This is a genomic window from Prevotella sp. Sow4_E9_plate, from assembly GCF_052116205.1.
GTDB lineage: Bacteria > Bacteroidota > Bacteroidia > Bacteroidales > Bacteroidaceae > Prevotella.
In genome coordinates, this window is record NZ_JBQKLN010000004.1 from 1 (window position 1) to 57,671 (window position 57,671).

The 57,671-nt window shown below is 47.4% G+C and carries 46 protein-coding genes and 2 pseudogenes (1 of these 48 running past the window's edge); 23 read left to right on the top strand and 25 right to left on the bottom strand.

Annotated features, from left to right (window positions below; all coding sequences use genetic code 11):
- The 9 genes from ACTQ53_RS02430 to polA form a co-directional block, all read right to left on the bottom strand.
- Positions 1–441, bottom strand: a 441-nt coding sequence (locus ACTQ53_RS02430; protein ID WP_171480318.1) for a transposase, incomplete at its 3' end; no start/stop codon positions are given.
- Positions 442–522: 81 nt separating this feature from the next.
- Entirely contained in the window at positions 523–1,641 is a 1,119-nt protein-coding gene (locus ACTQ53_RS02435; protein WP_441931890.1) for an efflux RND transporter periplasmic adaptor subunit, read from the bottom strand.
- Between the two features lie 23 nt (positions 1,642–1,664).
- The gene (locus tag ACTQ53_RS02440; RefSeq protein WP_294970635.1) at positions 1,665–2,912 is read right to left on the bottom strand and encodes an ABC transporter permease; all 1,248 of its coding nucleotides are present in this window, start codon (positions 2,910–2,912) and stop codon (positions 1,665–1,667) included.
- A 16-nt stretch (positions 2,913–2,928) separates the two neighbouring features.
- Positions 2,929–4,188: an ABC transporter permease gene (locus tag ACTQ53_RS02445; protein WP_441931891.1), complete on the bottom strand. Its 1,260-nt coding sequence runs from the start codon at positions 4,186–4,188 to the stop codon at positions 2,929–2,931.
- Between the two features lie 15 nt (positions 4,189–4,203).
- Positions 4,204–4,920: an ABC transporter ATP-binding protein gene (locus ACTQ53_RS02450; RefSeq protein ID WP_006848206.1), complete on the bottom strand. Its 717-nt coding sequence runs from the start codon at positions 4,918–4,920 to the stop codon at positions 4,204–4,206.
- A gap of 162 nt (positions 4,921–5,082) precedes the next feature.
- Complete coding sequence (locus ACTQ53_RS02455) at positions 5,083–5,454, bottom strand: GntR family transcriptional regulator (protein ID WP_119236617.1); 372 nt, start codon at positions 5,452–5,454, stop codon at positions 5,083–5,085.
- A gap of 65 nt (positions 5,455–5,519) precedes the next feature.
- Entirely contained in the window at positions 5,520–6,386 is an 867-nt protein-coding gene (locus tag ACTQ53_RS02460) for a hypothetical protein (RefSeq protein ID WP_294970629.1), read from the bottom strand.
- 63 nt (positions 6,387–6,449) lie between these two features.
- Positions 6,450–7,274: an ABC transporter ATP-binding protein gene (locus ACTQ53_RS02465; RefSeq protein ID WP_298528886.1), complete on the bottom strand. Its 825-nt coding sequence runs from the start codon at positions 7,272–7,274 to the stop codon at positions 6,450–6,452.
- Between the two features lie 259 nt (positions 7,275–7,533).
- On the bottom strand, positions 7,534–10,296 hold the full coding sequence (gene polA / locus ACTQ53_RS02470; protein WP_441931892.1) for a DNA polymerase I: 2,763 nt from the start codon (positions 10,294–10,296) through the stop codon (positions 7,534–7,536).
- 107 nt (positions 10,297–10,403) lie between these two features.
- Between polA and ACTQ53_RS02475 the strand changes: the two genes are divergently transcribed.
- A complete protein-coding gene (locus tag ACTQ53_RS02475) occupies positions 10,404–11,381 on the top strand; it encodes a polyprenyl synthetase family protein (RefSeq protein WP_441931893.1) in 978 nt (325 codons plus the stop codon).
- 152 nt (positions 11,382–11,533) lie between these two features.
- Here the strand turns inward: ACTQ53_RS02475 and deoC are convergent, their stop codons facing one another.
- The 7 genes from deoC to mnmG all read right to left on the bottom strand — a co-directional run bounded on the left by deoC (position 11,534) and on the right by mnmG (position 18,396).
- Positions 11,534–12,472, bottom strand: a complete 939-nt coding sequence (gene deoC / locus ACTQ53_RS02480; protein ID WP_441931894.1) for a deoxyribose-phosphate aldolase — start codon at positions 12,470–12,472, stop codon at positions 11,534–11,536.
- A gap of 90 nt (positions 12,473–12,562) precedes the next feature.
- Positions 12,563–12,889: a nucleotide pyrophosphohydrolase gene (locus ACTQ53_RS02485; protein ID WP_153122187.1), complete on the bottom strand. Its 327-nt coding sequence runs from the start codon at positions 12,887–12,889 to the stop codon at positions 12,563–12,565.
- Positions 12,886–13,146: a hypothetical protein gene (locus tag ACTQ53_RS02490; protein WP_441931895.1), complete on the bottom strand. Its 261-nt coding sequence runs from the start codon at positions 13,144–13,146 to the stop codon at positions 12,886–12,888. Before ACTQ53_RS02490 ends, ACTQ53_RS02485 begins: the two co-directional genes overlap by 4 nt.
- 21 nt (positions 13,147–13,167) lie before the next feature.
- Positions 13,168–13,620 carry a D-aminoacyl-tRNA deacylase gene (gene dtd / locus ACTQ53_RS02495; RefSeq protein ID WP_117663579.1) on the bottom strand — a complete coding sequence of 151 codons (453 nt, stop codon included), beginning with the start codon at positions 13,618–13,620 and terminating at the stop codon, positions 13,168–13,170.
- A 119-nt stretch (positions 13,621–13,739) separates the two neighbouring features.
- Positions 13,740–15,587 (bottom strand): excinuclease ABC subunit UvrC, encoded by a 1,848-nt coding sequence (uvrC, locus tag ACTQ53_RS02500; RefSeq protein WP_441931896.1) that lies wholly within the window; start codon positions 15,585–15,587, stop codon positions 13,740–13,742.
- Between the two features lie 112 nt (positions 15,588–15,699).
- Positions 15,700–16,230 carry an adenine phosphoribosyltransferase gene (locus ACTQ53_RS02505; protein WP_153122191.1) on the bottom strand — a complete coding sequence of 177 codons (531 nt, stop codon included), beginning with the start codon at positions 16,228–16,230 and terminating at the stop codon, positions 15,700–15,702.
- Positions 16,231–16,524: 294 nt separating this feature from the next.
- Positions 16,525–18,396: a tRNA uridine-5-carboxymethylaminomethyl(34) synthesis enzyme MnmG gene (mnmG, locus tag ACTQ53_RS02510; protein WP_441931898.1), complete on the bottom strand. Its 1,872-nt coding sequence runs from the start codon at positions 18,394–18,396 to the stop codon at positions 16,525–16,527.
- Positions 18,397–18,618: 222 nt separating this feature from the next.
- Between mnmG and ACTQ53_RS02515 the strand changes: the two genes are divergently transcribed.
- From ACTQ53_RS02515 to ACTQ53_RS02535, 5 genes and pseudogenes are all read left to right on the top strand, one after another.
- Positions 18,619–19,302 carry a succinate dehydrogenase/fumarate reductase cytochrome b subunit gene (locus ACTQ53_RS02515; RefSeq protein ID WP_006848916.1) on the top strand — a complete coding sequence of 228 codons (684 nt, stop codon included), beginning with the start codon at positions 18,619–18,621 and terminating at the stop codon, positions 19,300–19,302.
- 32 nt (positions 19,303–19,334) lie between these two features.
- Complete coding sequence (locus ACTQ53_RS02520; RefSeq protein WP_217760073.1) at positions 19,335–21,317, top strand: fumarate reductase/succinate dehydrogenase flavoprotein subunit; 1,983 nt, start codon at positions 19,335–19,337, stop codon at positions 21,315–21,317.
- A 15-nt stretch (positions 21,318–21,332) separates the two neighbouring features.
- Complete coding sequence (locus ACTQ53_RS02525; RefSeq protein WP_022120108.1) at positions 21,333–22,091, top strand: succinate dehydrogenase/fumarate reductase iron-sulfur subunit; 759 nt, start codon at positions 21,333–21,335, stop codon at positions 22,089–22,091.
- 759 nt (positions 22,092–22,850) lie between these two features.
- The gene (locus ACTQ53_RS02530; RefSeq protein WP_441931899.1) at positions 22,851–24,374 is read left to right on the top strand and encodes a THUMP-like domain-containing protein; all 1,524 of its coding nucleotides are present in this window, start codon (positions 22,851–22,853) and stop codon (positions 24,372–24,374) included.
- Between the two features lie 9 nt (positions 24,375–24,383).
- A pseudogene (locus ACTQ53_RS02535) lies at positions 24,384–24,486 on the top strand (ORF6N domain-containing protein); the annotation flags it as partial.
- A gap of 82 nt (positions 24,487–24,568) precedes the next feature.
- On the opposite strand, the gene ACTQ53_RS02540 reads toward ACTQ53_RS02535, so the two are convergent.
- Positions 24,569–26,104, bottom strand: a complete 1,536-nt coding sequence (locus tag ACTQ53_RS02540; RefSeq protein WP_441931900.1) for a carboxylesterase/lipase family protein — start codon at positions 26,102–26,104, stop codon at positions 24,569–24,571.
- A 155-nt stretch (positions 26,105–26,259) separates the two neighbouring features.
- Between ACTQ53_RS02540 and ACTQ53_RS02545 the strand changes: the two are divergent.
- From ACTQ53_RS02545 to ACTQ53_RS02565, 5 genes and pseudogenes are all read left to right on the top strand, one after another.
- Positions 26,260–26,424, top strand: a pseudogene (locus tag ACTQ53_RS02545) (IS1380 family transposase); the annotation flags it as partial.
- A 273-nt stretch (positions 26,425–26,697) separates the two neighbouring features.
- On the top strand, positions 26,698–28,002 hold the full coding sequence (locus ACTQ53_RS02550) for an acetylxylan esterase (protein WP_441931961.1): 1,305 nt from the start codon (positions 26,698–26,700) through the stop codon (positions 28,000–28,002).
- 242 nt (positions 28,003–28,244) lie between these two features.
- Positions 28,245–29,396, top strand: coding sequence for an N-acetyltransferase (locus ACTQ53_RS02555; protein ID WP_441931902.1), 1,152 nt, complete (start codon positions 28,245–28,247; stop codon positions 29,394–29,396).
- A gap of 99 nt (positions 29,397–29,495) precedes the next feature.
- The gene (locus tag ACTQ53_RS02560; protein WP_441931903.1) at positions 29,496–31,505 is read left to right on the top strand and encodes a DNA topoisomerase IV subunit B; all 2,010 of its coding nucleotides are present in this window, start codon (positions 29,496–29,498) and stop codon (positions 31,503–31,505) included.
- Between the two features lie 138 nt (positions 31,506–31,643).
- Positions 31,644–33,227, top strand: a complete 1,584-nt coding sequence (locus ACTQ53_RS02565) for a S41 family peptidase (RefSeq protein ID WP_294970603.1) — start codon at positions 31,644–31,646, stop codon at positions 33,225–33,227.
- A 220-nt stretch (positions 33,228–33,447) separates the two neighbouring features.
- On the opposite strand, the gene ACTQ53_RS02570 is transcribed toward ACTQ53_RS02565, so the two are convergent.
- Positions 33,448–34,419: a bile acid:sodium symporter family protein gene (locus ACTQ53_RS02570; RefSeq protein ID WP_153122198.1), complete on the bottom strand. Its 972-nt coding sequence runs from the start codon at positions 34,417–34,419 to the stop codon at positions 33,448–33,450.
- 294 nt (positions 34,420–34,713) lie between these two features.
- Here ACTQ53_RS02570 and ruvB point away from each other — a divergent pair, with 294 nt between their 5' ends.
- From ruvB to ybeY, 3 genes are all read left to right on the top strand, one after another.
- Entirely contained in the window at positions 34,714–35,748 is a 1,035-nt protein-coding gene (ruvB, locus tag ACTQ53_RS02575) for a Holliday junction branch migration DNA helicase RuvB (RefSeq protein WP_441931905.1), read from the top strand.
- A 48-nt stretch (positions 35,749–35,796) separates the two neighbouring features.
- Positions 35,797–36,282 (top strand): pantetheine-phosphate adenylyltransferase, encoded by a 486-nt coding sequence (gene coaD / locus ACTQ53_RS02580; RefSeq protein ID WP_441931906.1) that lies wholly within the window; start codon positions 35,797–35,799, stop codon positions 36,280–36,282.
- Between the two features lie 94 nt (positions 36,283–36,376).
- Positions 36,377–36,811, top strand: coding sequence for an rRNA maturation RNase YbeY (ybeY, locus tag ACTQ53_RS02585; protein ID WP_441931907.1), 435 nt, complete (start codon positions 36,377–36,379; stop codon positions 36,809–36,811).
- 247 nt (positions 36,812–37,058) lie between these two features.
- Here ybeY and dusB read toward each other — a convergent pair whose 3' ends face one another.
- From dusB to ACTQ53_RS02605, 4 genes are all read right to left on the bottom strand, one after another.
- Positions 37,059–38,045, bottom strand: coding sequence for a tRNA dihydrouridine synthase DusB (gene dusB / locus ACTQ53_RS02590; RefSeq protein WP_441931909.1), 987 nt, complete (start codon positions 38,043–38,045; stop codon positions 37,059–37,061).
- 213 nt (positions 38,046–38,258) lie between these two features.
- Positions 38,259–39,389: a DNA-processing protein DprA gene (gene dprA / locus ACTQ53_RS02595; RefSeq protein WP_294972405.1), complete on the bottom strand. Its 1,131-nt coding sequence runs from the start codon at positions 39,387–39,389 to the stop codon at positions 38,259–38,261.
- A gap of 305 nt (positions 39,390–39,694) precedes the next feature.
- On the bottom strand, positions 39,695–40,987 hold the full coding sequence (locus tag ACTQ53_RS02600) for a DUF2851 family protein (RefSeq protein WP_441931910.1): 1,293 nt from the start codon (positions 40,985–40,987) through the stop codon (positions 39,695–39,697).
- A gap of 136 nt (positions 40,988–41,123) precedes the next feature.
- Positions 41,124–41,537 (bottom strand): acyl-CoA thioesterase, encoded by a 414-nt coding sequence (locus ACTQ53_RS02605; RefSeq protein WP_294972226.1) that lies wholly within the window; start codon positions 41,535–41,537, stop codon positions 41,124–41,126.
- A gap of 252 nt (positions 41,538–41,789) precedes the next feature.
- On the opposite strand from ACTQ53_RS02605, the gene dapB reads away from it, so the two are divergent.
- From dapB to ACTQ53_RS02625, 4 genes are read left to right on the top strand one after another with little or no spacing between them, the layout of a single operon-like run.
- On the top strand, positions 41,790–42,551 hold the full coding sequence (dapB, locus tag ACTQ53_RS02610; protein ID WP_119248609.1) for a 4-hydroxy-tetrahydrodipicolinate reductase: 762 nt from the start codon (positions 41,790–41,792) through the stop codon (positions 42,549–42,551).
- A gap of 14 nt (positions 42,552–42,565) precedes the next feature.
- On the top strand, positions 42,566–44,014 hold the full coding sequence (locus tag ACTQ53_RS02615) for a S26 family signal peptidase (RefSeq protein WP_441931911.1): 1,449 nt from the start codon (positions 42,566–42,568) through the stop codon (positions 44,012–44,014).
- A gap of 12 nt (positions 44,015–44,026) precedes the next feature.
- Positions 44,027–44,515, top strand: coding sequence for a S26 family signal peptidase (locus tag ACTQ53_RS02620; protein WP_441931912.1), 489 nt, complete (start codon positions 44,027–44,029; stop codon positions 44,513–44,515).
- Between the two features lie 46 nt (positions 44,516–44,561).
- The gene (locus ACTQ53_RS02625; RefSeq protein WP_441931913.1) at positions 44,562–45,281 is read left to right on the top strand and encodes a WbqC family protein; all 720 of its coding nucleotides are present in this window, start codon (positions 44,562–44,564) and stop codon (positions 45,279–45,281) included.
- A gap of 61 nt (positions 45,282–45,342) precedes the next feature.
- On the opposite strand, the gene ACTQ53_RS02630 is transcribed toward ACTQ53_RS02625, so the two are convergent.
- The gene (locus ACTQ53_RS02630; protein ID WP_441931914.1) at positions 45,343–46,029 is read right to left on the bottom strand and encodes a hypothetical protein; all 687 of its coding nucleotides are present in this window, start codon (positions 46,027–46,029) and stop codon (positions 45,343–45,345) included.
- A 581-nt stretch (positions 46,030–46,610) separates the two neighbouring features.
- Here ACTQ53_RS02630 and ACTQ53_RS02635 point away from each other — a divergent pair.
- Both ACTQ53_RS02635 and ACTQ53_RS02640 read left to right on the top strand, forming a co-directional pair.
- Positions 46,611–48,287 (top strand): hypothetical protein, encoded by a 1,677-nt coding sequence (locus tag ACTQ53_RS02635; RefSeq protein ID WP_441931915.1) that lies wholly within the window; start codon positions 46,611–46,613, stop codon positions 48,285–48,287.
- 208 nt (positions 48,288–48,495) lie between these two features.
- Entirely contained in the window at positions 48,496–50,985 is a 2,490-nt protein-coding gene (locus ACTQ53_RS02640) for a hypothetical protein (protein WP_441931916.1), read from the top strand.
- A 1,154-nt stretch (positions 50,986–52,139) separates the two neighbouring features.
- Here ACTQ53_RS02640 and ACTQ53_RS02645 read toward each other — a convergent pair.
- Together ACTQ53_RS02645 and ACTQ53_RS02650 are read right to left on the bottom strand one after the other, a co-directional pair.
- Positions 52,140–52,802, bottom strand: a complete 663-nt coding sequence (locus tag ACTQ53_RS02645; protein ID WP_441931962.1) for a GDSL-type esterase/lipase family protein — start codon at positions 52,800–52,802, stop codon at positions 52,140–52,142.
- A 140-nt stretch (positions 52,803–52,942) separates the two neighbouring features.
- On the bottom strand, positions 52,943–54,289 hold the full coding sequence (locus tag ACTQ53_RS02650) for a M16 family metallopeptidase (protein WP_441931917.1): 1,347 nt from the start codon (positions 54,287–54,289) through the stop codon (positions 52,943–52,945).
- Positions 54,290–54,408: 119 nt separating this feature from the next.
- On the opposite strand from ACTQ53_RS02650, the gene ACTQ53_RS02655 reads away from it, so the two are divergent.
- The 3 genes from ACTQ53_RS02655 to ACTQ53_RS02665 all read left to right on the top strand — a co-directional run.
- Positions 54,409–55,344, top strand: a complete 936-nt coding sequence (locus ACTQ53_RS02655; RefSeq protein WP_153122171.1) for a carbohydrate kinase family protein — start codon at positions 54,409–54,411, stop codon at positions 55,342–55,344.
- A 117-nt stretch (positions 55,345–55,461) separates the two neighbouring features.
- Positions 55,462–56,649, top strand: a complete 1,188-nt coding sequence (locus ACTQ53_RS02660; RefSeq protein WP_441931919.1) for an FprA family A-type flavoprotein — start codon at positions 55,462–55,464, stop codon at positions 56,647–56,649.
- A 186-nt stretch (positions 56,650–56,835) separates the two neighbouring features.
- Positions 56,836–57,671 carry the 5' portion of an ATP-binding protein gene (locus tag ACTQ53_RS02665; protein WP_441931964.1) on the top strand. 415 nt of this gene lie beyond the right edge of the window, so 836 of the gene's 1,251 nt are visible here — the first part of the coding sequence; it begins with the start codon at positions 56,836–56,838; its stop codon lies beyond the right edge, outside the window.

Below are 57,671 nucleotides of genomic sequence, written 5' to 3' on the forward strand. Positions count from 1 at the left end.
GATTTCGGGTAATACACGGTCTGTTATAGAGCTGATAGTATCGGCTGATAGAGTTGTGTTGAACTCACGCTCAAAGTAGCTGCTGATGTCACGTGTGCTGGTGCCCATGGCGTACATCTCAATAATCTGGTCTGCCATGCCATTGGCAAGAATAGTCTCACGCTTCTTTACCGTCTCAGGTTGGAAAGTTCCGTCTCGGTCACGAGGAGTCTCTATAGTGACCTCACCATATTTTGTTTGAACCTTCTTACTCATCTTACCATTACGACGGTTGCCGGAAGAGCGTTCCTCTTCACTTAAATGAGCGTCCATCTCACCTTCGAGAGCTGAGTTGAGAATACGTTCTAACAATGGAGCTAATGCTCCGTCCTTGCCAAATAAGGCTTCACCACTACGCAACTGCTGAGCAGCTTTCTTGTAATCAATTTCTAAGTTGTCCATAATATAAAAACTGTGTTAAACTACTTTTATTGTAGCTTGACACAGTTTAGTTTACACTCTCCTTATTCTATACTGCTAAGATTATTCTTCATCATCCTTGTTGTCTGCCACAACCTGCGGACCTCTTACTTTGTCCTTCAGGCTCAGACCCTTCTTGATTTCGATGTTCACACCATCGCTCAATCCGGTGGTTACTTGCTTGCGCTCGTAGGTTTTCTTCTCGCCGCTGCCCTTTACGATATAAACAAAGGTGCTGTCGCCGCTGAACTCGATGGCACTCTCCGGAATGGTGAGAACCTTCAGAGCCTTGGATAATACTATCTCGGCGTTGGCGCTGTAGCCGGAACGGATCTTGCCGCCCTTTACTGAGCGGACGGCTGCCTTTACCTCAAACTGGTTGGCTCCATTGTTCTCTACAGCCTTTGGAGAAATGTACTCCAGGTCGGCATCAAACTTCAGGTCCTGCATCGCTCCGATGGTAATCTTCATCGGCATTCCTACTACCAGGTTGCCCACCTCGGTCTCATCGATGTTGCCACGGAAGATGAGGTCGTTCATGTTTGCCACACTGGCGATGGTGGTTCCGTCATTAAAGGTGTTGGCAAGAATCACGGAGTTACCCACCTTGACAGGAATATCGAGGATAATTCCCGAAATGGTAGAACGGATAAGGGTGGAAGAGGCGCTGGCGTTGCTCTTGGAAACACCATCACGAACCACTTCGAGCGCATCAAGGGCGGCAACTTTTTCCTCCTTTGCCTGCTGCAACGACTGTTTCACTTTGTCAAACTCATCGGCGCTGACCAGCTGCTTCTTGTAGAGCTGTTCCTCGCGACCATAGTTTACCTGTGCCTGCTTCAGGTTTATTTCGGCAAGGCGCACACGAGCCTGCGCCGAACTGAGCTGCCCCATATCCGGAATCACCTTTACCTTGGCGATTACCTCGCCTGCCTGCACGAAATCGCCAGCCTGCTTGCAGATTTCGGTGATGATACCACTAATCTGAGGCTTTACGTTCACCTCGTTGCGAGGCTCTATCTTACCCGTAATCACCGTGGTTTTCAACACATCGCCCATCTTTGGGGTAAACTCGGTATATTCCACAGGCTTAGGCTGTGATTTCTCATAAAGGAACACGAAGGTTCCGATGAAAATCAAGGCGACTATCGCCGCAACTATCAACTTTGAATACTTTTTCATATCTTTTATATCTTATTTTTCTTTTATTCGTCTCTCATTGCATCTACCGGCTTGATGCTCATGGCTCGCCACGCTGGGGCAAGTCCGGCTAGGCCGCCAAGGATGCAGATGAGGATGGCTGAAGAGATGGCTGTCCAGAAATCTACCTGGAAGTGGGCGGTGAGAATGCCATCCGTGGTGTTCGCCATTTCCAGCATCTGCAGGATGGCTACTCCGAAGATGATGCCGCTCATGCCTGCTACCAGGGTGAGGAGAATACTCTCTGAGATGATTTGCGAGAGAATCATCTTAGGCGTGGCTCCGATGGCTCGGCGAATGCCTATCTCGGTGGTTCGCTCCTTCACCGTTACCATCATGATGTTGGAAACTCCGATGGCGCCGGCGAGAAGGGTGCCGATACCTACCAGCCAGATGAGGAAGTTGACGCCCTTAAACAGATTGTCGAGCATCTGGAAGAGCACCTCCGTATTGAACACCATGATTCCCTTTTCATCTGAAGGGTCGATGTTGTGGGCCCTGGCTATGGTTTCACGCATTCGCTGGGCGATGCTGCTCATTACCACGCCCGGCTTACCCGTGGTGGCGATGATGTCGATGGCGGTTCCGCGGTTGTAGGCGGTGCGGAGCACAGATTGCGGAATGGTGATGGTTTCGTCGGCTCTACCGCCGAAGTTGATGCCATTTCCCGAGCGGTAATCTACACCCACCACCGTGTAATAGGTGGAATCCACTCGCACACTCTTGCCGCACGGGTCACCGCCGCCGGGGAAGAGGGTCTTGTAAATCTGTTTGCCGATGACGCAAACCTTGCGCTGGCGGCGCACATCCATCTCGTTGATGTATCTGCCGTAAAACATTTTAGGTGCGGAAACCTGGGCGTAGTCGGGATTCACGCCCTGCGTGCTGCCGCTGAATTTCTTGTCGCCAAACACCACCGACTTGTTGCCTCCGAAGAGCAGCGGGGTAATGACATCGAGTTCGGGTACCCTGTGGCGCAGTCGCTCCAGGTCTTTCTCTTCCATCTGCCAGGAACGCCCCTTGTTGAATCCCTTGTAGGGTTTGGTGGTGTTCTGCGCCCAGATGATGGCGGTGTTGGTGGCGAAGCCTGCGAAGTTGTTTTGCAGCATCTCCTTCAGTCCTTGTCCGCCACCCATCAGGGCGATGAGCATAAACACGCCCCAGAACACGCCGAAGCCCGTGAGCAGACTGCGGCTCTTGTTCCTCGTGATGGTGTCGAGAATCTCTTTATATGTATCTAAATCTAATCGCATAATAATAATTTATAGTTTATTCTGCTCTCAGCGCTTCTATCGGTCGGATTCTTGCAGCCTTGATGGCTGGGATGAGTCCGGCGATGGTGCCTGCGATGACGATGGCGATGGTAGCACCGATGCAGGTGCCGAGGCCCACCGTAGGGTTCACAAACATGGCGGCTTTAAACAGTCCGGTATCTACGGTGGTGTGGCCGATGGTTGCGTCCATGATTTCGTTTGCTGCCACGCCGCAGACCATTCCGATGTAGCCGAAGAACGAGGTGATGATGATGCTCTCGGTGATGATGAGCTTCAGTATCGACCAAGGTTTGGCACCGATGGCTTTTCTTACGCCAAACTCTCGGGTTCGCTCCTTCACGGTGATGAGCATGATGTTGCTTACGCCCACGATGCCGCTCAGCAGGGTGAACAGACCTACTATCCAGAGGGCAGTCTGCATGATGGCGATTCCCTGGTTCATCTGGATATTGTCCATGTATCGGTTCCAGAGCCAGATGGTGCGATCGTCATCAGGTGCAGCCTGGTGGTTGTTGTTGATGCTGGCACGATAGTTCTTCTCAAACTGCTCGTTATCTTCCTTGGTCTTCAGATTCTTGATGGTGAACTCCAGACTTCCTGCATCATCGCCCTTGGCGTAGATGGTCTTTATGGTGGAGTAGGCGATGAAAGCATCGGTATTGTTGCGCGATTCATCATCCTTGTAAATTCCTACCACCTGGAAGTTGAGGTTGCTGATCTTTACGTTCTTGCCCACCAGCGAACGGTAGTCTTTGCAGAGTTCCTTGGCCTGGCTTCGGCTCAGCACCACATTCTTGCGCTGCTCCTTCATATCAATTTCGTTGATGAATCGTCCGGCAATCAGCTCCGTCTTGTCGATTTTGGGATGTGTAGGAGCCACACCCACCAATGACTGGCTTGCCACATAATTATCGCCGTAGTTGATGTTCACGTTATACTGTTCCAATCTTCCACCCACATCATCCACGTACTGGCTGTATGTCTGGTTGCTGATGAGGATGTCCCTGTCGTTGAGCGTGATGCTTCTGCCTTCCTTCAGTCCCTTGTAAGCCTTGGAGGTTTCGCCTGGGAATACTCGCATGGAGTTGGCAAGGAATCGGGTGCTTTGCTGCAGCTGGGCATTAATCAGTCCGTTGCCGGCGCCCAGCAGGAATATCAGCATGAAGATTCCCCAGGCAACAGCAAATCCCGTGAGCGAAGTGCGGAGCTTGTTGCGCTTCGACGTGCTCCATATTTCTTTGATTAATTCTCTCATGTTCCAAGTTCAAAGTTATTTCACGTAGTCTTTCGATACGAGATGATGGTCTCTGTTGTCTTCGATGCTTCCGATGAGTCCGTCCTTGATATGGATAACCTTATCGGTCTCGTTGGCAACACCGCTTTCGTGGGTTACCACTACGATGGTCATTCCCTCTTTCTGGTGCAGTTCCTTCAGCAGGTCCATCACTTCCACGCTCGTTTTGGAGTCGAGGGCTCCGGTAGGCTCATCGGCAAGGATGATTTCGGGTTTGGTGATGAGGGCACGGGCGATGGCTACACGCTGCTTCTGTCCTCCCGACATCTCGTTGGGATAATGGTTGGCCCATTGCTTCAAGCCCAGTTTTTCGAGATATTCCATTGCCAGTTCGTGGCGCTTCTTGCGGCTCACGCCCTGGTAGAAGAGTGGAAGCTCCACGTTTTCCACCGCTGTCTTGAACGAGATGAGGTTGAACGACTGGAAGATGAAGCCTATCATCTTGTTGCGGTATTCGGCAGCACGGGTTTCCGAGAGGTCTTTGATGAGCACATCATTGAGTCGGTATTCGCCCGTATCGTAGTTGTCGAGAATACCCAATATATTTAATAAGGTGGATTTTCCCGAGCCGGAAGCACCCATGATGCTGACGAACTCGCCACGTTCGATGTCGAGGTCGATGCCCTTCAGCACATGGAGTGGCTGAGCACCCTGATAGGTCTTGTTGACGTCTTTTAGATGAATTAATGACATATAATACGTTTGTTTATTGATATGAATTTTAAACGTTAGACGCTTGCAACCTTCAGAAAGTTGCAAGCGTAGCCCTTTTTTAAAAACGTGATTATATCCACCTTATTATATATAAGGCAAAGATAGTAGTTAAAAATATACTTTTTAAGATAAATAGTGTCATCATATTCTTATCTTTTTGAGATTCTTCTCCAACTCTTCCTTCACTTCATCGATGGAGATGTCGAGAAGCTGCATTTGTCGGGCGAGTTCCGGGAGTCTTTCTTTCATAAACTCCTTCTTGCGGGTCTTTTTGATTTGCTTCTTGGCTCCTGCGGAAACAAAGTAGCCCAGGCCTCGCTTGTTGTAGATGATCTCATCGGTGGCAAGCAGGTCGTATGCCTTCACGGTTGTGTTGGCATTTACCTCCAGCAGCACGGCGTATTCCCTGACGCTCGGTATTCGCTCGTCCTCCTTGTACTTGCCCGCCAGAATCTCATCGCTCAATCGCTCGGCTATCTGTACGTATATCGCTTTATCATTACTGAAAATCATAATACTTTTGTTTTAAAGTTTTATCATTCTTATCGATATTTTCTTTTCATACTTCTTTTCTTCTCCTAGATGTTGATCCACTTGTTGCAGATTACTTGCATACGGGTGAAGAGCTTGTAGGATGCCCAGAGGCTGAAGGCTGCCAAAGCAAGGAAAACGACCGACCAGAAGATGGCGATGCAGAGAGAAGTGCCCGGATTATCATAGTTAAAATGCTTGAAGAAATCGAAAGCTCCCCATTCTTCAAGTTCGCTGCCACAATAACCTATAATCATGAAAATGATAATGCCAGATACGGCTGTCAGGATGATTGGCTGTTTGCGGAAGAATGTGCCGCCTAGCAGGCAGAAGGAGTAAATCATGGTGAGAAAGCTCCATCCGAGTATGGCTGCATCTATTTTATATTGCCCCGCTAAGATACAGATAAGATTGTCACCGGTATTGGTTGCGGCTTTGTATATTAGACTTAGAGAACTTCCGATGATACTTGCATGGTAACCGGGAGTCATGAAGAAGCTCAATACAAACTGCACGAAGTCGGCTATAAGTGTAGCAATGAGCATCATGAGGATACTGCCTACACTCATCATCAGGAAACGAGCTGCATATTTTTCCAGATTGTTGGCTGGCAACATCATGAAATTCTCACGTTGCAGCTTGGTCTTCATATTGCTAAAGATGTTGCAGGGAGATATGAAGAAAAACAATATGACAATAGCGGCAAGGAATACTGTCATGTTACCTTCGTAGTAATTACCCAAATCTCCTTCTACTATAAAATGGCTATGAGGAAAAGAATAAAGCATGGAAATGGAAAGCATGATGATGCCGATAGCCAATCCTGCTATACTGTAGAAATAGCTTTTCCAGTTGGTAAGCAAGTCCCAACGCAGCACCATTCCGAATCTATGTAAATCAAAAGTCTTGTTCATAATCGTTGTTATTTAAAATGATTTTATATTTTTCTAATTCTTGATGAACTTGATGGATAACGCTTACTCTGTAAGTTTTCCGCCTATCACTGCATTGAAGAGCAATTCCAGGTTCATCTGTGTTTCCTGTTCACCCTCTTGTCGCTTGCAGATGGCGGCATTGCCCTGCAGGGTTGGTTCGGCGTAGAGCACGGTGTCGTCTATCTCCTGTGGGTTGCGGTACTCGAAGGTGTATTTCTCGCAGATGTCTGAAACCGATGCATCGAGCAGGAGCTGGCTCTGGTTCATGATGATGATGTGGTCGAGCAACGACTCTACATCGTGCACCTGATGAGTAGAGATGATGAGGGTGCGGTCTTCCGTCATGTTATTGGCGATGACCTTACGGAACTGGCTCTTCGATGGGATGTCGAGACCATTGGTTGGCTCGTCCATCAGAAGAAAGCGGGTACCCGTGGCGAGTGCGAAACTCATGAATACCTTCTTCTTCTGTCCCATCGAGAGTTCGTTCAACTTGAGAGAGAGTGGTAAATCAAAATCCTTGAGGCAACGGTCCAGCACTTCCTGCGAGAAGTTAGGATAGAACTCCTGGTTCATCTTCACGTAGGTGGCGAGGGAAACGTTGGGCAGTTCAAACTCTTCGGGCACCATGAAGATGTCCTTCAGCATCTCTGCTCTGCGATCTTGTGCCGAAATGCCATCCACGAGAACGGTACCTTGTTGCTGGCGGAGCAATCCGCTGATGAGGTAGAGCAGGGTGCTCTTGCCTGTACCGTTCTTACCGAGCAAGCCATAAATGTTGTTCTCCTTGAGTTCCAAAGAGAAATCTCTAAATACAAGGTGCTTGCTACCTGGGTATCTGAAATCAATGTCTTTAATCTGTATCATAATCTTTAATGTTTTAGTGTACTACTTCAATAGAACACTGCAAAGGTATGCTTTTTTTCAATAAGTTCCAAACTTTTGGGCAATTATTTTCATACTTTAACGTAATGTTAACATTATCACCTTATTATATTAAGAAAGCGGATTGTAAAGCTAAGCAGATGGTTATAAGAATATGCAAAAGAAAAGGCCCGATATAGACGAAATATCTACATCGGGACCTGAAGTTTTGGGAATAGCTTTTGCTATTTATTCTATTTTATTAATGTGCTTCTAGCCAGTTTTTCCCCCAGCCGGCATCGGCTACTAAAGGTACACAGAGCTTATAAGCATTCTGCATTTCTTCTACAACAATCTTCTCTACTTTCTCTTTTTCCTCAGGGAAGACAGAGAAGTTGAGTTCATCGTGTACTTGGATTATCATCTTGCTCTTGATGCCTTCAGTCTTGAATCGGTTAAAGATTCTGATCATGGCAACCTTGATGATGTCTGCTTCAGAACCTTGGATAGGAGCATTGATGGCATTGCGCTCTGCGAAGCCTCTTACTGTACCGTTCTTACTGTTGATATCTGGCAGATAACGTCTTCTGTGGAAGAGAGTTTCGGCATAGCCTTTTTCTCTTGCCATTTCCTTAGATTTCTCCATATATGCCTGAACACCGGGGAAGGTACGGAAGTAATCTTCGATTATTTGCTTCGCCTCCTTGTTTTCGATGTTCATGCGCTGGGCAAGTCCGTAGGTAGTAATGCCATAGATGATTCCGAAGTTGGCGGTCTTTGCCTTCTTACGTTGTGTATCGGTGACGTCTTTGATGTCCTCATGCCAGATTTTGGCAGCAGTAGCTGCGTGGATATCGGAACCTTCCCGGAATGCTTCTACCATGTTTGGATCTTCACTCAAATGCGCCATGATACGAAGCTCTATCTGGGAGTAGTCTGCTGAAAAGAATAGACAACCTGGCTCTGGAATAAAGCATCGACGTATCTCCTTTCCGTCATCATCACGTACAGGAATATTCTGTAGGTTTGGATCGCTTGAAGAAAGGCGACCAGTTGCAGTAATTGCCTGGTTGAAGGAAGCGTGAATATGTCCTGTACGAGGATTGATAAGCTTTGGAAGAGCATCTACGTAGGTGCCGAGAAGTTTCTTTAAACCTCTGTAATTCAGAATCTCATCAATGATAGGACTCTTGCTGCGTAATTGTTGTAGCACTTCTTCGCTTGTCACATACTGTCCCGTTTTCGTCTTCTTAGGCTTCTCTACAATCTTCATCTTTCCGAAGAGGATTTCTCCTACTTGGCGAGGGGAGCCAATATTGAAGGATTCGCCAGCCAACTCATAGATATGGTGTTCTATTTCTGAGAGTCGGTTGGTTAAATTATTAGACGTTTCCTTTAAAGTATCCGTGTCGATGCATACTCCGTTCATCTCCATGTGGGCTAGAACCGGTACCAGTGGCATTTCTACATTCCAGAACAGGTCTTCACAATCTATCTCCTTGAGTTTTGGTTCCAATACATTTTTCAATCTCAGTGTGATATCTGCATCTTCAGCTGCATACTCGTAAACTTCGGATGGAGCGAGGTCGCGCATTGATTTCTGATTCTTTCCCTTTGGGCCAATCAACTCTTCGATGTGGACAGTTTGGTAATGAAGGAATACCTCTGCCAGATAATCCATGTTGTGATAGAGTTCTGGTTGGATGATGTAGTGGGCGAGCATCGTGTCGAACATCTTTCCCTGAATCTCTACTCCATAGTTCATCAAGACCTCGTAGTCGTACTTGATGTTTTGTCCCACTTTCAAGATTTCAGGGTTTTCATAGAGTGGTTTAAAGATGTTTACGATTTTTAAGGCTTCTTCACGATTTGCTGGGATCGCTACATAGAAAGCCTCTTTCTCTTTGACTGCAAAGCTTAATCCTACTAATTCTGCATCGATTGCAACCGTAGATGTGGTCTCTGTATCTAGACTTAAAATTTGCTTTGTAATTAAATAGTCATAAAGAGATTTTGCATCTTCCTCTGTTTCAATGAGTTTGTATGAATGCTCAACAGTTTTAATGGTGTCAAAACTCGTGTTTTTTTGCTCTTCTTGACCATCTGCTGGCTGTGCGCCAAATAAATCGAGCTCTCCCATAGGTTTTGTTTGCACCTTTTGAGGTTTTTTAAGAACTCGGTTAGCGAACGACTTAAACTCTAGTTCTGTGAAGATTTCATCCAACTTGGCGTTGTCTGGCTCTACCAATTTCAAGTCTTCCATTTTCAAGTCAACAGGAACATCCGTTCTGATAGTTGCCAAGAATTTCGAGATCTTGATATCTTCAATAGCTCCTTCTACTTTTTCTCGAAGTTTGCCTTTTACTTTAGATGAATTTTCAATCAAGCCTTCTACACTACCAAACTCATTGATGAGTTTGACAGCTGTCTTTTCTCCAACACCTGGGCAGCCCGGGAAATTATCAGCAGAGTCTCCCATTAAAGCAAGTAGGTCAATTACCTGAAGTGGGGAAGCGATGCTGTATTTTTCTTCAATCTCTTCCACTCCTAATTTTTCATATCCACCACCATGCCTTGGTCGGAACATGTATACGTTGTCTCGAACCAGCTGACCATAGTCTTTATCTGGTGTCAGCATATAGGTTTCAATACCTTTTTCTCCTGCTTGAATTGCTATAGTTCCAATGATGTCATCTGCCTCGAAACCGTCTACCTGTAGGATTGGAATATGGTAGGCTTCCAGGATATTTTTGATGATAGGGACTGAGATTTTAATGTCTTCAGGAGTTTCTTCTCGCTGAGCTTTATATGCAGGAAAAGCCTCATGACGGAAGGTCTTGCCATGGTCGAAAGCCACCGCAATATGGGTAGGTTTCTCCTTGGTAAGTATCTCGTTGAGGGTATTGCAAAATCCCATGACACACGAAGTATTGAGTCCCTTCGAATTGATACGAGGAGACTTCATAAAGGCGTAATACGACCTATAAATGAGCGCATAAGCGTCTAAAAGGAACAATTTATCCATAATATTCATTTTTGTGGTGTAAAATTACTAAAAAAATGCGATATTTCAAGAAGAATTGATTAATTTTGTATCAAAATTTAGAAATTTAGTAGATTTACTCATATTCAATGGACTATTTATCACTTATCAAGCAGCCTATTGAGGCTGAATTGGCAGATTTCATAGATTTGTTCAACAAGTCTTTGATGCATAGTGACGGGCTTCTTTCTCAGGTGCTCGATCACATACGTCAGCGTGCAGGAAAACGTATGCGACCTATGCTCATCTTGTTGATGGCCCGTAATTTTGGTAAAATTTCTACCGTCACACAGCATTCTGCAGTAGGATTGGAGCTTCTTCACACAGCTTCTCTTGTGCATGATGATGTTGTGGATGAGAGTGGGGAGCGCCGTGGCCAAGCTAGCGTCAATGCCACATATAATAATAAGGTTGCAGTGTTAGTAGGTGATTTTATTCTCTCTACTGCCTTGCTTCATGTTTCTTATTCTCATTCTGAAGAGATTGTTCGAGATCTTGCTGAGTTGGGACGTATCTTGTCAAATGGAGAGATACTTCAGTTGAACAGTATCAGTAATGAAGAAATCTCGGAAGATATCTATTATCAGGTTATTAAACAGAAGACTGCTGCTCTCTTTGAGGCTTGTGCCGGTATCGGTGCCATGTCAGCAAATGCTTCAGAATTGCAGATAAAAGCGGCTAAGCGCTTTGGTCAGAATCTGGGTATTATCTTCCAAATTCGTGATGATATTTTTGATTATTACGATTCTAAGGAGATAGGTAAACCTACTGGTAATGATATGACAGAAGGTAAACTCACTCTTCCTGTTATCTATGCTTTGAAAGCTACTGGTGATGAGGAGATGATAAAGTTGGCAAGAAAGGTTAAAGCACATACGGTTTCCCAAGATGAAATAGCTCAGTTAGTTGCTTTCACAAAGGAGAATAGTGGTATTGAATATGCAGACAGGCGCATGTGGGATTTTCATGCTGAGGCTATGGATTTCCTTGATAATTATGTTGAAGACAAGGATGTATATAATGCCTTGAAGGCTTATCTTGATTTTGTGATTGAGCGCAAAGCATAATTCGCTTGTTGACTCTTATAAAAATAGTCGCCCTGAGAAGACAAAAGCATTGTCTATGAATGCTTTTACCATTTCAGGGCGATTTTATTATTAACCTTATACTTAGGGTTTTACCCCTATTCTAAGTACTTTTATTCTTTCTTGGCGTATTTTTAAAAGTACTTGATTTCCTTACCTACGATTTCGCTCAAAAGGAGGTTTGTCAAGCGTGATGTTCCCAGTCGTAACCACTGGTTGGTCAACCATTTCTCGCCTAAGACTTCCTTTACGATAGTATAGTATACCACAGCATCGTGAACGGTGTTAATGCCACCTGCAGGCTTGAAACCAATCTGGATGCCCGTCTTCTCGTAGTATGCCTTGATAGCCTGGCACATAACGTAGGCAGCCTCTGGAGTAGCAGAAATCTTCTCCTTACCGGTTGAAGTCTTGATGTAGTCTGAACCTGCATACATTGCCAGAACTGAAGCCTTCATGATGTTGCTGCAGTTCTTTAAGTTTCCTGTTTCCAGGATGCACTTCATCTTATGCTCACCACAAGTTTCCTTGAGTTCCTGAATATCATCGCAGAGACCTTCGTAATCCTCGCTGAAGAATTTGCCAACTGGCATAACGATATCTACCTCTGTAGCACCATCCTTGATAGCCATGGCTGTCTCGGCAATCTTTACCTCGATAAATGTCTGAGAAGATGGGAAATTACCGCTTACAACTGCGATTTCTACGCCATCTACCTCCAAACTCTGACTGATAAGACCTGCAAAGTTAGGGTAGGTGCATACGGTTGCTACGTGAGGAAGTTCAGGATAATCCTTGGCAAATTGATTTACTTTCTCAATCATTGCCAGGATGCTTTCTTCTGTATCTTCTGTATGAAGAGATGTAAGTTCGATGCTGCCGAAGAGGAATTTCTTCACCTCCATGGTCTCGTTTTCCGCTACCTTCTCGTCAAGAATCTTCTTTACTTCTGCTGCAACTTCCTCATCGTTGAGGTCGCAGTTATACTGTTTCAAGACAGATAAATACTTATCGTCTGACTCGCTGTATTGTCCCTGCTGCTGTGCAAGAACCTGTTCTTTAATACTGCTCATACTTGATGTTACTTTTTTAATTATTAAAGTTAAGTTATTTATATGATTCCCTTCATTTCGGGTGTTTTATTCCTTTCAATTTCGGGTTGTTTATTCCTTCAATTTCGGGTTATTCTTATGTCTTTCCGAATCCCTTTGGGTCTTTTTGTCGATGCTTTTCTGAAGTTCTTCTGTAAGATCTATCCCCGTTTGATTGGCAAGACAGATGAGAACCCAGAGAACGTCTGCCATTTCCTCTCCTAGGTTAGGCTTTTCGCCTTTCTTGAAGCTCTGGTCGCCGTATGTTCGGGCGATGACACGAGCCAGTTCTCCTACTTCTTCCGTAAGACAAGCCATATTGGTAAGTTCGCTGAAATAGCGAACGCCATATTCCTTGATCCACTTATCTACTGCTTCCTGTGCTTCTTTTATAGTCATAACAGATGATCTTTAATTATGAAATAAGTCAAACATAGCCATAATCCAGTCATGAATATAGCGGCAATGGTGTTATAGATACCGATTTTTCCATTCTCCCTTTTGTCGCTGATGAACTCCATATTCAAGCCAATGGTAACGAGGGTTTCACCAACATATTCTGCCCATGGATTGTTTAAGAACCTTTGAGAAAAGGTAAACGTTATGATTATTCCTATAGCCAGGAACCAACTTTTATATTTTAAAATCTTTTCCATCTATTCTCGAATGTTTGTTTTTTACTCCTTATTATGGGTGTCCATCATGATGGTAACAGGACCATCATTCAGTAATTCTACCTTCATGTCGGCACCAAATTCGCCTGTTCCTACAGGCTTTCCGAGTGCATCGGATAGCTTCTTGCAGAACTCTTCATAGAGTGGGACACTGATTTCGTGCTTGGCAGCTCTTAGCCAGCTAGGGCGATTACCCTTCTTGTAGCTGGCGAAAAGGGTGAACTGGCTAATCACCAGAACCTCGCCGTTTACATCCATGATGGAGCGGTTCATTACGTGATTTTCGTCGTCGAAAACACGAAGGCCTATGACCTTTCTAACCAACCAATCTACGTCTTCAGATGTGTCGCTTTCCTCAACGCCGAGAAGGATCAGATAGCCCTGCTTGATGGCAGATTTCACTTCTCCTTCGATGGTAACAGAGGCATGGCCGACACGCTGTATTACTATTCTCATATTACTACTTTGAAATTTGAATGTTGAACATTGAACTTTATGAATAGCATTTTGTGGAATCCTGGGTTCTGTTCAATCTTTATTATTATTATTTAGTTTCAACTGCAAATATACGACTTTTATTTCATATTCTCGCTCTTTTCTGTGAAATAATTCACGAGAATCTCGGCTTTATGAGGTCCTAATACCTCGGTAAGCTGTTCCAGCGATGCTTCTTTTATCTTTTTCACGCTCTTGAACTTGCTCAGGAGCGTTTCTTTTGCCTTAGGACCGATGCCTTTGATGTCGTCTAACTCTGAATGGAGAGCGTGCTTGCTTCGCTTTTCGCGATGGAAGGTGATGGCGTATCTATGTACCTCGTCCTGTATCTGCGTCAATACCTTGAAAAGCTCGCTTTCTGGTGGTAGAGCGATGGTTTGTGGCGGGAAACCGTAGAGGAGTTCGTTGGTGCGATGGCGATCGTCCTTGGCAAGACCTGCGATAGGGATTTCCAGGTGCAGTTCGTCTTCTATCACCTCTCTTACCACCTCCATCTGGCCCTTTCCACCATCGGTTATGATAAGGTCTGGCAGGGGAGTTTCTTCCTCTATCATGCGGCTGTATCTTCGTCTTACCACCTCCTGCATCGAAGCATAGTCATCTGGTCCTTCCACCGTCTTGATGTTGTATTTTCTATAGTCCTTTCTTGATGGTTTCATACCTTTATATACTATACATCCAGCTACGGCATCCGTGCCCGATATGTTGGAATTATCGAAGCATTCTATCTGATAAGGCAGTTTTGGCAGCTTTAGTTTTACCTGCAATTCTTTCATCAATCGGGTTTGCTTCTGTTCCGGATTGAGCTTTTCTGCCTGCTTCAGACGGTCGAATTTATACTGCTTGCAGTTCATTTCCGATAGCTCCAGAAGGTGTTTCTTGTCGCCCCTCTGCGGCACGAAGAAGATGGCATCTTTCAGTTTCCATTCCATCTCGAAAGGCACGATAATCTCTTTCGAAGTAGAGTGGAAACGCTCTCTGATTTCCGGTATGGCAGTAATCAGAAGTTCCTCGTCACTCTCCTCCAGCTTGCGCTTATACTCGTAGGTGAAGCTCTGGTTGATGGTGCCGTTTTTCACGTGAATATAGTTGATGAAGGCATTCTTCATGGCGTCATCATTAACGATGGTGAAGACATCTACGTCGGTAATGGTATGGCTTACCACCTCGCTTTTTGCCTCAAATTCGTCCAGCAACTGATACTTCTTTTTGTATTCTTCTGCTATCTCAAAGCGGAGAAGTTCGGCATTTTTCATCATCAAGTCATAGAGATATTTGCCAACTTCCCGGGTGTTTCCTTTCAGAATTTCACGTGCTTGGCGCATGTTTTCCTGATATTCCTCGTAGCTTTGTTTGTTGATGCAAGGTGCTCCGCAGTTGTGAATATGATACTCTAAACAGGGTTTATATTTGCCTTCAGCAACGCCTTGTTTTGTGATGGGAAAGCGGCATGAGCGTGGTTTGTAGAGCTTTTTGATGACCTCTAAAACTGCATACATACTGCCTATATGAGGGTAAGGACCGAAGAATGTTCCCACCTTTTTATTGATATGGCGAGTCTTGAAAATGCGTGGAAAATACTCGTTTGTTACGCATATAGAAGGGTATGTTTTGCCGTCTTTCAGCAAAACATTATACCTTGGATTATACTTTTTAATAAGGCTGTTTTCCAGCAAAAGTGCATCTTCTTCGGTATTGACGACGGTGTATGAGATGTCAAAAATCTTAGAAACAAGTACCTTTGTCTTGTATCTATCTACCTCTTTATGGAAGTAGGATGACACTCTTCTCTTCAGATTTTTCGCCTTTCCCACGTATATAATCGTATGGTTTTCGTCGTAATATTGATAGCTTCCTGGCTTCTCCGGCATGCTTAAAACTATACTTTTTAGCCTTGCTAATCTTTCCTCATTTTCTTGTTTCGTCATATCTCTAAGGAGTTTTTAAGGGTAAAAGAGCGTTGCTGTTCCACGTGAAACTGCAACGCTCGTGTGTTGTTAAAGTACATTTTTGCTGCCTTAAACAGCATGTTAAATGCTTTTACAACTGTAATAGAGTAGATACTTCTACGTCGTCATCGAAGATTTTTCTACCTTCGAAATTCTCGTTTACAAGCTCGATAATGAAGTTTGCATATACTTTTTTCGGGTGAAATTTCTTCACCAGATTGCATGCAGCCTTCATGGTTCCGCCGGTAGCGAGAAGGTCGTCGTGGAGGAGGATTACATCGTTCTCATTGATGGCATCTTCGTGGATTTCGATAGTGTCCATACCGTATTCCTTTGCGTAACTTTCCTGTACGGTTTTGCAAGGAAGCTTACCTGGTTTGCGGCATAAAACTACGCCTGCACCGAGTCGGATAGCAAGGGCAGAAGACATTACGAAACCGCGTGATTCGATGCCTACGATTTTGGTAATTCCCTTATCTTTGTAGATCTCGTACATCTCGTCACAAATCTCTTTGAGAGAATCTGGATTCTTGAAAAGGGTGCTGACATCGCGGAAGTTTACACCCTTGATTGGCCAATCTGGAATGCAACGCAGATTGTCTAATAATAGCTGATTATTCATTACTTTTTTGTTTATTTATTAATACTTATTCTCTTTCTTTTTTATCTTGTTTCCTATCGTATGAAACGGGTTGTGACTTCTTGGTCTTGTACCTTCATTTTGCCCGTTAATACGTACTGTTCTTATTCTTTTTCTTCGGTTTTATCCTCTTTTGTTTCATGAAACATAAAGTTTTACTTTAACGATAAAATACTTGATGTAACCATGCTTAATTGGCTAGATATCAAGTATTTTATGTGTGTTGCGTTTCACGTGGAACAATTGGGTCTGGCGCAGCTTTCTCCGTATTACCGATTATCTCCCTAGCAGTACCAGCAGTACGTTGATGTCGCTTGGAGAAACTCCTGGAATTCGACTTGCCTGAGCTAAGGTTTCCGGATCGATTCGTTCAAGCTTTTGACGGCCTTCTGTGGAGATTTCCAGTATCTCGGAATACTTGAAGCGTCCTTTGATTTTGATGTTTTCCAGTCGGTGCATCTTGTCTGCGAAGAGTCGTTCTCGATCGATGTATCCTTTGTACTTCATTTTGATTTCTGCCGCTTCTGCAATCTCTTCTTTTCGATTGGCTGGCGCATCCATCGCTGTCTTCAGGTCGGGAATAATCTCCGATAGATTTTGAAGGTTCAAGTGAGGACGGGCAACGAGGTCGATAAGTTTGCAGCCTGCTCGAAGTGGTGTTGTGCCTAGAGCCTCAAGTTTTGGATTGATCTCGTCTTTCTTGATAGGATAGTTTGCGCAGAAGTCAATGATTCTTTCGATGGCATTTTTCTTCTCCATCCACCAGTCGTAACGGTCGCGTTTGGCAATGCCCAGCTCGTATGCTTTCTCGGTGAGTCGGGAGTCGGCGTCGTCTTGTCGGAGTAGGATGCGATATTCGGCTCTTGAGGTGAACATTCGGTAAGGCTCGTCAACTCCCTTTGTTGTGAGGTCATCGATGAGTACGCCGATGTAACTTTCGTCTCGTTTCATTTCGAAAGTCTTGTCGCCAGTACAATGTAGGGCTGCGTTGATTCCTGCAACGGTGCCTTGGCCTCCAGCTTCCTCGTAACCGGTGGTTCCGTTCACCTGTCCGGCAAAGAAGAGACCCTTGATGATTTTCGACTCCAGCGAATGCTTGAGTTGGGTAGGGTCGAAGTAATCGTACTCGATGGCGTAACCTGGTCGGTAAATCTTGGCGTCTCTCAATGCCGGGATTTCATGGAGTGCCTTCAGCTGGATGTCCATCGGCATACTTGATGAAAATCCGTTCAGATACATTTCATTCGTGTCTTCGCCTTCTGGCTCCAGAAATAACGGATGCTGTTCCTTGTCTGGGAAGGTGACGAGCTTGGTCTCGATACTTGGACAATAGCGAGGACCGGTGCTTTGAATCTGACCATTATATAAAGGAGAGTCATCGAGTCCGCTTTTCAGAATGTCGTGAACCTTCTTGTTGGTGTAACATGTCCAGCAAGGAAGTTGCTTCAGTATGCGATGATCGCCCATGTATGAAAATTGATGGAAGTCGCTGTCGCCAGGTTGCTCTTCCATATCTTCAAAGTGAACGCTGCGCTTGTCGATGCGGACCGGTGTTCCCGTTTTCATTCTTGCAGTGGTGATTCCCCATCGGGTGATGCTTTCTGTAAAATGATGAACGGCAGGTTCTGCGCATCTGCCACCTTCTACCATCTTTCTGCCCACGTGCATCAGTCCGTTGAGGAAAGTGCCGGCAGTAATGATGATGCTCTTGCCGTAGAACTCAGCGCCCCAGATGGTGCGCACACCGATGGCTTCTCCGTCGGCAACGAGCAACTCGTCGGCCTGGTCTTGCCAGATGTCGAGGTTGTCGGTGTGGTCGAGTATGGTTCTCCACTCCCAGATGAATTTACCACGGTCGCATTGTGCTCTAGGACTCCATACGGCTGGTCCCTTGCCGATGTTCAGCATTCTGAACTGGATGGCGGTCTTGTCAGTGACAATACCCATCTGTCCGCCCAGTGCGTCAATCTCTCGTACAATCTGTCCCTTTGCTATGCCTCCGATGGCAGGATTGCAACTCATCTGACCAATCTTGTTCATGTCCATCGTTATCAAGCAGGTCTTGGCTCCCATGTTTGCGGAGGCAGCTGCAGCCTCGCATCCGGCGTGACCACCACCGATAACGAGAACGTCATAATTGAATCTCATAATCTATATTTTTTCTAATTTTCGGCAAAAGTAAGAAATAAAATCGAAATTTTAGCAAAAATACTTTGATAAATCATTAAAATATAGTAATTTTGCAGCAGACTTGCGAAAATATACCTAGAAATGAGGATTGCAGAATGCCTAAAAATAGGTATTGCAGGGACGAAAAATGTGGAATATAAATTAGTTTCAAACAGTTAAATAATTAAAATTCAATCATTTATGTGGTTAATCAATTCATCTATTGGTAGAAAGGTAGTGATGTCAGTAACTGGTATCGCTCTTATTCTATTCTTGACATTCCACGGTTGCATGAATGTTGTTGCTCTCTTCTCAGGAGATGCTTACAACATGATTTGCGAATTGTTGGGTGCTAACTGGTACGCCGTAGTTGCAACTTTGGGTTTGGCAGCTTTGGCAGTTTGTCACATCGTTTACGCTTTCATCCTGACAGCACAGAACCGTCGTGCTCGCGGTAACCAGCGTTACGAGGTAACAGCAAAGCCAGAGAAAGTAGAGTGGGCTAGCCAGAACATGTTGGTGCTCGGTATCATCATCGTTCTCGGTTTGTTGCTTCACCTCTTCAACTTCTGGTACAACATGATGTTTGCTGAGCTTTTGGGTACAAGCTTCGGCCACTGCCCATCAGATGGCTTCGCATTCATTCAGGACACCTTCGCTAACCCAGTATTCGTAGTTCTCTACATCATCTGGTTGGTAGCTCTTTGGTTCCACCTCACTCACGGTTTCTGGAGTGCTATTCAGACTCTCGGTTGGAGCGGTAAGACTTGGTTCTGCCGTTGGAAGATGATTGGTATGATTTACTCTACCATCCTGCTTCTCCTCTTCATCGTAGTTGTATTGGCATTCGCTTTCGGTTGCGCTCCATCTTTGTGCTGCGCATAATTCGTGTAATCATTTAAGTATTAAAAAAGATTATGGCAAAAACATTAAATTCTAGAATACCTGAAGGACCAGTTGCTGAGAAGTGGACCAACTATAAGGCTCACCAGCGTTTGGTTAACCCAAAGAATAAGTTAAAGCTCGACGTTATCGTTGTAGGTACAGGTTTGGCAGGTGCTTCTGCTGCTGCTTCTCTCGGCGAGATGGGCTTCAACATTTTGAACTTCTGCATCCAGGACTCTCCACGTCGTGCTCACTCTATCGCAGCACAGGGTGGTATCAATGCAGCTAAGAATTATCAGAATGATGGTGACTCTGTTTACCGTCTGTTCTACGATACAGTAAAGGGTGGTGACTACCGTGCTCGTGAGGCTAACGTTTACCGTTTGGCTGAGGTGAGTAACGACATCATCGACCAGTGCGTAGCTCAGGGCGTTCCTTTTGCTCGTGAGTACGGTGGTATGCTGGCTAACCGTTCTTTCGGTGGTGCTCAGGTATCTCGTACATTCTATGCTAAGGGTCAGACAGGTCAGCAGCTCCTCCTCGGTGCTTACTCTTCTTTGAGCCGCATGGTTGAGGCAGGTAAGGTTAAGCTCTTCACCCGTTACGAGATGGAGGATATTGTGATCGTTGACGGTCACGCTCGTGGTATCATCGCTAAGAATTTGATTACAGGTAAGTTGGAGCGTTTCTCTGCCAATGCCGTAGTTATCGCTACCGGTGGTTATGGTAACGCTTACTTCCTTTCTACAAACGCTATGGGTTGTAACTGTACAGCAGCTATCCAGTGCTACCGCAAGGGTGCTGATTTCGCTAACCCATCTTATGTTCAGATTCACCCTACATGTATCCCTGTTCACGGTACAAACCAGAGTAAGTTGACTTTGATGTCAGAGTCACTCCGTAACGATGGTCGTATCTGGGTTCCTAAGAAGATTGAGGATGCCAAGGCATTGCAGGCAGGTACAAAGAAGGGTTCTGATATTCCTGAGGAAGACCGCGACTACTACTTGGAGCGCCGTTACCCAGCATTCGGTAACCTGGTTCCTCGTGACGTGGCTTCTCGTGCAGCTAAGGAGCGTTGCGACAAGGGCTTCGGTGTCAACAACACAGGTCTTGCCGTATTCCTCGACTTCTCTGAGTCTATCAACCGTCTCGGTATTGACGTTATCCTTCAGCGTTATGGCAACCTCTTCGATATGTATGAGGAGATTACCGACGTTAACCCAGGTGAGTTGGCTAACGAGATTAACGGCGTGAAGTACTACAACCCAATGATGATCTTCCCTGCTATCCACTATACAATGGGTGGTATCTGGGTAGACTACGAGTTGATGACCACAATCCCAGGTCTCTTCGCTATTGGTGAGTGTAACTTCTCTGACCACGGTGCTAACCGTCTTGGTGCATCTGCTTTGATGCAGGGTTTGGCTGACGGTTACTTCGTATTGCCATACACTATCCAGAACTACTTGGCCGACCAGGCATTGTGGCCAAAGCTCTCTACCGATCTCCCAGAGTTCGCAGAGGCAGAGGCAGGTGTTCAGAAGGAAATCGACCGCCTGATGGGTATCCAGGGCAAGCGCTCTGTAGATTCTATCCACAAGGAGTTGGGTCACATCCTTTGGGAGCACGTAGGTATGGGTCGTACCAAGGAAGGTCTTGAGGAAGGCTTGAAGAAGATGAAGGCTCTCCGCGAGGAATTCAACAAGAACCTCTTTATCCCTGGCAAGAAGGAAGGCTTGAACGTAGAGTTGGATAAGGCTATCCACTTGCGTGACTTCATCTTGATGGGCGAGTTGATCGCTTACGATGCATTGCACCGCAACGAGAGCTGTGGTGGTCACTTCCGTGAGGAGTACCAGACAGAGGAAGGCGAGGCTAAGCGTGATGATGCAAACTTCTTCTACGTAGGTTGCTGGGAGTATCAGGGCAATGATACAACTGCTCCAGTGCTCAACAAGGAACCTCTCGAGTATGAGGCAATTAAGGTACAGACAAGAAATTACAAGAATTAAAAAGCGAACAAGACAATGGCAAGAAATATAAGTTTCACAGTTAAGTATTGGAAGCAGGACGGCCCTACAGCACAGGGTCACTTCGATACACACGAGATGAAGAACATCCCAGATGATACCTCATTCCTCGAGATGCTCGACATCTTGAACGAGGAGCTCATCGAGTCAGGTCAGGAGCCTTTCGTCTTCGACCACGACTGCCGCGAGGGTATCTGCGGTATGTGCTCTCTCTATATTAATGGTACACCTCACGGTAAGACTGAGCGTGGTGCTACAACATGTCAGCTCTACATGCGTCGTTTCAACGATGGTGATGTGATCACCGTTGAGCCTTGGCGTTCTGCTGGTTTCCCTATCATCAAGGACTGTATGGTAGACCGTTCAGCATTCGACAAGATTATCCAGGCAGGTGGTTACACCAGCATCCGTACAGGTCAGGCTCAGGATGCCAACGCTATCCTGATTCCTAAGGAGAATGCAGACGAGGCAATGGATTGCGCTACATGTATCGGTTGCGGTGCTTGTGTTGCTGCATGTAAGAATGGTTCTGCCATGCTCTTCGTCAGCTCAAAGGTTAGCCAGCTGGCACTTCTCCCACAGGGTCGTGTAGAGGCTGCTGCCCGTGCTAAGAAGATGATTGCACGCATGGACGAGCTCGGATTCGGTAACTGTACAAACACTCGTGCTTGCGAGGCTGTTTGTCCTAAGAACGAGTCTATCGCTAACATCGCCCGCTTGAACCGTGAGTTCTTGAAGGCTAAGTTGGCTGACTAATCCACCGTATCTCTTAAGACACAGAAATTTTCTCTCTGCATCTTTACGGATGCGAGAGAATTTTCCCAAAAACCCTTCACTCTTCACCTTTTGAGTGTAAGCGATTGAAGGATAGGCAGTTGGGTGGGTGAAGAGTTGAATTGACTCTTCACCCACCCTTCACCTTTTTATAGGACTGGAGCTTTTGGGGCTCTTCGGCTCTGTAGCTATTCCATTGTGAGTCAGTGATTTACATTTATAGGTGAAGAGTAGTGAAGAGTAGTGAAGAGTCAGCGCCACTCTTCACCTCTCAAATCCCCTGTGTTTATCGGGGTTTCAGGCTAAATGGTGAAGAGTGAAGAGTGAAAACGAGAGTAGGCTTTTTACGACGGAAACGTAAGCTGCCCCGCATTTATACCTTGCATCATTCAAAAATGCAGTAACAGCTGATAAAACTAATGCTGCATCCTGAAGGTTAAGGAGTACATTGCTCGGCAGTAAGGCTATATCCCGATTTGGTTTAGACCTCATTCCAATTATTGCCTAGTGATGGCATCTTTTTGCCCTATAGGAGGGCAATTTATTGCCATTGCTAGGCAATAATCCTTATGTCGTGAGAGAGCTGTAGAATACAGTAACTATCATAGTTAATTCAGTAAATAGCGACTCGAGATGCAGTAAGTATCATCTCGAAATACAGTCAGTATAAAACCAGTTTAAGAGAAGTATTACTCTATAATAAATAAAGTATTATTCTATAAAGATATAAAAAGAGCATAAATGATGAACCAAGCGACTCAAGACTTTATTCGCCAGCATCAGGACGATGATGTCCGCCAGCTGGCTTTTCTCGGAAGCAAGTATCCGGAAGTAGATATGCCTTTCGCTCTCGATCAGATTCGCGGGCGAAAGATGGCTCGCATCAAGTTGCCTCGTTGGGCAAGTCTCGAAGGCATCATCTATCCTCCTCATATTTCTATGGAGCAATGCTCCTCTGAATCTACTGCGCTTTACAAGGCAGAACTGGCTGCGAGGTTGCTCGGCTTGCCAGTATCTTCATCTTCTGCAGAAAAAGAAAATAAGAGCGAAAAAGAAAATGAGAGCGCAAATGAAAATGAGGTTGCAAAAGCTTCCGATTCTCATTTTTCCAAAATTCGCGAATTTGCGGGCGATAGGGCGGTTGATTCAGAATTCGCCATAAATGGAGCCACTTCTGAAAATCAACAGATATTAACAAAACCAGGTGAGGATGTTAACGAAACAAAAGAAGATGTCAGCAAAGCAGATTTTTCAGAAGAAATCGGGTTTGTAGATTTGACTGGTGGCTTTGGAGTAGATTTCTCTTATATTGCAGCCCGGTTGGGAGTGAAGTCGATGTACGTGGAGCGTCAGGCTCATCTCTGCGATGCGGCGAAGGAGAATTTCGGGCGATTGGGCTTGAAGAACGCCATCGTGAAGAATGGGGATGGAATAGAGGTTCTTCATTCTTTTCATCCCAAGAAAAAAGATGTAGCATCAGCTGATGATTCTTTAGGCATCACTTATGACCAACCTCTGTCATTACTTAAGACCAACCTTGGTCTTAAGATAATCTTCATTGATCCTGCCCGTAGAGACGATGCGGGCAACAAGGTGGTATCCTTGAAGGATTGCACGCCCGATGTCACCGTTTTGCAGGAAGAGATGCTTTTGAAGGCTGATTACGTCATCGTCAAACTCTCTCCGATGCTCGACTGGCACCGTGCTATAAGCGAATTAAGCCATGTAAGAGAGGTTCATATCATCTCCGTGAACAATGAGTGCAAGGAGCTTCTTTTAGTGCTCTCAGCGCAAAATATGGGCAATCTCCGCATTTATTGTGTCAATGATGCCCAGTCCTTCGTCTGCGAAGAGTCGGATATGGAGGCTTCTTCCGTCAAGATTGCCCCATCCACGCTTGAAGAGATGCAGTATCTTTATGAGCCGAATGCGTCGTTGATGAAAGCCGGCTGTTTCGGCGTTCTTTCCGGGCGCTATGATGCAAGGATGCTTTCCAAGAACAGCCATCTTTTCGTGAGCCGTGAACCTATCGCCGCCTTCCCAGGCAGAAGTTTCCGCATCATCGCCGTATCCTCCTTTAATAAAAAGGAGTTGAAGCGTCATCTCTCAGGCATCACCAAGGCAAACATCGCCACCCGCAACTTCCCCCTCTCCGTAGCGGAATTGCGCAAGCGATTGAAGCTGAAGGATGGTGGCGAAATCTATATCTTCGCCACCACATTGAGCGACGAAAGCCATGTGCTGGTAATAACGGAGAAAGCTTAGAAAACTTACGCTTTCACAGAGCAAGGAGTTGCTATGCTTAGTGGAGTTTTGAAGTCTCCGACTGCTGTTGAAGCAAACATCCGCATCATGCGAGCATTCGTATCTATGCGCCATTTTATGGTGAACAATGTGGCGTTTTATCTCTTTAATGAAAAAGTTCCAAGTGGGAGAAATGCCACTTGGAACTTGACGTATTATTTTCTTTTTTCCTTGAAGAACTCCTCGAAGAAGTCCATTTGCTTTTGATTTTGAACAGGACCCAAATGCAGTCCTTCCTTCATAATCATCACCGTTGGTTTACCTTCCTGGTAGGTAGTCCAGAAAGGAAGGCTATCCCCATTTGGATTACCAGTCTTGGTAAAGTTGATCCAGTAGCGTGACATGATTTGCTCCATGTGCAGCTCCGTCTCGGTCATTTTTCCAGAGCCAAACTTATAGCCATAGATGAATGGCATCTCTGCCACATGGCTGGCTCCTCCCTTGCGGCTTTTCACGATGGTGTTCTCTGAGTCTTGGTCAAAGTAATACATATACACCTTGCCCTTGCCGGTCTTGCTCTGCAGGTTAGCCCAGGCATACGTTCCCCATGCAAAGGAGCCATCACGGAAAATGTCGGATTGAGCGAAGTAGGTTTCTTCCTCTGTCTTGGCAGGATAGAGACTGAGAACCTGGTCTGCCCAACTTCCATATATCTCATGGATTCTTTTCTCATAGTCACTTACACTGACAGGGCGGGTAAACATACTTCCTTCGTCGCTGTTGGTTCCTATGACGACATTAACATCATTGTAGTTTCCCTTTTCATAGAGCTTATACTGGTCATCGGTGATGGAGTAGCCGTCAACGTTCGGCCAGAAGGACTCAAAGGCGGTATTCTTCACGATGTCCATAGCCGGAACTTTTCTTAGCTGCTTCAAGTTCTTAGCCTTGAGTTTCTTTTGAAGGAGAAGTCCACCTGCTTCTGCCGCTTTGGAGGTGAGCATGGCTGTGTTACCATTTCTGCTTTCACCCACAGGCCAGAAGGAGCTACCACTTTCGCTGATGGCTCCTCGGAAGAGTCCCTTGGCAAGGGGAGAGGCGCATAGTATACTTACCGAGATACCACCGGCAGATTCTCCAGCAATGGTAATCTTGTCTGGGTCTCCACCGAAGGCAGCGATATTGTCGTGAATCCATTTTAAGGCCATCACTTGATCAAGGATGCCATAGTTACCAGATATGTTCTTGCCTGATTCCTTACTCAGCTCTGGATGTGCCATGAATCCCAAGGCTCCCAAGCGGTATTCTATGCTGCAATAGATGATGCCTTCCTTGACAAAGCTTTCCTGAGTTCCACTGTAGGAGCCAGTAAGAAAGGCTCCTCCATGAATCATCACAAATACAGGGAGTTTGTCATTCTTACTCTTGGCTGGCGTTTCCACACTGAGGTATAGGCAGTCCTCGCTCATGCCCAGCTCTCCACCATTTTGGTTAGGGTCGATGGGCTGTGGTGGACGGTCTCCCCATTTATCTGCTTTGAATACTCCCTTCCAAGGCTTCTTGCTCACTGGAGCTTTCCATCTGAGGTTGCCCACTGGTGCTTCAGCGTATGGGATTCCCTTGTATAGGGCGAATCCTTCATGTTCCACACCTTCAATTTCTCCTTGCTCCACTGTTGTTCTTAGCAGTTGGGCGTTAGCTGCCGATAGGCAAAAGAGTGTCAGGGCAGCTGTCAGTAGATGTCTTTTCAATTTCATTTCAGGTTATTCCATTAATTCCGCAACACTATTATCAATTAAACATTTTAAGCGCCTGAGCAACAAAAAGTTACTCTGGATTTTGCTATGTCAGAATTTTCACTTATCTTAGTGTTGCTAAAAGAAAACAAGCAAAATTCTGATATGACATGGCAAAGATACAAATTAAATCTGAGAAACTCACTCCTTTTGGAGGAATATTTTCGGGTCATGGAGCAATTTGACTCCATATTGTCTTCTGTAATCGACTCCACCCTCATAATTTCACTACTCATTTGATGAACCATCTCTCGCTTCATCCGACACTTCGCACTTCTCGCCAGTGTTGGAGAGAATAGATGATCGAGCTTTTTCTTATTGTGATTCCTTGGATAATATTAGTTTTCCGCCAGTGCTTAAAACTATCGGGAAGGATATTTGTTTGTTCAAGATGCCTATTGAGGGTATCTTGAACAAAAATATCCTTGAAATCGTTTTGTTATCTCAATGGAATGTTGTACTTTTGCGCTCATAATGATAATTGCATATTATAATTTAAAACAAACTATAAAGTTATGAACAAATTAAGAACTATCTATCTGTCGTTCATGTTTATCATGGCGATGAACATGGCGAGTGTGTTAAGTGTGAAGGCGGAGAACTATCCCTATCGCAGTGATTATCTTTGGCTAACCGTGCCCGACCATGCCGACTGGCTCTACAAGACGGGCGAGCAGGCTAAGGTGGAAGTAAGTTTCTATAAGTATGGAATTCCCCGTGACGGCGAGGTGAACTATGAAATTGGCGATGACATGCTGAAGGCAGACAAGCAGGGAAGCTTCAGGCTGAAGAACGGGCGTGCCATCGTGAACATGGGAACCCGAAAGACTCCGGGCTTCCGGGATTTGAGATTATTCTATAAGCTCGATGGTAAAACCTACCAGCATCATATAAAAGTAGGATTCTCGGTAGATAAAATTCAGCCTTATACCCAGGAGCCTAAGGATTTTGATGCATTCTGGCAGCAGGCAAAGGACGAACTGAAGAACGTTCCTTTGAGCTATACCAAGGAACTCGCCAAGGAATATTGTACAGATAAGATAGATTGCTATCTCGTTAAGCTTCAGATAGATAAGATGGGTCATGCGATGTATGGCTACCTCTTCTATCCAAAGAATGCCAAGCAGGGCGGTCATCCTGTGGTTCTCACTCCTCCAGGAGCCGGCATCAAAACCATCAAGGAACCTATGCGCAATAAGTATTATGCCGAGAATGGATTTATCCGCTTCGAGATAGAGATTCATGGTCTTGATCCACGCATCCCTGCTGAAACTTTCCTGGAGATAAGCAGGGGATTCAACGATGCAAACGGCGGATATCTGTCTAACGGATTGGAAGATAAGAACCGCTATTATATGAAGCATGTTTATCTGGGATTGGTGCGTTGCATCGACTTCCTGACCTCTCTGCCAGAGTGGGATGGTAAGAATGTGGCTGTGCAGGGCGGAAGCCAGGGTGGAGCCTTGGCTATTATCGCAGCTGGTTTAGACAAGCGCGTTACCCAGTGCGTGGCTAATCATCCTGCGCTCAGCGATATGGCTGCTTATGCCGAGAAGGGAAGAACGGGCGGTTATCCTCACTTCAATAAATATCATGAGATATTGAAGAACCAGGATTGTCTCAACACGATGGCTTATTATGACGTGGTAAACTTTGCCCGCAAGGTAACGGTTCCAACCTATCTTACCTGGGGCTACAACGACATAACCTGTCCGCCGACAACCAGTTATGCGGTATGGAATACGCTGAAGTGTGAGAAGGAAGCCTTGCTCACGCCAATCAATGAGCACTGGACTACCAGCGAGACCAATTACCAGCAGATGGTCTGGATCAAGGAGCATCTCATCAAGTAAGAGATTCCTTTTCCGGAACGAACATCTCGTCAAATAAAGAGATTCCTTTTCCGAAACGAAGCAATCTCATCAGGTAAAGATATTCCGCCAAAACCACCACTAAATGGGTGATATAGGCTAGTTTGGGGGGCTGTAATTAAAAATAAACCCCTAAAAAACTGCAAAAAAAGTAGCAATATTTGGTCATTTGGCGAAATATTGCTATTTTTGCATCCTATAATATTGCAAACTAGTTTGAAATCATGTCATTAATAGAAATTAAAAAGGTCGAAAGCAAGAAGGATTTGAAGACGTTCATCGACTTCCATTACGACCTCTACGAAGGCAACGAATACGATGTGCCTAATCTTTTCAGCGACGACATGAATACTCTGAGCAAGGACAAGAACGCAGCGTTCGAGTTCTGCGAAGCTGAGTATTATCTTGCCTATAAGGACGGCAAGTTGGCAGGTCGCGTCGCTGCCATTATCAATCATAAGGCAAACAATAAATGGGGCAGGAAGTCGGTCCGTTTCGGCTGGATTGATTTCATTGACGACCGCGAGGTTTCCAAGGCTCTTCTCAATGCTGTAGAAAAATATGGTAAGGAGAAGGGAATGGAAGATATTGTAGGTCCGCTGGGTTTTACCGATATGGATCCAGAAGGCATGCTTACCTGGGGCTTTGACCAGCTCGGCACAATGCCTACCATTTATAATTATTCATATTATCCGGAGCACATTGAGGCCCTGGAGGGTTTTACCATTGATAATAAGTATGTAGAGTATAAACTGATGGTGCCAGATACCATCCCGGAGAAATATTCCAAGATAGCGGCGATGATAGAGAAAAGATACAATCTCCATGTCCGCAAACTTACCCGTAAGGATATTTATGAGGGCGGATTCGGACAGAAGATTTTCGACCTCATCAATGATACATACAAGCATCTCTATGGTTATTCCGAACTTTCACAGAAGCAGATAGACCAGTACATCAAGATGTATCTGTCTTTGCTCGACCTGAACTTTGTGACAGCCATAGAAGACTGGACTACCGAGGATCATAAGATGATAGGTATCGGCATTACGATGCCTTCCCTTTCCAGAGCCCTGCAGAAGTGCCATAGGGGCAGGCTGTTTCCTTTTGGCTGGTGGCATCTGTTGCGTGCCATCAAGTTCCATAAGACCAAGATTGTCGACCTCCTGCTCATCGGTATCCACCCGGAATACCGTGCAAAGGGTGCCAATGCGCTGCTCTTTGCCGACCTGATTCCTATCTATCAGAAGTATGGAATCGAGTGGGGAGAAACACAGGTGGAAATGGAAGATAATGCTGCTGTGCAGGGACAATGGGGCGCCTTGGCTCCAATTCTTCACAAGCGCCGCAACTGCTATATTAAGAATATCAAGTAAATAGCAATTGTTGTATTTGGAATTGTCTGATAAACAGAATATTGCAATATCATTTGCTATATTATAAGAAAATAAATAAGAATTACTAAGGAGGAAATCATGGCAGAAGATAAAAACTTAAATAATAACGATTTGAATGCCGCTGATGAGCTTGCCAATGCCCCTCAGGAGCAGCAGCCGGTAGAATATACCGACGACAACATCCGACACTTGAGCGATATGGAGCATGTGCGTACCCGTCCGGGTATGTACATCGGTCGTCTAGGTGACGGTAATCTGCCGGAAGACGGAATCTACGTGCTCCTCAAGGAGGTGGTAGATAACTCTATCGACGAGTTCAAGATGGGCGCTGGAGCCAGATTGGAGATTGATATCGAAGACAATCTGCGTGTCAGCGTGCGCGACTATGGCCGTGGTATTCCTCAGGGAAAGCTCGTAGAGGCAGTAAGCGTGCTGAACACCGGAGGTAAGTATGACAGCAAGGCGTTCAAGAAGAGTGTCGGACTGAACGGTGTGGGTGTGAAGGCGGTGAATGCCCTCAGCTCTCACTTCGAGGTAAAGTCATTCCGTGACGGCAAGGTGCGCCATCTGAAGTTTGAGAAAGGTATCCTGCAGAGCGACAAGACCGAAGATACGGAGGACGAGAATGGTACCTTCATCTTCTTCGAACCGGATAATACCCTGTTCAAGAACTATTCTTTCCACGATGATTTCGTGGAGACGATGCTCCGCAACTATACTTATCTGAACACCGGACTCACCATCATGCACAATGGTCGCCGCATCCTCAGCCGTCATGGTTTGAAGGATCTCCTGACCGATAATATGACCAACGAGGGTCTCTATGAGATTGTCCACATGAAGGGCGAAGACATCGAGATTGCCTTTACCCATACCAATCAGTATGGCGAGGAGTACTATTCCTTCGTGAATGGTCAGCACACCACCCAGGGCGGTACTCATCAGAGTGCCTTCAAGGAGCATATCGCCAGAACCATCAAGGAGTTCTACGGCAAGTATGAGTATGGCGACATCCGAAACGGACTGGTGGCTGCCATTGCACTGAACGTAGAGGAGCCGGTGTTTGAGAGTCAGACGAAGATCAAGCTCGGAAGTACCACAATGTCTCCGAACGGAGGCGAAACCATCAATAAGTATGTGGGCGATTTCCTGAAGAAGGAAGTAGATAACTATCTCCATATCCACAAGGATGTGGCTGAGATTCTGGAGAATAAGATCAGGGAGAGCGAGCGTGAGCGCAAGGCGATGGCTGGCGTAACCAAACTGGCGCGTGAGCGTGCCAAGAAGGCGAACCTTCACAACCGCAAGCTGCGCGATTGCCGCATCCACTTCAGTGACGCCAAGAACGAGCAGAAGGAGGCAAGTTCCATCTTCATCACCGAGGGTGATTCTGCCAGCGGAAGCATCACCAAGAGCCGTGACGTGAACACCCAGGCGGTATTCTCGCTGCGAGGAAAGCCATTAAACTGCTATGGCCTGACCAAGAAGGTGGTTTACGAGAACGAGGAGTTCAACCTGCTGCAGGCTGCCCTGGATATAGAAGACGGATTGGACGGATTGAGATATAATAAGGTGATTGTGGCTACCGATGCCGATGTTGACGGAATGCACATCCGCCTGCTCATCATCACCTTCTTCCTGCAGTTCTTCCCAGATCTCATCAAGAAGGGACATGTTTACGTGCTTCAGACTCCATTGTTCCGAGTGCGCAACAAGCGAACCAAAATCAAGAACAAGCAGGCTGTAGCGGATGCTGATGCCAAGCTGGGACCTAAGGAGAAGAAGGGCGACTTCATTACGCATTACTGCTACAGCGATGAGGAGCGCCAGCAGGCCATCAAGGCGCTGGGTCCTGACCCGGAAATCACCCGATTCAAGGGATTGGGAGAGATTTCGCCAGAAGAGTTTGCCCATTTCATCGGTCCGGATATGCGATTGGAGCAGGTAACGCTGCACAAGACCGACCAGGTGCAGAAGCTCCTGGAGTATTACATGGGTAAGAATACGATGGAACGTCAGAACTTCATCATCGACAACCTGGTGATTGAAGAGGATATTCCGGAGGAAGACTCAGCACTGCTGGATTAGGTGAAGTGAAGAGTGAAGAACGAAGAGTGAAGAATTCAAGTGCTTTCGAGGGGTAACCATTGAAAAAAGCGCTGTTAACTGTTAACCTGTTAACTCTTGAAGGATTTCTCTCTTTCATAAGCTTTAAGTTTTTAGGAAATGAAGAAGATAATTTTATTTGCGCTCCTGGCGTTCCTGGCTGTAACTTCTGCCAGTGCCCAGCTGCGCATCAAGATGGGCAAGAACAGCCCGATAGAGAAGTTGGGTAGGGCGGAAATCGCCATTACCAACCTCTATGTGGATAGTGTGGATGAGAACAAGCTCGTAGAGGACGCCATCCGAGGTATGCTCGAGAAGCTGGACCCTCATTCTTCTTACGCCACGGCCAAGGAAACCAAGGCAATGAACGAGCCGTTGAATGGAAGCTTTGATGGCATTGGCGTGCAGTTTAACATGGTAGACGATACTTTGCTCGTCATCCAGCCCGTAGTGAATGGGCCTTCCGAGAAGGTTGGAATCATTGCTGGCGACCGTATCGTGGCGGTAAATGATACAGCCATTTCGGGCGTCAAGATGAGCAAGGAGGAAATCATGAAACGCCTTCGCGGTCCTAAGGGAACAACGGTGAATCTTACTATCGTGCGCCGGGGCATCAAGGATAAGCTCACCTTCAAGGTGAAACGTGACAAGATTCCTGTAACCACGATGGATGCGGCTTATATGATTCGCCCGGGCATCGGATACATCCGTCTGGGAAGCTTCGGCCTTACCAGTCATAAGGAAGTGACGATAGCGATGGATTCGCTGAAAAAGAAGGGAATGAAAGACCTTATCTTCGACCTCGAGGATAATGGTGGCGGTTACTTGCAGGCTGCGGCTCAGATAGCCAATGAATTCCTTCAGAAGGGCGATCTCATCGTTTATACCAGCGGTCGTGCAGCTCCCCGTCAGGAGTATAAGGCGCAGGCTAACGGCAGATGGCGCAAGGGCAAGGTGGTAGTGCTTACCAACGAGTTTACCGCTTCTGCCGCAGAGATTGTTTCCGGAGCCATCCAGGATCAGGACCGTGGCGTGGTGGTAGGTCGCAGAACCTTCGGCAAGGGATTGGTGCAGCGCCCGCTTACCTTCGATGATGGCAGCGAGATTCGTCTCACCATCGCCCATTATTATACGCCTAGCGGCAGATGCATCCAGAAGCCTTATAAGAAGGGAGACAGACTGGATTATGCGATGGATCTCGACAACCGTTACAAGCATGGCGAGTTTACCAATCAGGACAGCATCCATCTTTCAGATAGCTTGAAGTATTATACTTTACGCAAGCATCGTGTGGTTTATGGTGGCGGCGGAATCATGCCTGATTATTTCGTTCCGCTGGATACTACCAAGTACACCAAGATGCACCGTCAGCTGGCAGCCAAGAGCATTGTCATCAACCACAGTCTGAAGTTTATCGATGCTCACCGCAAGGAGCTGAAGAGCCAGTATAAGGACTTCAACAAGTTCCTGGCAACTTACGAGGTTCCTTCTTCGCTCATTGAAGGCATTATTGCAGAGGGCAAGAAGGAGAAGATAGAGCCTAAGGATGAGGCTGAATTGGCTCAGACGAAGAAATACCTGGCTGTGCAGCTGAAAGCCCTTGTAGCGCGAGATATCTGGGATATGAGCCAATACTTCCAGGTTTGGAACGAGACCAATGAGATAGTTCAGCGAGCCGTGCAGCTGCTGACTACGGGGAAGTAGATTAAGTGAAGAGTGAAGAACGAAGAGTGAAGAAACAACGTTCGGCGTCCGAAGGGAAAGCCAATTCAGGTGCTTTGCTCATGTAACTATAGAAAAAACGGCTGTTAACTGTTAACCAGTTAACCCGTAACCCGTGAGGTAATGATATAATAAAAGGTCGTGAGGTTTCTGATAGAACTTCACGACCTTTTATTGTGCATTTATCTTTTTCCGAATTCATTTACTTCTTCTCATGCATGCGATCCCATTTCAGATAGATTCCGGCAAGGATGGTGCCCGAAATACTGTGCCAGGCACAGCTGATGGCGCAAGGTAATACGGCAAGAGGCTGGGCAGCGAAGAAATTGCCCGCAAGTACCGTAGCAAGACCGGCATTCTGCATTCCCACCTCAATACTGATGGTACGCTTCTTGGCGGTATTGAATCCGGCAAGTTTTCCGGCGAGCCAACCGAGACAGTAACCCAGCGTGTTGTGGCAGAAAACCACTGCAAAAGTCCAGAGGAAAAGTGATAAGCCACGAGCCACCAAGTCATCGTGAACCGTAGAAATCACACCTCCTACGATGATTGCCAGACACGTAACGCTGATGCCCGGCATCAGACTCTGAATGGTAGGGAAGCAATCCTTCTTGCCATAGATATAATTCAAAGCGCAGCCGATGGCCACAGGGATAATCGTAACTATCAGAATGTTGATGAACATTCCCACAGCATCTACATGGATAATCTCGCCTGCCGTAATCTTCATCAGCAGCGGAGTCATCACTGGTGCAAGAATGGTAGAGGCGCAGGTCATTCCAACGGAGAAAGCCACATCGCCATGGCAGAGATAACTCATGATGTTGCTCGAAACGCCGCCCGGACAGCAACCTACCAGCAGGATTCCGAGTGCCAGGGCTGGGTCAAGATGCCACACATGAACCAGGGTGTAAGCCACACCCGGCATGATGATAAACTGGGCACAGGCTCCGATGAAGACATCCAGCGGGCGCTGAGCCAGAATCTTGAAGTCGTTGGTGGTCAAGGTCAGACCCATAGTGAGCATGATGATGCCGAGAATGACGGTTTGAGTAGTTCCGCGCACCCAGTCGAAGGTATGTGGGAAGAAGAATGTGAATACTGCAACGCCTATCACGAAGATAGATGTGTAATTGGCCAGCAGCTTGCTGAGCCCTTGAAATAACTTAAGCATAATTCTATTTCTTTTAAAATCCTGATATTTCTCTCTTATTATATAATCTCTCTTACTATCCTCCTTCTTTCCTCTCTTTCAATATTGGGTGCAAAAGTACGTCTTTTCTACTGAATAAACAAATTATTTAATAATTAAATATCAAATTATAACATTTTTCTTGGTTTGAGCTTACAAATCTGCACGAATCATCTTGGATTGTGCAATATCTGAGACAAAATAATTCGGCTTTTCTTCTTTAATTCCGCAACAAATGTGTAACTTTGCACCCATATTATCGATAATAGTCATAGAATGAACGAAGATTTTGATATAAGACAAGAGACGGTTTCTCCTGCCGAAAAGGAATTCGAGAAGGCGCTGCGCCCACTGAAGTTCTCCGACTTCAGCGGACAGAATGGCGTGGTGGATAATCTCGAAGTCTTTGTTGAGGCAGCCAAGTATCGTGGCGAACCGCTCGACCATACCCTCTTGCACGGTCCTCCCGGATTGGGTAAGACTACGCTGAGCAACATCATCGCCAACGAACTGGGCGTAGGATTCAAGATTACATCAGGCCCTGTGCTCGATAAGCCGGGCGACCTGGCAGGTATCCTCACCTCGCTGGAGCCTAACGATGTGCTCTTCATAGATGAAATCCACCGCCTTTCGCCAGTGGTAGAGGAGTATCTCTATTCGGCGATGGAGGATTACCGCATCGACATCATGATAGACAAAGGGCCTTCGGCACGCAGCATCCAGATAGATTTGAATCCGTTTACCCTCGTGGGAGCCACCACCCGCAGCGGACTTCTCACGGCTCCGCTCCGTGCCCGTTTCGGAATCAATCTGCATCTGGAATACTACGACCCTGAGACGCTTCAGAAGATTATCAAGCGAAGTGCCATGCTCCTGCAGGTGCCGATAGAAGATGAGGCGGCAGTGGAAATCTCCCGCCGCTCGCGTGGAACCCCTCGTATCGCCAACTCATTATTGCGAAGAGTACGTGATTTCGCCCAGGTGAAGGGCAACGGAACCATTACCTACGAGATTGCCCAGATGGCGCTCAAGGCGCTCAACATCGACCAGTATGGCTTGGATGAGATTGATAATAAGATTCTCACCACCATTATCGACAAGTTCCGTGGAGGTCCGGTGGGCGTAAGCACCATCGCCACGGCAATAGGCGAGGATGGCGGCACCGTAGAGGAGGTTTACGAGCCGTTCCTCATCATGGAAGGTTTCATCAAGCGCACGCCACGAGGCAGAATGGCCACCAAGCTTGCCTATGAGCATCTGGGCAGGAATCCGTATGGAAGCAACATCATGCAGGGTGACCTGTTTGAATAATGAGTAGTTATTAGTGATTAGTTATTAGTGATTAATGATTAGAGATTGATGAGAATAGGGATATTTACGGGTACATTCGACCCATTTACGATAGGACATCAGAACATCGCCGAGCGTGCCTTGCCTATGTTCGACAAGCTCGTGATTGCAGTGGCGATGAGCAAATTGAAGCACGCCAGCGAGGAAATCTCGAAGCGTGTAGAAGATATCAGAAAGGTTTTCCCGAAGGAATGTGCGGAATTGGTGGATGCGAAAGATGCATCCAAGGGCCACCGCCTTGAGGTGGTTGCCTACGATGACCTCACCATCGACCTGGCGCATCGCCTGGGAGCCAGGTTCCTGGTTCGCGGTGTCCGTTCTGCCAAGGATTTCGAGTACGAGCGAGAGCAGGCTGACATCAACAGGCAGTTGGGCGGCGTAGAAACCATCCTGCTGTTTTCCGACCCAAGATACAGCAGCATCAGCTCAACGCTGGTTAGGGAATTGAGATTCTTCGGAAGAGAAGTAGATGAATTCCTGCCGAAGGCGAAATAATGAATAATGTAGAATTAATAATGAATAATTAATAAGGGGCTCTTGGCGAGCCTGATTATTAATTGTAAATTATAAATTTTAAATTGAATTGCGTATGATAACATACAATGTAGATGGCGTGAAAATGCCAAAGATCAAGAAGCGTGACACCAGTGCCTGGATTCGCAAGGTGGCTGCCTCTCATGGCCGCAAGGTGGGAGAGATAGGCTATATGTTTGTAGATGACGAGAAGATTCTCGAAGTGAACAACGAGTATCTGGGTCATGATTACTATACCGATGTCATCACCTTCGATTATGATGAGGATGATGTGATTAACGGCGACATCATGATTTCGCTCGATACCGTCCGCACCAATGCCGAGCAGTTTGGCAAGACCTACGATGATGAACTTCATCGCGTCATCATCCATGGCATCCTGCACCTCTGCGGAATCAATGACAAAGGCCCGGGAGAGCGCGAAATCATGGAGGAGAACGAGAACAAGGCGCTCGCCCTGCTCGAAGGTGCTTCGATATTGAAGAAGTAAAGCTTCCGCAGAAAATGAGGAGTCATCCCCCTCATCCTCGGGGAAGTATAGAAAAACAGCTGTTAACTGTTAACCTGTTAACTTCTGAATGTGGCTAATGGAGTAAGCTGTTTGCCTGGGCGATGTTTCTCGTCCGATTTTTAGGCACGGATTACACGGATTACGCGGATATTTCTAAAAAAACACATGGCGCAAGCCTCCGCGTAATCCGTGTAATCCGTGCCTAAAAATAATCGTGCCTAAAAATTTATTCTATCGCCTTGATTCTTTCCCGGCATTCTTTCAATATTTCTTTCAATTCCTCCACGGTCGTGGCTCTCAGCATGGCGATTCTCGTCTGACGGAAATCGGGAATGCCCTTGAAGATAGGGGAGGCGGCAAGGTGGCGACGGGTGTGGAGAATGCCTCTGTACTCGTCGATGCGCTCCACGTTGATGCGAAGCTGCTCCTCCAGGAGGTCAATCTTCTCATCTACGGTTAATGGAGTTGCGCCTGTATTATCCAGATAATCACGGATTTCCTTGAAAATCCATGGCCTTCCGAAGGTGGCGCGGCCAATCATCACCGCATCTACGCCGTAGCGATCAAAGGCAAGTTTGGCTTCCTCCGGGGTGGTAATATCGCCGTTGCCGATGATAGGAATATGGATGCGGGGATTGTTCTTCACCTCTCCTATGAGGCTCCAGTCAGCTTCGCCCGTATACATCTGGCTTCGGGTTCTGCCGTGGATGGTGAGCGCCTGGATTCCGCAATCCTGTAGCTGCTCGGCAAGGTCGGTGATGATGAGGTTTTCGCAATCCCAACCCAGTCGGGTCTTCACGGTTACGGGCACGTTTACCGCCTTCACCACTTCTCTTGTAATATCCAGCATCAGCGGGATATTTCGGAGCATTCCGGCTCCCGCACCCTTTCCGGCAACCTTCTTCACCGGGCAGCCGAAGTTAATGTCAATCACATCCGGCTTCGCCTGTTCTACGATTTTTGCAGCTTCCACCATATCCTCGGTGGTTCTGCCGTAAATCTGAATGCCTACAGGGCGCTCCTCATCGCTTATCGTAAGCTTGCTGACAGTACTCTTGATGCTTCTCACCAAGGCTTCTGCCGATACGAACTCTGTATAAACCATGGCTGCTCCAAATCGCTTGCAGAGCATGCGAAAGCCAATATCCGTTACGTCTTCCATCGGAGCGAGGAAGAGGGGCTGAGGCCCAAATTCTATATTACCTATTTTCATCGTTTTATGAGGAGTTAAAGGAGTTAAGGAGTTAAAGGAGTTAAGACAAATGCTTCGAAAATGATAATCCTTGATATTCCTTCTCCAAAATTTCGGCTGCAAAGTTACACTTTTTTTATGAGAAATTGCCATGATATACAAAAAAACATGAGTATCTCATAACTGTTGTCTTAACTCCTTAACTCCCTTTAACTCCTTAACTCCTCCTTTGATTCACTTTAAAAGATGATACATTCCTCCTGCCAGGGTGCGGATGATTCCCTTCATTTCCATCTGGAAGAGGAGGGAGGTGAGGCGGGAGATGTCGATATTCGACTTCACGCTGATGATGTTGATCTGCAGGTCGTTGGTCCTGGAGAGGATTTGGACGATGAGCTCCTCCTCGGGCGATAGTTCCGGGAAGAGGCAGCGCTCGATGCCCTGCTGCTTGGCTCTCATCAGGGTTGCGTCATCTTGCCAGCGCATGTCCTTCACAAAGTCCTCGGCGCTGGTGATGAGGGTGGCGCCGTTGTCCCTTATCAGGTTGTTGCAGCCTTCGCTGTAGTGGTCGCCTATTCTGCCTGGGAAGGCGAAGACGTCACGGCCGTAGGATTGCGAAATGCCGCAGGTGATGAGACCGCCGCCATGAGAAGCGCTCTCTATCAGGATGCAGGCATCCGACATTCCCGCCACGATGCGGTTGCGGCGCACGAAGTTAATCTTATCGGCGTTTGTCTGGGTAAGGAATTCGGTGAGCAATCCGCCTTGCTCTATCATTCTCACTGCCGTATCCCTGTGTTGGCGGGGATAGAGGTCATCGAGGCCATGAGCCAGTACGCCCACGGTTTCGTAGCCGCAGGCGAGCGCCTGTCGGTGTGCCATGATGTCTACGCCATAGGCCAGGCCGCTCACGATGAGCACACGAGGGGAGAGCTGCTTCAGGTCGGAGATGAAGCGGCGGATGAGGTCTTCGCCGTATGGGGTGCAGTGGCGAGTCCCGATGATGTTGATGACCCGCTGCTGATTGAGGTTGGCGTTGCCTTTATAGAAGAGCATCAGAGGGGCGTCGTCACAATCCTTGAGTCGCTGGGGATAGCGGTCGTCGTTCATCGTTATCGGTTCTATGCCGTATCGGATGTCGTATTCCAGTTCTACTTCTGCGCGTTTGCGCGCCTCGTCGCAGTTCTTGAGGGCATTCACGAGCTTATCCGAGGCATCTGGGAGAAGGCTTCGGATGTCGTTTCTATGCTCCATGATGAGCGTGGCGGAGCCTGTTCTTCTGTATAGCTCCAGCATCCCTGCAAGGCTGAAGTAGTTGAGCCTTGTCAGGAGGATGGTGTTTAATATTTCCTGTTGGTCAGCCATAAGCTTTATCTTTTTATGGGGTTATAGATGGGAGGAAGGATGGAGAAGCAGGAGGGAGCACGGGGGACCGAGCGATGGAATCGCTCGGAACGGGAGCGCGAGGGGGCTACGCTGCTCCTTTATTTCTGCACCACAGTTCCGAGCGATTTCATCGCTCGGTCCTTCCCTGGTCTTTCCTCGGTCCTTCCCTGGTCTTTCCTCGGTCCTTCCCTGGTCTTTCCTCGGTCCTTCCCTGGTCTTTCCTCGGTCCTTCCCTGGTCTTTCCTCGGTCCTTCCTTTTCTTTTCTTTTCTTTTTCTTTCCCCTTTACCTCTTCAGGTATTCGTAACCGATGCGGCAGCGGAGGCATTCCTTCTTGTCGCAGTATTCCTTCTTCAGCTGGATGAGGGCCTGGCTGTCGCCGGCGTTTTCCACCACCAGGCCGCATTGCTGCCACATCCTTACTATGTGGTTGTTCTCGGCCTTCAGCTCCTCCAGGAAGTCGAAGGCGCGGTCGCAGTATTTCTCTTCTCCGCGGTGCCTGCCGTAGGCGAAGAGGATGGGGACTACCGTGTTGATGATGAGCAGATTGAGCGAGAAAGGGGAGATGTGTTTCTCGTTCTTTACGCTCGTGCTGCCAAAGGTATAATGGGTTGCCCAATACTCCGTGACGCTGGTAGAAAGCACCTTCTTCGCCTCTTTCACCGTGGTGGCCTCCAGCAGCTGGCTGAGGCTGGCACGGCGGTTGTAATAAAGATTGGCAAGCTGCGAGATGCGGATATGAGGGAAGTTCTGAGGGCGAAGTCTCAGGAATCGCCACAGCTTGTAATCCATCGGCTGCATCGAGAACTTATGCGAGAGATAGAGATATTCATTCCTCAATCTTGCGAAATAGCCGTCGTTCAGGGCGTCTTTCTGATAGTGTTCGGGGATGGTGTTGAGCTCCAGCAGTCCCGCCAGCCCCATGAAGATGGCTTCTATCTGGAAGAGGTCGTCCCGGTGATGGTCCACGGCTCTGAGCGGCAGGTTCAGCGCCCACTGCTCGAAGGCTTCGCCATTGATTCCGAAGCCGAAATTGCGCGCCAGGGTCACGAAATAGGCGTTCTCCCAATCACCGTTGCATTGTCGGACGCGCTCTTCTATCGCCTCTGTTTTCTGCGAGAGCCGTTCGGTTTGCAGGGCGCTCATCCACGAGTGGATGGTGAGCCTGGTGAGCGATGGAATGATTTGATAGCAAGGAGGATATTGGTCGATGGTTAAGAGTTCCTGATAGTGTTTCAGTACGTGTTCGGGGATGTTGAGCTGCATCTGCACAAGGGGTTCGCCCTTCGAGTTTTTGGCGTCGAGGTCGATGATGCCGCAGACGTGCAGTATCACATTGTCGTATCTTTCGTCCTTGTCGTGAGCATGAAGATACCAGTCGCTCGCCTTGTCGTGAATCTCCACGTTGCCCACCCATAGGGTTCCGTTGATTTTCAGCTTGGCGTTGAAGAAGTCGGGCCCTGCATTGCGGTTGTGGAGTCCGGGGTCGATAACTTCCACCTGCCGCTGGTCGGTGGTGGTAAGAGGGGAGAGTGGGAAGAGTTTGTGCTTCCACACGTAGTGAAGTAGTTGCTCCATATTGTTTCGGCTTTTATGGTTTATAGGATTGCCTCTTTCGGAACGCAAGTTCTTTTGCTTGACCTTGATGGATGCAAGTTCTTCGCTCGTGTGCGGAAGGGGAGTATTGAAAAATCAGCTGTTAACTGTTAACCTGTTAACCCTGAGGAGAGAGGTATTTCTCGAATGCCTTGTCGTAGTCCTCGCTGTTGCCCAGTTTGCCGTTGATGAGGCAGACGAGTTCTACGGTTGCCTTGAGGCAGAGCTTCTCGTCGCTGGCACGGAAGATGTCCTGATGGAAGACATATCTCACGCCCTGCTTCTCCAGCCACAGACGCGAGAGGAATTCATCATCGCATTGCAGCGGAATCTTGTACTGCAGGTTCATTCTCGCCACCACAGCATCCACGCCCTTGTTGTGCATTTCGGCAAAGCTGAGGCCGCATTCCTTCAGGAAGAGATGGCGGGTATGCTCCATGTAGTGCAGATAGTTGGCGTTGTTCACAATGCCCTCAATATCGCACTCGTAATCCCTCACTTCCATCTTTGTCTCGAATATGTATTTGCTCATCATTTTCTCTTTTTTAGTTACTAAATGAGGCTAAAAGCCTTAAATCACTGCAAAAATAACCAAAATTTTCTATTTATTATTATAATAACAAGGATTTTTCAAGGTTTTTCAAAGAAAAAATTGTATTTTTGCCGAAACGTTTGGTTTGAGGAGGCGAAGAATGACGATGCAAAAACGCAATGGCAAGCTTTCTCCTTCTCCCTGCCATACGGAAATATCGGTTAGAGTAAAACAAATAAAATTTAGATAAAGATGAAAATTGCTTTGATCGGCTACGGAAAGATGGGACACATGATCGAGGAGATCGCCCTGCAGCGTGGCCACGAAATCGTATGTAAGATTGACGTGAATAACCCTGAGGATATCGACAGTCCGGAGTTCTGCTCTGCCGATGTTGCCATCGAGTTTACCAACCCTACTGCCGCTTACGGCAACTATCTGAAGGCTTTCTCCCACAACGTGAAGGTGGTTTCTGGTTCTACAGGTTGGATGAAAGACCATAAGGAAGACGTGGAGAAACTCTGCGCCGACGGTAAGCAGACCCTTTTCTGGGCGTCTAACTTCAGCATCGGAGTAGCCATCTTCTCTGCCGTAAACCGCTATCTGGCTAAGATCATGAACGGTTTCCCACAGTACTCTGTCTGCATGCAGGAAACCCACCACGTGCACAAGCTCGATGCGCCATCAGGCACAGCCATCACGCTTGCCGAGGAAATCATCGACAACATCGACAGAAAGAAAGATTGGAAGCGTGGCGTTACTTATTGGACAGAGGATGGTCATCACGATGAGGGCGATGCAAACATCACCGATGAGGATTTGGTCATCAACTGCGTACGCGATGGCGAGGTTCCTGGAATCCACGCCGTGATGTATGATTCAGATGCTGATATGATTACCATCGAGCACAGTGCCCACTCACGCAAGGGATTTGCTCTCGGAGCTGTTCTCGCTGCTGAGTTCACAGCCAACCATTCCGGTTTGCTCACAACCTCAGATTTGTTTAAGTTCTAATAAATCTAATAAATATGATTGACAAGCAGAAACAAAAACTCAATATGAAGGTGCAGTGGGCGAAGTTCGTAGTAGTTCTCGCCCTCTATCTTCTCTTTCTGGTTTGGGTAGAGAGCTGGCTGGGACTCATCGTGGTTCCGTTCATCTTCGACGTTTACATCACCAAGAAGATTCACTGGCAGTGGTGGAAGGATGAAGAAGGCCCTGTGCGCTTCATCATGAGCTGGGTTGATGCGCTCGTGTTCGCGCTCGTAGCGGTTTATTTCATCAACCTCTTCTTCTTCCAGAACTACGTTATTCCGTCCTCCTCTCTCGAAAAGAGTCTCCTCACGGGCGATTATCTCTTCGTGAGCAAGGTAAGCTACGGACCTCGCATCCCTCAGACTCCGCTCACCATGCCTTTAACCCAGCACACTATGCCGCTGGTCAACGTGAAGAGCTACATTGAGTGGCCTCACTGGGATTATCGCCGCGTGAAGGGATTGGGCAACGTGAAGCTCAACGACATCGTAGTGTTCAACTATCCTGCCGGCGACACCCTCTGCAACGAGGAGCGCTATCAGGCGAACGATTACTATCAGATGGTTTACTCCATTGGCGACCAGATACTGGAGCAGAACGGCCAGCAGCAGGATGTCCGCGTGCTGAACCCATTGCAGCAGCGCCACTACTTCGAGAAAGTGTATGCTGCCGGTAGAAACTACATCCTGAACATGCCGGGCGAATATGGCGACATCATCAGCCGTCCTACCGACCGCCGCGAGAACTACGTGAAGCGCTGCGTTGGTTTGCCGGGACAGACCCTGCAGATCAAGAACCGCATCGTTTATCTTGACGGCAAGGCAAACAAGGAGCCTGATAATGTGCAATATACCTACAAGATGAAACTCAAGGGCGAGTTCCCTATCGACCTTGCCGATGAGCTGGGAATCACCAACGAAGACCTCCTGATGTATAATCAGAGCGGCGTGATTCCACTCACCAAGAAGGCTTATCTCGCCCTGAAGGCGGACAAGAACCTCGTGGAGAGCATCTCCATCAACACCGATGCAAGATACGGCGACCTGTATCCGCTCAACGCCTACACCGGCTGGACATGCGATAATTACGGTCCTGTATGGATTCCGAAGAAGGGCAAGAGCATCGCTCTGACGCTGAAGAACCTGCCTGTTTACGAGCGTTGCATCAAGGTTTACGAGGGCAACGACCTGAAGGTAGACAATGCTGGCCGCATCTTCATCAACGGCAAGCTGGCGAAGAGCTACACCTTCAAGCTCGACTACTACTGGATGATGGGCGATAACCGCCACAACTCAGCCGACAGCCGCTACTGGGGCTTCGTTCCTGAGGACCACATCGTGGGCAAGCCTATCTTCATCTGGTGGAGCCACAGTCCTGATCATCCAGGCTTCTCAGGCATCCGCTGGAACCGCCTGTTCAACTTCGTAGATAACATCAAGTAAGCAAAGATAGATTTGAAAATCGCAGTTAAATTCCTAATAGCTTTAGGTTTGTCGTTGCTCCTGGTATGGGCGGTGCGAACCTTTGCTTTCACTGTCTTCACGGTGCCCGCCGGAGGTCTTCCTCCGCAGCTGAAAGCAGGCACTCGGGTGATAGTGGATAGGATTGACTGCGATTTTTTCAATCGCGGCGATGTAGTTGTCTTCACCGATTCCGTGTTTGCTCCGGCTAAGAATCAAACCAAGGTCAAAGGTCAGAGACAGACTGGAAATCAAGTTCAGCCTAACCCCCGGAAATTCGTCTCAGAGGCTTATTTCATCGGTAGGATAGAGAAGCTTCCGGGCGATACGATTCTCATCGATACGGTGAAGTATATCATTCCTACGGTGTGCTGTAAGCGCTGTGGCTGCAAGGATTGCCGCTTCTATCTCCTGAAGACCCCAACCGGGCAGCAGGTGGTGCATAAGCATCAGATGATAGGCAAGGCTTACAAGCTGTTCTAAACGTAAAGAGTAATCATAAAGTTCAAATCTCAAAGTTCAAAGTAAATTGAAAGCCCTTCTTTCCTCCACATATTTCGGTCCCATCCAGTGGTATCAGAAGCTGAACCGCTACGATGAATGCCTGATAGAGCGCCACGAGAGCTTTATCAAGCAAACCTATCGCAACCGTATGATTATCCCGACCACCAGCGGCCCCCTCTCGCTCACCATTCCCACCAATCACGACATCTCCCTGTCGATGAAGGACATCCGCATCTCCGACCACGCCAACTGGCGCCACGTCCACTGGAATGCGCTTCTCTCCGCCTATGGCGAGAGCCCTTTCTTCGAGTATTATCAGGACGACATCCGCCCCTTCTACGAGAAGAAATACGAGTTCCTCTTCGATTTCAACATGGAGACTACTGAGAAGATGATAGAGCTCCTCGACATCCGTCCCAAGATTTCAATCACGGAGGAGTATATTTTAAGTGAAGAACGAAGAGTGAAGAGCGAAGAAACAACGTTCGGCGGCCAAGGGGAAAGCCAATTTGATAGCATTGCTGATCATAAAGTTCAAAGTTCAAATCTCAAAGTTCAAAGTAAAGAAGTTCAGAGTATATTTGATTTCCGCGATGCTATTCGCCCTAAGAAGCCGCTTCCTGACGCAGAATTCGTTCCCAAGCGCTATTATCAGGTCTACGGGCAGAAGCACGGTTTCCAGCCGAATATGAGCATCCTGGACCTCCTCTTCAATGAAGGCAACGAGGCGATATTCTACCTATAAATCATCAAGGTAGAGTATCGCCTCGCTCCTTTCTTATAATTCAATGAGCCTGGTTCTGTAATTAGAAGTAGTAGGCAAGCTTTGCGCGCAAGCCATTGTGATCGATTCCGTATTTATATTTGCTGCCGTCCCAGCCTGCCGGCTGCTTGTAAGTGGAGGACATGCCGCCAAGATTCACGCCAGCCGACCAGTGCTTGCTGAGCATGTATTCGCATCCCATTTCCGCATAGACGCCAAAGCCATCTACGGTGGCGAAATCGTCGTCTGTGCAGGCGTAGCCAAGGCTCAGCAGCAGATTCCAGATGAAGCGCTTGTTGGTCTTGTAGGCCATTTTGTAACCCGCACCGATGAAATAGTTCATGATTACATCGTTGACGTCATTGCCGCCGTTTCTAGGGATTTTCACCTTGGTTCTGCTGCCCACGCCATTAATGGAGAAGCCGATATAAAAAGGACGGCGGGTGCCCTTCAGTTTCCACAGATGGGCGTATTCCATGGTCACGTCGAAGCCGGTAGGCGTTCTGCCCAGTTTATCGCCGTTGGCCGTAAGAATTTCGTTGCTGAGCCATGAATATCCGCTGCTTACGCTGATGCTGTTGGCTGGCAGATAGCGCTTCTCGTTGTCTGCATCTTCTACCACAACCTTCTTCTCCTGCTCTTGCGCGCAGGCCTTCTGTGAAGGAATTCCACTCAAAAATAGCGCTAGTGAGGCGCATGCAGCCAATTTTGCTGCTAATTTTGAATTCATACGTTTAAAAATTTATTGTTAATATTTTGGCAGCAAAGGTATTAAAAAAAACGGAATCCCATAGAACATGCATGAAAAATATATAGAAAATGTAACGTTAAAAAAACTAATCCATAGTTTTCTGCCCCGCAACTCATGGTTTTCTGCCAGGGAAGTCATGGGTTGGCCGATGTGAAATCGTAGTATTCTGCCTTCTCTTGTCCTTATTCTAACGATAAATGATGACCGGCCCTGGTCATCATTTATGACCCGTTAAAGCCTTCATATAAGCCCATTTAGCCCTCATCTCCCGTTGCTCCATTCTCCTCCTCATCAACCGGGCAGAGTTAACAGGTTAACAGTTAACACCCCAAAAATGCATACTCCCCCTCCCACACATATAAAAATAAGTATATATATATATAATATAATAAGGTACGCAAGGGGGAGGTAGGAAAAAACAGCTGTTAACTGTTAACCCTGTTAACCCCTGCCGCTCCCAGATGCTCTTTTAGGAAATTTAAACAAGTATGCTTGGTGGTGTCATCAAAAAAACGTACTTTTGCGGCTGACAACAAACAATATCAAACATAAAAACGACAATGAAGAAACTGAAATTCCATATAGTAGGTCTTACCCACAACGACGTGAAAGGTCGTGAGGTAGAATACGCCAGGGAGGCAGAGGGCAGAACCATCTGCCTTGTGCCCGATGACGCCAATCCCTTTGATATGCTGGCTGTGAAAGCTTACGACAAGCAGCTTTTCATCGGCTATGTCTCAGCCCTGGAAGGCGAGGACGTAAGAGCCCTCATCATCGCCCGGAAGGGCAGAAACCTGCGCACCCGATGCCTGGGCTGCAACAGCAAGGAGGGAGGCGATGAGAAGTCGGGACTCCAGCTGATAGTGGAGGCGCGGGTAGACGTATCAGAGCAGGAGATAGAGCAGGCGCGCAGGGAAATCTATGATGACGGAATCTATGACGACTGGCACTATTCCGGTCCCATTCTGCCCATCGACAAGCTGACCCGTTTCAGCGATTGCACCATGATGCTGGAAGGCGTCATCAACGACATCATCAGCATTCAGGAGCAACTCTCACGGGATTCAGATTCCTCTCGTGATTCAGATTCCTCTCATGATTCAGATTCTTCTCGTGATTCAGATTCCGCTGAAGCCGATAAGAACCCTCTTGATGCCGATTCCCGGTCGGCGCTGGAGGCAGAGCTGCGCGACAACCTGGAAGAGGCTAGGGAGCGGCTCAGCAGCTTCATGGAAATACAGCGAAGCGATTATTCGCGCGAGATGACGCAGACGAGAAACCGCATTCTCAACAACCTCGACCTCATAGACGATGAGGAAATCCATCGCATGGGCGAGCAACTCTATACGGAGATGGGATTCATTACCAGTTCCGCTTATCGTGAGCGTGCAGCCCAGTCTTTCTTCGTAGAAGCGCCTATCGCCATCAAGAAGAAGCAGACGGGCGCCTACGACTATAAGGACCAGCTGGACGCCATAGAACAGCAGCTGCACGCCTTTCCCTATTCGCTCTATCCCACGTTCAAGGCCGACCCGGTAGATTTCCTCCGCCAGGTGTTCTATAAGCGTGTGCCCCGCAAGAAGATGCTCCAGCTGCTTTCCGGCATCGTCCTGATGATTATAAACGGCAGGGTGAATGACGTGAAGCAGTGGGGAAAACACGGTGATGCAGCATCGCTGGAGGCGATGAAGGCGATGAAGGCGGTGGGTGCCAAGCCTTCGAACGAAGTGAAGAAAGAGAAATTCTTAGAACTGGTTGATTTGGTAATTCCGAAGATAGCGGTTTATAAGAAAAAAGGCTGTTCTGAAGTGCTGGTGAAAAGTCAATCCGACTGGTTCCCTGTGTTCCGCCTCTTAAACGGGTGGGGGCTATTCAATATGGGAACTCCTACAGCCTTCTGCAAACATCTGGCCCACCTGTATGAAAAACTACCTCCGGAGAATACGGAGCGTGCTCCGCTCTGCAAATGGAAGGATCTTGCGCAGGTGAAATCTACACCATTCGAATATGCGGCTCTGGAATGGTGGAAACTTGATTCAGATAAGTTGGGCTCGGTAAGCATAGAAAGATTCAATCATTATTGCGATATTGTGAATGCTTTCAAGAAGATTTTGGGCGAAACATCCTATTTGGAGAATGTGGATTTGAAGGAAATCTTGCCGAAACTGGTGGATAAGGAAGTGCCAGCCCCGGACATCAAGAATGATGACGAGATGACGGCGGGAGATGGTAGCTAGCGGGGTATATTAATACCTCGCTTATACCCCTCTTATACCCTTTGATGATTCTTTATACCTTGTTTTATACCCTCCTTATACCCCTGCTTTTTTATTTCAGAAAAAACTTGTAAACGGCTTTTTTTTTGTTTATCTTTGCATCGCTTTTCGGAAGAGAAGTGGCTGGTTTTCAATAATCCAGTCATTGTATAATCTAAATAATATTCAAATGGTAAACAACAATCTTTCTTTTGATGAATGCAAGCAGATGAGCAGCCGCCTCATTGCCATGAACCCTAATCGCAATGCAAACATGGGGCAGATTGCTACTTATCTCCTCGATTACTACACCGAGCTCACCAAGCAGTCCTGGCTCAGCACCCTCGTGGGGCAGATTCGCGACCTTACCGCCAAGCAGAATCAGATGGGCGAGGAGCAGAAGCAGACTGAGGCCTACAAGCAGCTCGACAAGCAGATTACTGCACTCAAGAAGCAGCTGCCTTTCCGTTCGCCTCACTACTTCCACTTCCTGGACGACCACCGTGCCCAGAAGTCCATCGACCCGGAGGCTTTCACCTTCCAGACTACCGTAGACATCGATAATCCGGAGGAGGTAGAAGGAGCCGTGAAGAGAGCCCTGCTCCTGAACGGAATGTTTGATGAGTCCCAGGAGAAAGTCGCCCGTGAGCAGATGTTCACCGCCGATGAAATCGAGCTTTGGAAGGGAAAAGTACTTCATGTGGAACGCTCGGCACGCAACAAGGCCCACATCGACATCCGCATCCCTGTAGGGATGACCATCGCTGAGGCTCAGAGCGCCTTCTGCAAGCTCATCCATGCCACCGAAGACCCAAGCTGCGTTACGCCTGAGCGCATCATCTTCATCACTGATGCTGCCAGCCAGATTTATACTGCCGACGACTGGTACAAGCACCTGGATAAGGAAGCTGTGGCTGAATATCGTGAGGCTTACAGAAAGAGAGGACTGGATATCGACGGCCGTCCGATGGATATTGATTCCGCTCCAACCGTAGATTTCCAGCCTGTCGAGAGCGAGGAGGAGAAGGCGAGAAGGGCTGCCAATATCGTGCAGTATGAGCAGACCTACGATGGCGTTCCTTATGAGGAGATTACCAAGGCGCTGGTGGATTTGATGGGCGGCGCTCCTGCCCATGGCAACCGCAACAACTTCATCTATCGTGAAGCCTGCCTGCTCAGATACATCTGCAATAGCGAGGCGGCTTGGATTAAGCAGGTAATCGAAATCTTCGGCGAAGACGAGGAGAAGGCGTTCGCCTCTGTAGAGAGCGCCTGCAAGGTGGCTCAGTCCTCTGAAATGCCCCAGCTCGTGAAGCAGGCGGTGGAGCTCGCCCGCAAGAATCATCTCGCCAAGCAAGCCACCGAGAAGGCAGGAATCTACGCCGAAGTTCCGCCCCAGTTGCCTGCCAAGCTGCCTAAGCTCATCAAGCTGCTCACCAGCAAGGTAGAGGATGATTTCAAGGCACCTGTGGCGATGGCGGTCTTCCCTCCGCTGGCAGCTCATCTCAAGGGCGTCAACTTCCGCTACATCGACAATCAGGTGCATGAGGCGGCTATGATGAATCTGCTCGTAGCGCCGATGTCGTCAGGCAAATCGGCGGTAAACGGACCTATCAACAGCATCATCGAAGACCTGGTGCAGATGGATAAGGTGAACCGTCAGAAGGAGCAGGAATGGAAGGACGAGGTGAACACCATGGGCGACAACAAGAAGAAGCCGGTGCGCCCGGAAGACATCTGCATCCGCATCGTTTCGCCCGACCTTACCCGTGCTGCCTACATCCAGCGTCTGGACGATGCGCAGAAGGCTGGCGATGCCTATCTCTACTGCAAGATGGACGAGGTGGACATGCTCAGGAAGTTCAACGACCCTAGCCAGCTGATTCGTCTCTGCTGGGACAATTCAGAGGACGGTCAGGAGCGTGTGGGCACCAAGAGCGTTACTGCCCGCGTGAAGACCCGTTTCAACTGGAATGCTTCCAGTACCATCGCCGTTACCCAGAAGTTCTTCTCGGTTCGTGAGGTGGCTGATGGAGCCGTGAGCCGCCTGTCACTTGCCACCATCTTCCGTTCAGAGTTTGCTCCTTGTCCGGTTGTGGGGGAATATGATGCGCAGTTCAAGTCGCAGCTGGCTCCTTACATCCATCAGCTGAATGCCGCCAGCGGTTTCAAGGAGTGCAGGAAGGCTCGCCAGCTTATCGAGCGCCTGGGCAGTGAGCTCATGGAGCTGGCTCAGCTGGCTTACAACAAGCCTTACGCCGAGTTTGCCAAGCGTGGTTTGGCGAATGGTTTCCGCAGGGCGATGGTGCTTTATCTGGCGAATGGCGAGAAGTGGGAGAAGGCGATAGAGGATTTCATCGTATGGAGCGTGAAGTATGATTTGTGGTGCAAGATGCGTTTCTTCGGCAATCAGATGCAGGAGGCGATAGATGCAGACAACCGTTCTATCTATCATGCATCCGGTGTGAGCAATCTTCTGCTCTTCGTTCATGATACTTTCGATAAGGCAGAGATTCAGGAAGTCTGCATGGTTCATGGCACCAAGACCAAGCTTGCCGTTCTCCTGTGCACCTGGAAGAAGCGTGGCTTCATCGTGAAGAACGAAGACGGCACCTTCTCCAAGACCGCCAAGTTCATCGGCAAGTACGGGCACTACGGAACGCCGGGAATGGCTGCGTAGAATAGGTTAGGCACGGATTATGCGGATTACACGGATGTTCTATGAGATTATGAATGCGTTTTGATTGACTCCCGTCAGGTGTCCCGGCGGATTTGCAATCCGCCGTCAAAAAGATTCGACCTATTAAAATCGGGGGATTTGCAATCCCCCAACACCAATAGGGAAAGCAATCTTGCTTGCTGCGGATTTCAAATCCGCAGATTTTCAATAGGTAAGGACCTTTTTTAACGCCGGATTTCAAATCCGGCGGGACGCCTATCGGACGTATTTTTTGCTTGATGCCTAGCGAAAGGCTCCTTCGCTTTTATCAGTTCGCCCTGAACCAACGGTCACCGGCCGAAGGTAAAGGGCAAAAGTTATGCGGATTACATGGATGTTCTATGAGATTATGAATGTGTTTTAATTGACATGAGAGGCTTAAATCCGTGTAATCCGTGTAATCCGTGCCTGATTTCGTAATGGGAATGTAAAGGTTCTTGACCTTAATCAAGAAATCGGGGTGTTCTGAAACTTTTCTCCTGAAATGTTTGTGCGCGAACACAAAAGTTCGTACCTTTGCATCGGAAATAAGAAAAAAGGATAAAAGATTGATAATATCAGGATACGAAAGGTATTGATTATAAGGAAGAAAGATTGATTACATCAGGATACGAAGGTATTAGAATCTAGGTAAAGATTGAAAAAGGGATAACAATAAAAGATTGTTAATAAAAAGGATAAGTTTGATTTAAAGTTAAGAAAGGGAAAAGTTATGTTAGTATTAGGAATTGCATTCGCAGCAGTAGTAGCATTTGCTGCAACAGTTGGTGCAGCAAGCAACAAGCTCGCTTAAGTAATAAGCCAACGAGGTAAGGAACTTTAAAAGTTCAGAAAACAGTAATTGAAGCAAAGTAGGAAGCCAATATGGGCTTCCGAGATGCAGAGGGAGAGTCAACAGGGCTTTCCTGGGATTGAGGAGCGGATGATGCTCCTTTTTTCGTTTAACATTGAATATCAGACAGACATACATATATATAAAAGGAAATCGGGTTGGTTAACAGTTAACAGCCCGATTTTCTTTGTTTATATCCCTATTCGAGGATGATTTTGAGATTTACTACATAGAAGAAATTACGTAACTTATTGATATGTAGGTAAATATATCTCTTTTGAATTTATTTTCCAAGATATGGCTTCAGGATTCTTACCCAGTTCTGGTAGCCTTTTCCGAGCAGATGCAAGCCATCGTTGGTATAATCCGGGTTCATGTCCTGGGTTCCAGGAGCCACGAACTCAGAGAAGAGGTCGATGTAGGTCAAGCCACGGCGGTTGGCGATTTCCTTGATCAGGGCATTGAGGGCAGGAACATCCTTCTTGCGGCTCATGTGGTCAACAAACATGTTGAACTTTGGGTTCAGCGGCAGAACGCTCTGCAGATAGAGTCGGGTAGAAGGAGATTCGTTCTTGATCCGTTCAGCAATCTCATCGATGTCCTTGGCGATGTCCTCGACGTTGCGGCCGCCGGCGAGGTCGTTAATGCCGATGAGCAGGAAGATCTTGGCAGGCTTGCCCTTGGTGATGACGTGGAGGCGGTCGAGCATGGTATCAGCTCTATCGCCGCTGATTCCTCGGTTCTTGACGTGTGGGTTGTCAAGCAGTTCTGCCCATTCACCTCCGTTGGTGATGCTGTTGCCCAGGAAAATGATGTCCTTCTTGCTGGTTGGGAGAACTTCAAAGAGTGTAGCTCTCTGATCAAAGAAAGTTGTGTGCTTGCGTCCTTGAGCCTGTAAGGTAGTGCAGGCGCAGAGAAGGCAGATTGATAACATGATTTTTTTCATCATAAATTTTATATTAAGTTAGTTATTAAATGTGTATTTTAAAGCTTTTGCCCTTTCAGGGCGTTTGGGGCGTTGCCTCTGCCTTTCAGGGCGTGTGGGCAATGGCTTCTGCTTTTTGCTTTTTGGCTTTCTGTTAAGAACTACTTGAAAATCAGGGTGGTGAGTCTGTCTTTATCAAACAGCTCCTGAGCCACGGCTTGAATCTGGGCGGCGGTAATCGCATCCACCTGCTCATAGAGGCGGTCAACGTTCTTCTCCCAGCCATAGTGCAGGAAGCTCTTGCCGAAGTCGAGGGCGAAGTTCTCACGGTTGTCGCAGGCCACGCCTATCTGACCCTTGATCTGTTTCTTGGCAGCCTTGAGCTGCGCATCGCTCAATGGCTTCTGTATGAACTTATCCAGCTCCTTGCGGACCAGTCTGAGGCAGCGCTTCACATCGTGTTCATCGCATCCGAAATAGATGCTCCAGGTGCCCGTGTCGCCATAAGCCACCATCGTGCTTTCTACGGTGTAAACCAGTCCGTTGTGCTCTCTGAGGGCGAGGTTCAGCTTGGCGTTCATACCCGGTCCGCCCAGCATATTATTGAGCAGATAGAGCGGCATTCGGCGGTCGTCGTTCACATCGTAAGCGCGGGTTCCTATCATCACATGAGCCTGATGCGTATTCTTCTGCATCACGATTGTCTGGCCAGCAACTTTACTTTGAACATTGAACTTTGAGCTTTGAACTTTATGATTTGCATCGCCTGCTTCCATTTCTTCCGTAGGTGTTTCTTCCGTAGGCGTTTCTTCTGCAATCCTTTCTTCCGTAGGCGTTTCGGCGGATTTGCAATCCGCCGAGCAAGCAAGCTCTCGGCCTTTTGGGCACTCTCCCAAAGCCTTCCTGATAAGCTTCACCAGCTTCTTGAAATCGATATCCCCGTATGCGAAGAATATCGCATTATCCGGCCGATAAAGCTTCCTTGTGAAGCGGAGCGCATCCTCCGTCTTGAAGGAGCGAACCTGCTCGGCAGTGCCCAGGATATTATGCCCCAGCGGCGAACCCTTGAAGAGGATATTCTCGAATTCATCATATATCAGTTCGGCTGGCGAATCATTATAGCTCTCAATCTCATCGCAGATCACCTCCACCTCCTTGTCTATCTCCGCTTGCGGATAAACCGAGTGGAAGACGATGTCGGAAAGCAGGTCCACTGCTCTTGCGATGTGCTCCTTCAGGATGGCAGAGTAATAAACCGTGCCCTCCTTGTTGGTGTAGGCATTCAGGTCGCCGCCCACGCTCTCCAGGCAGTTGAGAATGTGCCACGCCTTGCGTCGCTCGGTGCCCTTGAAGGTGACGTGCTCGCAGAAATGCGCCAACCCCTCCTCGCCCGGCTCCTCGTTGCGGGTGCCGGCGTTTATCTGGTAGCCGCAATACACCACCTTGCTATCCGATGGCAGATGGATGATGCGGAGTCCGTTGTCTAATGTATAAGTATTGTATTTCATTTCAAGGTGCAAAGTTACATTCAAAATGTAATTTATCCAAAATATTGGGCATTTATTTTGCATTATCGCCAAAAAGACTTATCTTTGTCCCCAAAAACAATATAAAAGAGACATAAACAATGCGTAAGGTTATAGGAATAGGAGAGACCGTGCTTGACATCATCTTCAAGAACGGCAAGCCGATAGAGGCAGTACCGGGTGGCTCATCGTTCAATGCAGTCATCTCGTTGGGACGTGCGGGCGTGAATGCTTCGTTTATCAGCGAGGCGGGCAACGACCGTATCGGAGAGTATGTGATTCAGTTCTTGAGAGATAATGGGGTGAATGCTGACAACGTGAGTATCTTCCCTGATTCGAAGTCGCCACTCTCGCTGGCGTTCCTCGACGAGAACAACAATGCTGACTACATTTTCTACAAGGATCATCCTCACGACCAGCTGGAGTTTGCCACTCCCGAAATCAATCCCGATGACATCGTGCTCTTCGGTTCGTTCTTCGCCCTGAATCCTGTGGTCCGTCCTCAGGTGGCAGGCTTCCTGGAGTACGCCAAGAGTCGTGGCGCCATCCTCTATTATGATGTAAACTTCCGCTCTTCTCATCAGCATGAGATTATGAAGATTACACCTAATCTGATAGAGAACCTGGAGCACGCCGATTTCGTTCGTGGCAGCCACGAGGACTTCGGAATCCTCTATAAGAAACCGGAGGCTGACAAGGTGTATAATGCCGAAATCAGTTTCTACTGCAAGAAGTTTATCTGCACCCAGGGCGCAGAGCCTGTAGAGGTTCGTGCCGAGAACGGCTTTGCCAAGAGTTATCCTTCGGAGAAGATGAAGCCGGTGAGCACCATCGGTGCCGGCGATAACTTCAATGCCGGTTTCGTGTTCGGACTGATCAAGGATGGAATCACCCGCGAGGATATCGACCGCGGCTTATCTGAGGCGCAATGGGATAGCCTGCTTGCATCGGCCCAGGATTTCTCCACCGAATGCTGCAAGGACATCTACAATTATGTTTCCAAGGAATTCGGAGAAAGAAAAAACTTGGAACTTTGAACTGGGAACTTTGAACTTTATGATTAGTAGAAGTTGTTTGAGAAACAGCATATCATAAAGTTCAAAGTTCAAATCTCAAAGTTCAAAGTTCAAATCTCAAAGTTCAAAATAAATAATATGACAGAAATTACAAACAAGATTTATTACGTAGGCGTTAACGACCGCAACAAGCATCGTTTTGAGGGCCTCTGGCCATTGCCTAACGGAGTGAGCTACAACTCGTATATCATTGACGATGAGAAGGTAGCGCTGGTAGATACTGTAGAGGTAGATTTCTTCACCCAGTTCCTCGAGAACATTCACGAGGTGATTGGTGACCGTGAAATCGATTACCTCATCATCAACCACATGGAACCTGACCACAGCGGTTCCATCGCCCTCATCAAGAAATATTACCCTAACATCAAGATTGTGGGCAACAAGAAGACCCTGGGAATGCTCGAAGGCTTCTATGGCGTAACTGATGACGTGGTAGAGGTGAAGAATGGCGAAACCCTCTCTCTGGGCAACCACGAGCTGAGCTTCGTTCTCATCCCTATGGTTCACTGGCCAGAGACGATGGTAACGCTTGATGCGAAGAACAAGGTGCTCTTCTCGGGCGATGCCTTCGGCTGCTTCGGTGCGCTGAACGGCGGAATCATCGATATGGAAATCAACTGCGAGACTTTCTGGCTGGAGATGGTTCGCTACTACTCAAACATTGTGGGTAAGTATGGAATCCCTGTTCAGAATGCCTTGAAGAAGTTGGCTGGCGTGGAGCTGGATTATATCTGCTCAACCCATGGTCCTGTTTGGCACGAGCATATTGAGAAGGTAATCGGCATGTATGATAAGATGTCGAAGTACGAGACGGAGCCGGGCCTCGTTATCTGCTACGGCACCATGTACGGCAACACCGAGCGTATGGCCGAAATCATCGCCCGTGCAGCAAGCAAGGCTGGCGTGAAGAACATCGTGATGTATAATATCTCGAAGACTCACCACAGCTACATCCTGCGCGACATCTTCCGCTACAAGGGTCTTATCGTGGGTGCTCCAACCTACAATGCCGGTCTTTATCACGAGATGGAGGTTCTCCTCTCTGAGCTTGCCAATAAGGACATCAAGAACCACCTCCTTGGCTGGTATGGTTCTCATTGCTGGGCAAGCAAGGCTGTGGCTAAGATTCAGGAGTGGAACGAAACCAAGCTCCACTACGAGCCAGTGGGTGAGCCGGTAGATATGAAGCAGGCGATTACTCCAGAGGTCAAGGCGAAGTGCGAGGCTCTGGGTAAGGCAATGGCTGAGAAGCTGCTGGCGGAATAAAAGTTTAAGGGCGGAAGAACAACTGGGTTAACAGAGTTAACAGTTAACAGTTGTTTTTCCGCTCTTTCTTTGTTTAAATACCTTAAATATTCCGTGTAAATTACGATAAAACTTGGTGAAGTCGAGTAAAAAGTGTACTTTTGCTGCAAAAATATGTGTCTTGACACGAAAATTTTCAGTGAAATGATGTATTTTGAGCGCAAGGAATATCTAGATAAGCTTATCTCTGCCGAAGGCAATGGGATGATAAAGATTATCACTGGCATCCGCCGATGTGGTAAGTCTTTCCTCTTGTTCAACATCTTCCGCAAGCATTTGCTTGAAAGAGGTGTTGCGGAGAACCATATCATACAGGTAAATCTTGAAGACCGTAGAAACAAGAAACTTCGTGACCCTGATGCTTTGCTGGAGCATATAGATGCTCAGATGGTTGACAAGGAGAAGTATTACATTCTCTTGGATGAGGTTCAGATGGTAAAGGAGTTTGAGGATGTGCTCAATTCCTATCTTCATGTAGAAAATGCTGAGGTGTACGTAACTGGTTCCAATGCCCGGTTCTTGTCAAAGGACGTAATCACAGAGTTCAGAGGACGAGGTTGGGAAATCCGTATTCATCCATTGAGCTTTTCTGAATACTACGAGGTTGTGGGAGGTGAGATGCAACAAGCTTTGGAAACCTATTATCTGTATGGTGGATTGCCTGCTGTGGTGCAGATGGAAAGCCCTGCAGCCAAGCAAAACTATCTTCGAGAGATTTATGAGACCGTTTATCTGAAAGATGTATTGGATCGAAATCGCTTGAAGAATCCAGAGGGAATGAAAGAGCTGGTACGTCTCCTTGCATCTACGATAGGTTCTTGTACCAATGTCTTGAAAATCTCCAATACGTTTAAATCGGCTGGTGGAGTAGAGATAAGTGGCAATACTATCAGCAGGTATTTGGAATACCTGCAGGATTCCTTCATCATCAGCGAGGCTTTGCGCTATGATGTGAAGGGGCGCAAATACATTGGTACTGGTAC

Bases quoted from the DNA above. Each gene is read 5' to 3' on its own strand.
- ACTQ53_RS02435 (WP_441931890.1), bottom strand. From the start codon at position 1,641: ATGAAAAAGTATTCAAAGTTGATAGTTGCGGCGATAGTCGCCTTGATT.
- ACTQ53_RS02440 (WP_294970635.1), bottom strand. From the start codon at position 2,912: ATGCGATTAGATTTAGATACATATAAAGAGATTCTCGACACCATCACG.
- ACTQ53_RS02445 (WP_441931891.1), bottom strand. From the start codon at position 4,188: ATGAGAGAATTAATCAAAGAAATATGGAGCACGTCGAAGCGCAACAAG.
- ACTQ53_RS02450 (WP_006848206.1), bottom strand. From the start codon at position 4,920: ATGTCATTAATTCATCTAAAAGACGTCAACAAGACCTATCAGGGTGCT.
- ACTQ53_RS02455 (WP_119236617.1), bottom strand. From the start codon at position 5,454: ATGATTTTCAGTAATGATAAAGCGATATACGTACAGATAGCCGAGCGA.
- ACTQ53_RS02460 (WP_294970629.1), bottom strand. From the start codon at position 6,386: ATGAACAAGACTTTTGATTTACATAGATTCGGAATGGTGCTGCGTTGG.
- ACTQ53_RS02465 (WP_298528886.1), bottom strand. From the start codon at position 7,274: ATGATACAGATTAAAGACATTGATTTCAGATACCCAGGTAGCAAGCAC.
- polA (WP_441931892.1), bottom strand. From the start codon at position 10,296: ATGGATAAATTGTTCCTTTTAGACGCTTATGCGCTCATTTATAGGTCG.
- ACTQ53_RS02475 (WP_441931893.1), top strand. From the start codon at position 10,404: ATGGACTATTTATCACTTATCAAGCAGCCTATTGAGGCTGAATTGGCA.
- deoC (WP_441931894.1), bottom strand. From the start codon at position 12,472: ATGAGCAGTATTAAAGAACAGGTTCTTGCACAGCAGCAGGGACAATAC.
- ACTQ53_RS02485 (WP_153122187.1), bottom strand. From the start codon at position 12,889: ATGACTATAAAAGAAGCACAGGAAGCAGTAGATAAGTGGATCAAGGAA.
- ACTQ53_RS02490 (WP_441931895.1), bottom strand. From the start codon at position 13,146: ATGGAAAAGATTTTAAAATATAAAAGTTGGTTCCTGGCTATAGGAATA.
- dtd (WP_117663579.1), bottom strand. From the start codon at position 13,620: ATGAGAATAGTAATACAGCGTGTCGGCCATGCCTCTGTTACCATCGAA.
- uvrC (WP_441931896.1), bottom strand. From the start codon at position 15,587: ATGACGAAACAAGAAAATGAGGAAAGATTAGCAAGGCTAAAAAGTATA.
- ACTQ53_RS02505 (WP_153122191.1), bottom strand. From the start codon at position 16,230: ATGAATAATCAGCTATTATTAGACAATCTGCGTTGCATTCCAGATTGG.
- mnmG (WP_441931898.1), bottom strand. From the start codon at position 18,396: ATGAGATTCAATTATGACGTTCTCGTTATCGGTGGTGGTCACGCCGGA.
- ACTQ53_RS02515 (WP_006848916.1), top strand. From the start codon at position 18,619: ATGTGGTTAATCAATTCATCTATTGGTAGAAAGGTAGTGATGTCAGTA.
- ACTQ53_RS02520 (WP_217760073.1), top strand. From the start codon at position 19,335: ATGGCAAAAACATTAAATTCTAGAATACCTGAAGGACCAGTTGCTGAG.
- ACTQ53_RS02525 (WP_022120108.1), top strand. From the start codon at position 21,333: ATGGCAAGAAATATAAGTTTCACAGTTAAGTATTGGAAGCAGGACGGC.
- ACTQ53_RS02530 (WP_441931899.1), top strand. From the start codon at position 22,851: ATGATGAACCAAGCGACTCAAGACTTTATTCGCCAGCATCAGGACGAT.
- ACTQ53_RS02550 (WP_441931961.1), top strand. From the start codon at position 26,698: ATGTTTATCATGGCGATGAACATGGCGAGTGTGTTAAGTGTGAAGGCG.
- ACTQ53_RS02555 (WP_441931902.1), top strand. From the start codon at position 28,245: ATGTCATTAATAGAAATTAAAAAGGTCGAAAGCAAGAAGGATTTGAAG.
- ACTQ53_RS02560 (WP_441931903.1), top strand. From the start codon at position 29,496: ATGGCAGAAGATAAAAACTTAAATAATAACGATTTGAATGCCGCTGAT.
- ACTQ53_RS02565 (WP_294970603.1), top strand. From the start codon at position 31,644: ATGAAGAAGATAATTTTATTTGCGCTCCTGGCGTTCCTGGCTGTAACT.
- ACTQ53_RS02570 (WP_153122198.1), bottom strand. From the start codon at position 34,419: ATGCTTAAGTTATTTCAAGGGCTCAGCAAGCTGCTGGCCAATTACACA.
- ruvB (WP_441931905.1), top strand. From the start codon at position 34,714: ATGAACGAAGATTTTGATATAAGACAAGAGACGGTTTCTCCTGCCGAA.
- coaD (WP_441931906.1), top strand. From the start codon at position 35,797: ATGAGAATAGGGATATTTACGGGTACATTCGACCCATTTACGATAGGA.
- ybeY (WP_441931907.1), top strand. From the start codon at position 36,377: ATGATAACATACAATGTAGATGGCGTGAAAATGCCAAAGATCAAGAAG.
- dusB (WP_441931909.1), bottom strand. From the start codon at position 38,045: ATGAAAATAGGTAATATAGAATTTGGGCCTCAGCCCCTCTTCCTCGCT.
- dprA (WP_294972405.1), bottom strand. From the start codon at position 39,389: ATGGCTGACCAACAGGAAATATTAAACACCATCCTCCTGACAAGGCTC.
- ACTQ53_RS02600 (WP_441931910.1), bottom strand. From the start codon at position 40,987: ATGGAGCAACTACTTCACTACGTGTGGAAGCACAAACTCTTCCCACTC.
- ACTQ53_RS02605 (WP_294972226.1), bottom strand. From the start codon at position 41,537: ATGAGCAAATACATATTCGAGACAAAGATGGAAGTGAGGGATTACGAG.
- dapB (WP_119248609.1), top strand. From the start codon at position 41,790: ATGAAAATTGCTTTGATCGGCTACGGAAAGATGGGACACATGATCGAG.
- ACTQ53_RS02615 (WP_441931911.1), top strand. From the start codon at position 42,566: ATGATTGACAAGCAGAAACAAAAACTCAATATGAAGGTGCAGTGGGCG.
- ACTQ53_RS02630 (WP_441931914.1), bottom strand. From the start codon at position 46,029: ATGAATTCAAAATTAGCAGCAAAATTGGCTGCATGCGCCTCACTAGCG.
- ACTQ53_RS02635 (WP_441931915.1), top strand. From the start codon at position 46,611: ATGAAGAAACTGAAATTCCATATAGTAGGTCTTACCCACAACGACGTG.
- ACTQ53_RS02640 (WP_441931916.1), top strand. From the start codon at position 48,496: ATGGTAAACAACAATCTTTCTTTTGATGAATGCAAGCAGATGAGCAGC.
- ACTQ53_RS02645 (WP_441931962.1), bottom strand. From the start codon at position 52,802: ATGAAAAAAATCATGTTATCAATCTGCCTTCTCTGCGCCTGCACTACC.
- ACTQ53_RS02650 (WP_441931917.1), bottom strand. From the start codon at position 54,289: ATGAAATACAATACTTATACATTAGACAACGGACTCCGCATCATCCAT.
- ACTQ53_RS02655 (WP_153122171.1), top strand. From the start codon at position 54,409: ATGCGTAAGGTTATAGGAATAGGAGAGACCGTGCTTGACATCATCTTC.
- ACTQ53_RS02660 (WP_441931919.1), top strand. From the start codon at position 55,462: ATGACAGAAATTACAAACAAGATTTATTACGTAGGCGTTAACGACCGC.